This is a genomic window from Mycobacterium angelicum (assembly GCF_002086155.1).
Lineage (GTDB): Bacteria > Actinomycetota > Actinomycetes > Mycobacteriales > Mycobacteriaceae > Mycobacterium > Mycobacterium angelicum.
Genome location: NZ_MVHE01000005.1, coordinates 57,672 through 114,729, shown reverse-complemented (window position 1 = coordinate 114,729; position 57,058 = coordinate 57,672). Strand labels below are relative to the sequence as shown.

At 66.1% G+C, this 57,058-nt stretch carries 54 protein-coding genes, 2 pseudogenes and 1 riboswitch (2 of these 57 only partly in view); of the genes and pseudogenes, 19 read left to right on the top strand and 37 right to left on the bottom strand.

The annotated features are described in order from the left end of the window. Both BST12_RS05635 and BST12_RS05630 read left to right on the top strand, forming a co-directional pair. On the top strand, positions 1–392 hold the 3' portion of the coding sequence (locus tag BST12_RS05635) for an anti-apoptotic protein (RefSeq protein WP_083112031.1). The gene continues 154 nt to the left of window position 1, outside the view; the window shows 392 of its 546 coding nt (coding positions 155–546); its start codon lies beyond the left edge, outside the window; the stop codon is at positions 390–392. 71 nt (positions 393–463) lie between these two features. Continuing rightward, the gene (locus tag BST12_RS05630; RefSeq protein WP_083112030.1) at positions 464–769 is read left to right on the top strand and encodes a hypothetical protein; all 306 of its coding nucleotides are present in this window, start codon (positions 464–466) and stop codon (positions 767–769) included. Here BST12_RS05630 and BST12_RS05625 read toward each other — a convergent pair. Continuing rightward, on the bottom strand, positions 766–1,503 hold the full coding sequence (locus tag BST12_RS05625; protein ID WP_083112029.1) for an acyltransferase: 738 nt from the start codon (positions 1,501–1,503) through the stop codon (positions 766–768). The genes BST12_RS05630 and BST12_RS05625 overlap by 4 nt on opposite strands. A gap of 157 nt (positions 1,504–1,660) precedes the next feature. Here BST12_RS05625 and BST12_RS05620 point away from each other — a divergent pair, with 157 nt between their 5' ends. Further along, positions 1,661–2,962: an outer membrane protein assembly factor BamB family protein gene (locus BST12_RS05620; protein ID WP_245850085.1), complete on the top strand. Its 1,302-nt coding sequence runs from the start codon at positions 1,661–1,663 to the stop codon at positions 2,960–2,962. Between the two features lie 3 nt (positions 2,963–2,965). Here BST12_RS05620 and BST12_RS05615 read toward each other — a convergent pair whose 3' ends face one another. The 15 genes and pseudogenes from BST12_RS05615 to ctaD all read right to left on the bottom strand — a co-directional run bounded on the left by BST12_RS05615 (position 2,966) and on the right by ctaD (position 18,822). Further along, entirely contained in the window at positions 2,966–3,646 is a 681-nt protein-coding gene (locus tag BST12_RS05615) for an esterase (RefSeq protein WP_083112027.1), read from the bottom strand. A 71-nt stretch (positions 3,647–3,717) separates the two neighbouring features. After that, complete coding sequence (locus tag BST12_RS05610; RefSeq protein WP_211281218.1) at positions 3,718–4,908, bottom strand: THUMP-like domain-containing protein; 1,191 nt, start codon at positions 4,906–4,908, stop codon at positions 3,718–3,720. Beyond that, positions 4,905–5,885, bottom strand: coding sequence for a class I SAM-dependent methyltransferase (locus tag BST12_RS05605; RefSeq protein ID WP_083112025.1), 981 nt, complete (start codon positions 5,883–5,885; stop codon positions 4,905–4,907). Before BST12_RS05605 ends, BST12_RS05610 begins: the two co-directional genes overlap by 4 nt. Before the next feature lie 61 nt (positions 5,886–5,946). Next, positions 5,947–6,624: pseudogene (locus tag BST12_RS05600) on the bottom strand (enoyl-CoA hydratase); the annotation flags it as partial. Further along, entirely contained in the window at positions 6,612–7,421 is an 810-nt protein-coding gene (locus BST12_RS05595; RefSeq protein WP_083112023.1) for an NUDIX hydrolase, read from the bottom strand. The pseudogene BST12_RS05600 and the gene BST12_RS05595, both read right to left, overlap by 13 nt. Further along, entirely contained in the window at positions 7,418–8,251 is an 834-nt protein-coding gene (locus BST12_RS05590; RefSeq protein WP_083112022.1) for an ABC transporter ATP-binding protein, read from the bottom strand. The genes BST12_RS05595 and BST12_RS05590 overlap by 4 nt, the downstream gene beginning before the upstream one ends. A 66-nt stretch (positions 8,252–8,317) precedes the next feature. Then, positions 8,318–9,811, bottom strand: a complete 1,494-nt coding sequence (locus BST12_RS05585) for a hydrogenase large subunit (RefSeq protein ID WP_372510949.1) — start codon at positions 9,809–9,811, stop codon at positions 8,318–8,320. After that, positions 9,808–11,277: a proton-conducting transporter transmembrane domain-containing protein gene (locus tag BST12_RS05580; RefSeq protein WP_083112020.1), complete on the bottom strand. Its 1,470-nt coding sequence runs from the start codon at positions 11,275–11,277 to the stop codon at positions 9,808–9,810. The genes BST12_RS05585 and BST12_RS05580 overlap by 4 nt, the downstream gene beginning before the upstream one ends. Position 11,278: 1 nt before the next feature. Continuing rightward, entirely contained in the window at positions 11,279–11,941 is a 663-nt protein-coding gene (locus tag BST12_RS05575) for a hypothetical protein (protein WP_083112019.1), read from the bottom strand. Between the two features lie 6 nt (positions 11,942–11,947). Further along, positions 11,948–12,898 carry a respiratory chain complex I subunit 1 family protein gene (locus tag BST12_RS05570; RefSeq protein ID WP_139801512.1) on the bottom strand — a complete coding sequence of 317 codons (951 nt, stop codon included), beginning with the start codon at positions 12,896–12,898 and terminating at the stop codon, positions 11,948–11,950. A gap of 5 nt (positions 12,899–12,903) precedes the next feature. Then, a complete protein-coding gene (locus tag BST12_RS05565) occupies positions 12,904–14,889 on the bottom strand; it encodes a proton-conducting transporter transmembrane domain-containing protein (RefSeq protein ID WP_083112017.1) in 1,986 nt (661 codons plus the stop codon). Beyond that, a complete protein-coding gene (locus BST12_RS05560; RefSeq protein ID WP_083112016.1) occupies positions 14,886–15,365 on the bottom strand; it encodes an NADH-quinone oxidoreductase subunit B family protein in 480 nt (159 codons plus the stop codon). Before BST12_RS05560 ends, BST12_RS05565 begins: the two co-directional genes overlap by 4 nt. Positions 15,366–15,378: 13 nt before the next feature. Then, a complete protein-coding gene (locus BST12_RS05555) occupies positions 15,379–15,720 on the bottom strand; it encodes an ArsR/SmtB family transcription factor (protein ID WP_083112015.1) in 342 nt (113 codons plus the stop codon). Between the two features lie 95 nt (positions 15,721–15,815). Continuing rightward, a complete protein-coding gene (serB, locus tag BST12_RS05550; protein ID WP_083112014.1) occupies positions 15,816–17,051 on the bottom strand; it encodes a phosphoserine phosphatase SerB in 1,236 nt (411 codons plus the stop codon). A gap of 25 nt (positions 17,052–17,076) precedes the next feature. Next, positions 17,077–18,822, bottom strand: a complete 1,746-nt coding sequence (gene ctaD / locus BST12_RS05545) for an aa3-type cytochrome oxidase subunit I (protein ID WP_083112115.1) — start codon at positions 18,820–18,822, stop codon at positions 17,077–17,079. A gap of 146 nt (positions 18,823–18,968) precedes the next feature. Here ctaD and BST12_RS05535 point away from each other — a divergent pair, with 146 nt between their 5' ends. Together BST12_RS05535 and BST12_RS05530 are read left to right on the top strand one after the other, a co-directional pair. Then, a complete protein-coding gene (locus BST12_RS05535; RefSeq protein ID WP_083112013.1) occupies positions 18,969–20,063 on the top strand; it encodes an iron-siderophore ABC transporter substrate-binding protein in 1,095 nt (364 codons plus the stop codon). Between the two features lie 137 nt (positions 20,064–20,200). Further along, the gene (locus BST12_RS05530) at positions 20,201–21,241 is read left to right on the top strand and encodes an NAD(P)-dependent alcohol dehydrogenase (RefSeq protein WP_083112012.1); all 1,041 of its coding nucleotides are present in this window, start codon (positions 20,201–20,203) and stop codon (positions 21,239–21,241) included. 24 nt (positions 21,242–21,265) lie between these two features. On the opposite strand, the gene BST12_RS05525 is transcribed toward BST12_RS05530, so the two are convergent. Together BST12_RS05525 and BST12_RS05520 are read right to left on the bottom strand one after the other, a co-directional pair. Further along, positions 21,266–21,622 carry a DUF3349 domain-containing protein gene (locus tag BST12_RS05525; RefSeq protein WP_083112011.1) on the bottom strand — a complete coding sequence of 119 codons (357 nt, stop codon included), beginning with the start codon at positions 21,620–21,622 and terminating at the stop codon, positions 21,266–21,268. After that, positions 21,619–21,936 carry a DUF3349 domain-containing protein gene (locus BST12_RS05520; RefSeq protein WP_083112010.1) on the bottom strand — a complete coding sequence of 106 codons (318 nt, stop codon included), beginning with the start codon at positions 21,934–21,936 and terminating at the stop codon, positions 21,619–21,621. The genes BST12_RS05525 and BST12_RS05520 overlap by 4 nt, the downstream gene beginning before the upstream one ends. A gap of 132 nt (positions 21,937–22,068) precedes the next feature. Beyond that, positions 22,069–22,248: riboswitch (cobalamin riboswitch) on the top strand. Between the two features lie 34 nt (positions 22,249–22,282). Between BST12_RS05520 and BST12_RS05515 the strand changes: the two genes are divergently transcribed. Next, on the top strand, positions 22,283–23,920 hold the full coding sequence (locus BST12_RS05515) for a PPE family protein (RefSeq protein ID WP_083112009.1): 1,638 nt from the start codon (positions 22,283–22,285) through the stop codon (positions 23,918–23,920). A gap of 12 nt (positions 23,921–23,932) precedes the next feature. On the opposite strand, the gene BST12_RS05510 is transcribed toward BST12_RS05515, so the two are convergent. Both BST12_RS05510 and nrdF read right to left on the bottom strand, forming a co-directional pair. After that, positions 23,933–24,379: a hypothetical protein gene (locus tag BST12_RS05510; RefSeq protein ID WP_139801500.1), complete on the bottom strand. Its 447-nt coding sequence runs from the start codon at positions 24,377–24,379 to the stop codon at positions 23,933–23,935. 48 nt (positions 24,380–24,427) lie between these two features. Further along, complete coding sequence (gene nrdF, locus BST12_RS05505) at positions 24,428–25,402, bottom strand: class 1b ribonucleoside-diphosphate reductase subunit beta (RefSeq protein WP_083112007.1); 975 nt, start codon at positions 25,400–25,402, stop codon at positions 24,428–24,430. A gap of 293 nt (positions 25,403–25,695) precedes the next feature. Between nrdF and BST12_RS05500 the strand changes: the two genes are divergently transcribed. Next, positions 25,696–26,142: an SRPBCC family protein gene (locus tag BST12_RS05500; protein WP_083112006.1), complete on the top strand. Its 447-nt coding sequence runs from the start codon at positions 25,696–25,698 to the stop codon at positions 26,140–26,142. Then, positions 26,126–26,656: pseudogene (locus BST12_RS05495) on the top strand (TetR/AcrR family transcriptional regulator); the annotation flags it as partial. The gene BST12_RS05500 and the pseudogene BST12_RS05495, both read left to right, overlap by 17 nt. Here the strand turns inward: BST12_RS05495 and BST12_RS05490 are convergent. Both BST12_RS05490 and BST12_RS05485 read right to left on the bottom strand, forming a co-directional pair. Next, a complete protein-coding gene (locus BST12_RS05490; RefSeq protein WP_083112005.1) occupies positions 26,655–28,220 on the bottom strand; it encodes a flavin-containing monooxygenase in 1,566 nt (521 codons plus the stop codon). The pseudogene BST12_RS05495 and the gene BST12_RS05490 overlap by 2 nt on opposite strands. 131 nt (positions 28,221–28,351) lie before the next feature. Next, positions 28,352–29,095: a TetR/AcrR family transcriptional regulator gene (locus BST12_RS05485; RefSeq protein WP_139801499.1), complete on the bottom strand. Its 744-nt coding sequence runs from the start codon at positions 29,093–29,095 to the stop codon at positions 28,352–28,354. Positions 29,096–29,279: 184 nt separating this feature from the next. Here BST12_RS05485 and BST12_RS34580 point away from each other — a divergent pair, with 184 nt between their 5' ends. After that, positions 29,280–29,447: a hypothetical protein gene (locus BST12_RS34580; RefSeq protein WP_308207356.1), complete on the top strand. Its 168-nt coding sequence runs from the start codon at positions 29,280–29,282 to the stop codon at positions 29,445–29,447. Between the two features lie 176 nt (positions 29,448–29,623). Here the strand turns inward: BST12_RS34580 and nrdE are convergent, their stop codons facing one another. From nrdE to BST12_RS05460, 4 genes are all read right to left on the bottom strand, one after another. After that, the gene (nrdE, locus tag BST12_RS05475; RefSeq protein WP_083112003.1) at positions 29,624–31,789 is read right to left on the bottom strand and encodes a class 1b ribonucleoside-diphosphate reductase subunit alpha; all 2,166 of its coding nucleotides are present in this window, start codon (positions 31,787–31,789) and stop codon (positions 29,624–29,626) included. Beyond that, a complete protein-coding gene (nrdI, locus tag BST12_RS05470) occupies positions 31,759–32,211 on the bottom strand; it encodes a class Ib ribonucleoside-diphosphate reductase assembly flavoprotein NrdI (RefSeq protein ID WP_083112002.1) in 453 nt (150 codons plus the stop codon). Before nrdI ends, nrdE begins: the two co-directional genes overlap by 31 nt. Positions 32,212–32,257: 46 nt before the next feature. Then, complete coding sequence (locus BST12_RS05465; RefSeq protein WP_083112001.1) at positions 32,258–32,497, bottom strand: redoxin NrdH; 240 nt, start codon at positions 32,495–32,497, stop codon at positions 32,258–32,260. Between the two features lie 460 nt (positions 32,498–32,957). Continuing rightward, positions 32,958–33,521: an NAD(P)H-dependent oxidoreductase gene (locus BST12_RS05460; RefSeq protein ID WP_211281211.1), complete on the bottom strand. Its 564-nt coding sequence runs from the start codon at positions 33,519–33,521 to the stop codon at positions 32,958–32,960. Positions 33,522–33,611: 90 nt separating this feature from the next. On the opposite strand from BST12_RS05460, the gene BST12_RS05455 reads away from it, so the two are divergent. Then, positions 33,612–34,211: a TetR/AcrR family transcriptional regulator gene (locus BST12_RS05455; RefSeq protein WP_083112000.1), complete on the top strand. Its 600-nt coding sequence runs from the start codon at positions 33,612–33,614 to the stop codon at positions 34,209–34,211. Positions 34,212–34,220: 9 nt separating this feature from the next. Then, positions 34,221–35,288, top strand: a complete 1,068-nt coding sequence (locus tag BST12_RS05450) for a DNA polymerase IV (RefSeq protein WP_083111999.1) — start codon at positions 34,221–34,223, stop codon at positions 35,286–35,288. Here BST12_RS05450 and BST12_RS05445 read toward each other — a convergent pair. Both BST12_RS05445 and BST12_RS05440 read right to left on the bottom strand, forming a co-directional pair. Continuing rightward, positions 35,251–36,123: an SDR family oxidoreductase gene (locus BST12_RS05445; RefSeq protein WP_083111998.1), complete on the bottom strand. Its 873-nt coding sequence runs from the start codon at positions 36,121–36,123 to the stop codon at positions 35,251–35,253. The two genes, BST12_RS05450 and BST12_RS05445, sit on opposite strands and share 38 nt — an antisense overlap. A 58-nt stretch (positions 36,124–36,181) precedes the next feature. Then, positions 36,182–36,826, bottom strand: a complete 645-nt coding sequence (locus BST12_RS05440) for a TetR/AcrR family transcriptional regulator (protein ID WP_083112113.1) — start codon at positions 36,824–36,826, stop codon at positions 36,182–36,184. A 121-nt stretch (positions 36,827–36,947) separates the two neighbouring features. On the opposite strand from BST12_RS05440, the gene BST12_RS05435 reads away from it, so the two are divergent. Then, positions 36,948–38,426 carry a cytochrome P450 gene (locus BST12_RS05435; RefSeq protein WP_083111997.1) on the top strand — a complete coding sequence of 493 codons (1,479 nt, stop codon included), beginning with the start codon at positions 36,948–36,950 and terminating at the stop codon, positions 38,424–38,426. Positions 38,427–38,439: 13 nt separating this feature from the next. On the opposite strand, the gene BST12_RS05430 is transcribed toward BST12_RS05435, so the two are convergent. From BST12_RS05430 to BST12_RS05415, 4 genes are all read right to left on the bottom strand, one after another. Beyond that, positions 38,440–38,937 (bottom strand): 2-isopropylmalate synthase, encoded by a 498-nt coding sequence (locus BST12_RS05430; protein ID WP_083111996.1) that lies wholly within the window; start codon positions 38,935–38,937, stop codon positions 38,440–38,442. Positions 38,938–39,737: 800 nt separating this feature from the next. Further along, positions 39,738–40,697 (bottom strand): sensor histidine kinase, encoded by a 960-nt coding sequence (locus BST12_RS05425; protein WP_083111995.1) that lies wholly within the window; start codon positions 40,695–40,697, stop codon positions 39,738–39,740. Positions 40,698–40,818: 121 nt separating this feature from the next. Continuing rightward, positions 40,819–42,246 (bottom strand): FadR/GntR family transcriptional regulator, encoded by a 1,428-nt coding sequence (locus BST12_RS05420; protein WP_083111994.1) that lies wholly within the window; start codon positions 42,244–42,246, stop codon positions 40,819–40,821. 7 nt (positions 42,247–42,253) lie between these two features. Then, on the bottom strand, positions 42,254–43,447 hold the full coding sequence (locus BST12_RS05415) for a thiolase family protein (RefSeq protein ID WP_083111993.1): 1,194 nt from the start codon (positions 43,445–43,447) through the stop codon (positions 42,254–42,256). Positions 43,448–43,498: 51 nt separating this feature from the next. Between BST12_RS05415 and BST12_RS05410 the strand changes: the two genes are divergently transcribed. Further along, a complete protein-coding gene (locus BST12_RS05410) occupies positions 43,499–43,831 on the top strand; it encodes a Zn-ribbon domain-containing OB-fold protein (protein WP_083111992.1) in 333 nt (110 codons plus the stop codon). Between the two features lie 82 nt (positions 43,832–43,913). On the opposite strand, the gene BST12_RS05405 is transcribed toward BST12_RS05410, so the two are convergent. The 3 genes from BST12_RS05405 to BST12_RS05395 all read right to left on the bottom strand — a co-directional run bounded on the left by BST12_RS05405 (position 43,914) and on the right by BST12_RS05395 (position 47,652). Then, positions 43,914–46,079: an acyl-CoA dehydrogenase family protein gene (locus BST12_RS05405; protein ID WP_083111991.1), complete on the bottom strand. Its 2,166-nt coding sequence runs from the start codon at positions 46,077–46,079 to the stop codon at positions 43,914–43,916. 70 nt (positions 46,080–46,149) lie between these two features. Beyond that, a complete protein-coding gene (locus tag BST12_RS05400; RefSeq protein ID WP_083111990.1) occupies positions 46,150–46,908 on the bottom strand; it encodes an SDR family NAD(P)-dependent oxidoreductase in 759 nt (252 codons plus the stop codon). Between the two features lie 102 nt (positions 46,909–47,010). Beyond that, entirely contained in the window at positions 47,011–47,652 is a 642-nt protein-coding gene (locus BST12_RS05395; RefSeq protein ID WP_083111989.1) for a chemotaxis protein CheB, read from the bottom strand. A 99-nt stretch (positions 47,653–47,751) separates the two neighbouring features. Here BST12_RS05395 and BST12_RS05390 point away from each other — a divergent pair, with 99 nt between their 5' ends. The 6 genes from BST12_RS05390 (at position 47,752) to BST12_RS31885 (ending at position 55,605) form a co-directional block, all read left to right on the top strand. Then, a complete protein-coding gene (locus BST12_RS05390) occupies positions 47,752–48,468 on the top strand; it encodes a Crp/Fnr family transcriptional regulator (protein WP_083111988.1) in 717 nt (238 codons plus the stop codon). Between the two features lie 45 nt (positions 48,469–48,513). Next, positions 48,514–50,052, top strand: coding sequence for an ATP-dependent DNA ligase (locus BST12_RS05385; RefSeq protein ID WP_083111987.1), 1,539 nt, complete (start codon positions 48,514–48,516; stop codon positions 50,050–50,052). Positions 50,053–50,139: 87 nt separating this feature from the next. After that, positions 50,140–52,365, top strand: coding sequence for a carbon starvation CstA family protein (locus BST12_RS05380; RefSeq protein WP_083111986.1), 2,226 nt, complete (start codon positions 50,140–50,142; stop codon positions 52,363–52,365). Between the two features lie 43 nt (positions 52,366–52,408). Then, the gene (locus tag BST12_RS05375; protein ID WP_083111985.1) at positions 52,409–53,947 is read left to right on the top strand and encodes an Hsp70 family protein; all 1,539 of its coding nucleotides are present in this window, start codon (positions 52,409–52,411) and stop codon (positions 53,945–53,947) included. A gap of 18 nt (positions 53,948–53,965) precedes the next feature. Beyond that, entirely contained in the window at positions 53,966–54,796 is an 831-nt protein-coding gene (locus BST12_RS05370; protein ID WP_083111984.1) for an oxidoreductase, read from the top strand. Beyond that, positions 54,757–55,605 carry a hypothetical protein gene (locus BST12_RS31885; protein ID WP_170062055.1) on the top strand — a complete coding sequence of 283 codons (849 nt, stop codon included), beginning with the start codon at positions 54,757–54,759 and terminating at the stop codon, positions 55,603–55,605. Before BST12_RS05370 ends, BST12_RS31885 begins: the two co-directional genes overlap by 40 nt. On the opposite strand, the gene BST12_RS05360 is transcribed toward BST12_RS31885, so the two are convergent. Together BST12_RS05360 and BST12_RS05355 are read right to left on the bottom strand one after the other, a co-directional pair. Continuing rightward, on the bottom strand, positions 55,597–56,037 hold the full coding sequence (locus tag BST12_RS05360; RefSeq protein ID WP_083111982.1) for a DoxX family protein: 441 nt from the start codon (positions 56,035–56,037) through the stop codon (positions 55,597–55,599). The genes BST12_RS31885 and BST12_RS05360 overlap by 9 nt on opposite strands. Beyond that, on the bottom strand, positions 56,034–57,058 hold the 3' portion of the coding sequence (locus BST12_RS05355; RefSeq protein ID WP_083111981.1) for an MFS transporter. 235 nt of this gene lie beyond the right edge of the window; 1,025 of the gene's 1,260 nt are visible here — the last part of the coding sequence; its start codon lies off the right edge, out of view; the stop codon is at positions 56,034–56,036. Before BST12_RS05355 ends, BST12_RS05360 begins: the two co-directional genes overlap by 4 nt.

Below are 57,058 nucleotides of genomic sequence, written 5' to 3'. Positions count from 1 at the left end.
CCGCCGGCAACAAGCCCGAATCGGTGACGTGCCCGGGTGACCTGCCGGCCAAGGTCGGTGCGCAGCTCAACTGCGAGATGAAGGTCAAAGACGCCAAATACAACGTCAACGTCACGGTGACCAGCGTCAACGGCAACGACGTCAAGTTCGACATGGTCGAGACCGTCGACAAGAACCAGGTCGCCAGCATCATCAGCGACAAACTGACCCAGCAGGTAGGTCAGCGGCCCGACGCGGTGACCTGCCCGGACAACCTGAAAGGCGTTGAGGGCGCGACACTGCGGTGCCAGCTCACCGACGGCAGCAAGAAGTACGGCGTCAACGTCACCGTCACCAGTGTCGACGCCGGCGATGTCAACTTCGACTTCAAGGTCGACGACCACCCGGAATAACCGGTCCGCTCGAACCCGCTAGAACCCGCTAGAACCCGCTAGAACCTCTCTGAATACCGAGGAATGCGCCAATGAGCACCAGCGAACCGCCGGTCACCGGCCCCAGCGGCGTCGAGCCGTCAGCCGGCCGGCGCATGCGGACCGCGATGAGCCCGCGCTTCCTGTTGGCCGAGGCCGACGGCTATCCGGTTGTGGTCAAACAGTTTCTGCAGTTCTGCTTGATCCTGATCTATCCGGCGTGGCTGGTCACCGTGCTGCTCTCGGCCGCCCTCTACTACACCGTGTACGCGGTGCTGTGGACGCTGACCTGGCCGCTGCGCGCCTGGATGAAAAGGAACCGCCCCGAGGACTACGCCGCCAGCCAGCGCAAGGGTTAGTGGGCGGCCTTCTTGCGTTCGATGTCGGCCAGCGCGGCAGCCAGCTCGGCGCGCTGCGCGGCCGAGGTCTCCCAGGACAGCTGCCGGTTCTTGACCACCTTGGCCGGTGCGCCGACGGCGATCGAGAAGTCCGGGATGTTGCCGCGCACCACCGCGTGTGAGCCGAGCACGCAACCCCGCCCGATGTGGGTACCGCGCAGCACCGTCGCCTTCACTCCGATCCAGGTGTCGGGTCCGATCCGGACCGGGCTCTTGATGATGCCCTGATCCTTGATCGGCAGCGTGATGTCATCCATCCGGTGATCGAAATCGCAGATGTAGCACCAGTCGGCCATCAGAGCCGACTCACCGAGTTCGATGTCGAGATAGCAGTTGATGACGTTGTCGCGACCCAGCACGACCTTGTCGCCGAACCGCAGTGAGCCCTCGTGAGCGCGGATGGTGTTCTTGTCCCCGATGTGCACCCAGCGGCCGATCTCGAGCTGCGCCAGTTCGGGTGTGCAGTGGATCTCCACGCCCTTACCCAGAAACACCATGCCCCGGGTGATGATGTGCGGGTTCTGCAGTTTGAACTTGAGCAAGCGGTAGTAGCGCACCAGGTACCACGGTGTGTATGCCCGATTGCGCAGTACCCATTGCAGCGATGCCAGCGTGAGGAACTTGGCCTGGCGTGGGTCCCGCAGCTGCGATCCACGCCACCGCCGGTGCAGCGGAGCGCCCCACATGCTCGTCATGGCCCGAAAGCTTAGCCCGGCGACGATGCGCGCCGGGACGGCGGGCTGAGGAGCGGGCGGACAGCCTGGGCGAAGGCCGAAACGGCCACGGGTTACCCTCACCTGTACTCGATCGCTGAGGATCGCTGAAAGGATCCGAACCCTGCGAAGCCTTGAGTTGCTCGCCCGACGTCTGCTGGCGGCCGTTTTCGCAGCTGCGCTCACGATCGGGCTCGGCGGTTGCGGCAACACCGACTCCTGGGTCGACGCCTCGCCCGCCCTGGGCTGGCCCGCCCAGTACGGCGATGCCGCCAACAGCAGCTACACCACGACGGCCGGCGCCACCAAGCTCACGCTGCGATGGACGCGTTCGGTCAAGGGAAGCCTGGCGGCCGGCCCGGCGCTGACCCCGCGCGGCTATCTCGCCCTCAACGCCCAGACGCCCGCCGGATGCTCGCTGATGGAGTGGGAGAACAACGACAACGGCCGGCAGCGCTGGTGTGTCCGGCTGGTCCAGGGCGGCGGTTTCGCGGGTCCGCTGTTCGACAACTTCGACAACCTCTATGTCGGCCAGCCCGGCGCTATCGTCGCTTTCCCGGTCACCCAGTGGACGCGCTGGCGCCAGCCCGTCATCGGGATGCCCACCACGCCGCGGTTCCTGGGGCACGGCCAACTGCTCGTCACCACCCACTTGGGCCAGGTGCTGGTCTTCGACGCCCACCGCGGGATGACCGTCGGAACCGCGCTGGATCTGGTGGAAGGCGTCGATCCCAAGGACGCCACCCGGGGCGTGGCCGACTGTGCGCCGGCCCGCCCCGGCTGTCCGGTCGCGGCGGCCCCCGCCTACTCGCCGGTCAGCGAGACGGTGGTGCTCGGCGTGTGGCAGCCGGGAGCGCCGGCCGCCGGGCTGGTCGGCTTGAAGTACCACCCCGGCCAGACTCCGCTGCTTGTCCGTGAGTGGACCAGCGATGCCGTCGGCGCCGGGGTGATCGGCAGCCCGGTGCTTTCGGCCGACGGAAAGACCGTCTACGCCAATGGCCGCGATCAACGGCTGTGGGCACTTAACGCCGCCGACGGCAAGGTGAAATGGTCGGTTCCGCTCGACTTTCTGGCGCAGACGCCGCCCGCGGTCACTCCCCAGGGGCTGATCGTGTCCGGCGGCGGCCCCGACACCCGGCTGGCGGCGTTCCGCGACGCCGGCGACCACGCCGATCCGGCTTGGCGGCGCGACGATGTCACCCCGCTGTCGACGGCCAGCCTGGCCGGATCCGACGTCGGCTACACCATGGTCAGTGGGCCCGCCCACGACGGCGGCCCCGGTTTGTCACTGCTGGTCTTCGACCCGGCCAATGGTCATACGCTCAACAGCTACCCGCTACCCGCGGCCACCGGATATCCGGTCGGGGTGTCGGTGGGCACCGACCGCCGCGTGGTGGCCACTACCAGCGACGGCCAGGTGTACAGCTTCGCCGCGGCCTGATTCCTAGATCGCCAGCGGCGGGATGGCGCTGCGCGGGACCTGGACCTGGGTGGCTCCGGCAAAGGACGGCAGCAGCTCGCCCTGGGCGAAGTAGAAGATCAGCTGGTCGTCGGTGATGGCGAAGTTCTGGTAGTTGGTCGGGTCCCGGCCCGCGCCGGGCGAGATCGCCACTCCCAGCCCGGTCTGATGTTCCAGTTCGCGCTGGACGATCGGGAATATGGTGTCCAGCGGGGTGGTGTTGGGTGCGAAAAGGTTGTCGAAGGTGATGGGCGCTTTAGTGCCGAGGTTGTAGTTGAAGGTCTTGTACCAGGTCGTCGGATGAGCTCCGCCGAGGTCCTGGAAGAACTTGAGCACCACGCTGCGGGTGTTATGCGGCGGCTGACCCGCGCTGCGCTGTTCGGTGCTGGCGTCCATCTGATAGGGCTGGTCGCGGCGCCCGGAGCCCTGCGCAACGTTGACGAAGCCGTCGCGATTCTGCGTGATGTAGTCGGTCAGCGCCTGCTGGTCGGGGTAGTCGACCGGGAAGACCAGATCCAGCGTGTACGTCGAGCCCGAGGTGTGGATGTGGCACATCTGAGCCGCCTCGACACTGCCGCCCAGGCTGGCACAGGACGGGGGCGCGGCGGCCACCGGCCAGGCCAGCAGGACCGCAGGGGCCACCACGGCCGCTATCAGGTAACGCATCGTCGGAATTGTCCTCGCAGACCAAGAAGGCATGTGTCTCATAAGCTAATCGCCGTCAGCGTACCCAAGCGTTACCGAGAGGGACAGCAAACGTAGGCCGTCGCCCGCCCGGCACTCCGTGAGCCGATGCGGGTGACGACGACCGACAGCGGCCGGCTGCCCCGCAACCGCAGTCGCCGGCGCAGCTCGTCAGGGTCCACCCGGACACCGCGGACCAGGACTTCCAGCGCACCGCAGTCCAGCCGGGTCAGGGCTTGCCGCAGCCGGCGCTCGTCGAACGCCAATTGTTCGAGCACCTCGAACCCGCGCACCCCCGGCGGCAGCCGGGCACCGGACAGATAGGCGATGTCGGGGTCGAGTTGCCACAGCCCGTGCCGGGCGCCGTAGTGGCGGACCAGGCCGGCCCGCACGACCGCGCCGTCGGGATCGACGATCCAGCGTCCGGCGGGCCGCACCGGGCAGTCGTCGGGGTCGGCGTCGGTGACCTCTTCCCCGTGATCGAATTCCCCGCGCGCGAGCATGGTGGCGCGCCGGCGCGCACCGGCCAGTCCGGCCGACCACAGGCACGCCTCGCGGACCGACCCGCGCAACGACGTCACTTCGATCTCGCCGTCGAAGCCGAGCCGGCTCAACTCATCGAAATCTATTCCCGGAGAACACTTTACGACCAAATCCCGACCTCGGTAGGTGTCCAGCAGCGGTCCGAGGCCCGGCTGGTAGTCGGCCGGACGCACGCGCCGGCGCCCATTGCTGCGCCGCGCCGGGTCGACGACGACGACGGTGTCGCGGGTGATCGGGCGCAGCGCGTCGGCGCGGCACAGATCAGTGGCGGCGCCCAGGTTGTGGCGCGCCATCGCCAGCCGCACCGGATCGATGTCGCTGCCGACCACCCGCGCGGCCGTCGCGCGCAGGGCGGCCAGTTCGGTGCCGATCGAGCACGTCACATCGTGCACGACGAACCCGGCCAGCCGCCTGGCCCGGTGTGCGGCCACCTGGGCCGCGGTGGCCTGCTGCAGCGCCTCGTCGGTGAACAGCCAATCGCAGGCGTGAACGCCCAATTTGTCGGCGGCCCGGCGGCGCAGCAGCGTCGTCTCCACCAGGATCGCGGCCCGGTCACCGAACCGGTCGCGCGCGGTGGCGGTGTCGGGGATCCGGGTGGCGTCGGTCAGCGCGAATGCGGCGACCTCCCGAAGCGCCGCGGCACCCGCCTGCGAGCGCAGGTAGCCGACGTCGTCGGTGGTAAAGGTGAGGCCGACACTCAGGACGGTTTAACCCCGGTGACCATCACGTTGTAGAACCAGCCTTTGGGAGCCACCCGTCGCCAGATGTTGGCGTCCACCCAGCTCAGCGTCTTCCAGCCGCCGAACGCGAACCGCGCCCAGCCCCAGCCCAGTTTGCCGGGCGGAACGGTCGACTCGAAGGTGCGCACCGGCCATCCGAACATTGCCGCGGTGAACTCCTCGCTGGCCGTCTCGACCTGCACCGCGCCGGCGTTGGTGGCCATCTGCTCGAGGTCTTTCGGTTCGAAAGTGTGCAGGTCGACGATCCACTCCAGGGCCGCGGCCCGCGAGTTCTCGTCGATCTCGGCTTGCGGCCGCCGCCAGCCGCCCAGCCCGGGCAGCTTCACCACCCGGATGGTGGTGTTCCAGGTCAGGTCCGCCAGGGCCCGGGCGTACCGGTTGCCGACGGTGGTCGGTTCGCCGGCGAACACGAACCGCCCGCCCGGCTTGAGCACCCGGATCACCTCGCGCAGCGACAGCTCGACATCGGGAATGTGATGCAGCACGGCGTGCCCCACGACCAGGTCGAAGGTGTTGTCGTCGTAGGGAATGCCTTCGGCGTCGGCGACGCGGCCGTCGATGTCCAGGCCCAGCGCCTGCCCGTTGCGGGTGGCGACCTTGACCATGCCGGGTGAGAGGTCGGTGACCGACCCGCGCCGCGCGACGCCGGCCTGGATGAGGTTGAGCAGGAAGAACCCGGTGCCGCAGCCCAGTTCCAGGGCACGGTCATACGGCAGTTCGCGGATGACGTCCTGGGGCACGATGGCGTCGAACCGGCCCCTGGCGTAGTCGACGCAGCGCTGGTCGTAGGAGATCGACCACTTGTCGTCGTAGCTTTCGGCTTCCCAGTCGTGGTAGAGCACCTGGGCGAGCTTGCTGTCGTGCCGGGCGGCTTCGACCTGCTCCGCGGTGGCATGCGGGTTGGGCACCGCGTCAGCGGGGATTTGCGTCCTCGTCATGCAGGGCAGCCTAACCGCCGCCGCCGTCAGCCCCGTCGGTAGCTCTGAACACGGACCCGCTGACGGCGTTGATCGCCGCCTTGGCAGCCGCCAGCGCATGCGGCGGACCGTCCAGGAAGCGCCGCGCCCACGTCGCGGCGGCGTCGTAGACGTTGTCGGGGGCCACCATCTCATCGATCAGGCCCAGCGCCAATGCCTCTTCGGCGTCGAAGAAACGTCCGCTGAACACCAGTTCTTTGGCCCTGCTCGGCCCGGCCGCGCGGGTCAGCCGGGCCATTGCACCGCCGTCGGGGACCATGCCGGCCAGGATTTCGGTGGCTCCGAATTTGACGTTGTCGCCGCTGACCCGCCAGTCGGCGGCCAGCGCCAGCGTGAGGCCGGCGCCCAGGGCATATCCGGTGATGGCGGCCACGGTGGGCTTGGGGATGGCCGCGACGGCGTCGACGGCCTCTTGGCGCACCCGGGCCGCGGTTTCGGCCTCCGCGGCGTTCAGCGTCTGCAGCTCGGGCAGGTCGTCGCCGGCGGAGAAGATTTCGTGGCCGCCGTACAGGATCACCGCGGCGACGTCGTCGCGGCGGCCCAGCTCGGCCGCGGCGGCCACGATCTCGCGGTACATCTGGCGGGTCATCGCGTTGGTGGGCGGTCGCGACAGCAGCAACATGGCCAGGCCGGCGTCCCGTGAGCCGTCGCTGACGACGACGCTGACGAACTCGCCGGACCCGCCGGTCAAAAGGGCCATCCCGTCGCCCCGCCGGCTATCCGGGCTTCGTTGTAGCGGTCGGAGTCGAAGAACTCGATCTGCCAGTTGTCGCCCCGCTGGGTCAGATGGGGCTGCACCGGAACGATCTGACGCTCGACGGCCAGCACGTCGGCGACGGTGTGGCCGGCCAGCGAGTCCAGCTGCGTCCAGGTCGGCGGCAGCAGGATGTTGCGCCCGCCGGCGAAGTCGTCGAGTGCGTCGCGCGGCAATGCCCAGTCGGCACGGTCGGATTCGCTGTTCTCGCCGTCGGCGCGCTGGCCCTCCGGTAGCGCTCCTACAAAGAAATAGGTGTCGTAGCGCCGGGTCAGTTCGGCTTCGGGGGTGACCCAGTTCGCCCATGGGCGCAGCAGGTCGGACCGCAGCACCAGGTTTTCCCGGCGCAGGAAGTCGGCGAAGGACAGCGACCGGTCGGCCAGCTGGCCGCGGGCGTCCCCGTAGACGGCGGCGTCGCGGACGATGCTGTTCGGGTCATCGGCCGGCCCGGCGAACAGCACACCGGATTCCTCGAACGTCTCGCGGGCCGCGGCGCAGACCAGCGCTTCGGCCAGGTCCGGTTCGATGCCGAACCGCTGCGCCCACCACAGCGGCGGCGGCCCGGCCCACGCGATCTCCGTGTTGCGGTCGCGGTCGTCGACTCCCCCGCCGGGAAACACCATGACCCCGCCGGCGAAGTCCATGCCCCGGTGTCGGCGCATCAGAAACACCGAAAGCTCGGTAGCGCCGTCGCGGATCAGCATCACGGTGGCCGCCGGCCGTGGGGTTAACGGTGTGTTCATTGCCGCCTCCGGTGGGCTGCTCGGGTGCGAACCCGCCGGGCGAAGTACCGCCCGTCGACGACATCGAGCGCGATCTCCTGGCCGAACGCGGTGGACAGGTTTTCGGCGGTCAGCACGTCGGGCAGCAGGCCCGAGGCGACCACCTTGGCCTCCGACAGCAGCAGGCAGTGACTGAAGCCGGGCGGAACCTCCTCGACGTGATGGGTCACCAGCACCAGTGCCGGCGCATCGGGGTCGGCGGCCAGGTCGGCCAGCCGCGCCACCAATTCCTCCCGGCCGCCCAGGTCCAGGCCCGCCGCGGGCTCGTCGAGCAGCAGCAGCTCCGGGTCGGTCATCAGGGCCCGGGCGATCAGCACCCGTTTGCGTTCGCCCTCGGACAGCGTCCCGTACGTGCGGTCGCCCAGATGCTCGGCGCCCAGGCTTTCCAGCATGTCGGCGGCGCGCCGGTAGTCGACGTCCTCGTAGCGCTCGCGCCAGCGGCCCAGCACCGAGTAGCCGGCCGAAACGACCAGGTCGCGCACCACCTCGTCGGACGGCACCCGCTGCGCTAAAGCTGAAGAACTCAGTCCGATCCGCGCTCGCAGCTCGCTGACGTCGACGCGGCCCAGCCGTCCGCCGAGCACGAAGGCCACCCCGGAGGACGGGTACTCGGAGGCCGCTGCGATCCGCAGCAACGAGGTCTTGCCGGCGCCGTTGGGGCCGATGATCACCCAGCGTTCGTCGAGTTCGACGGCCCAATCCAGCGGTCCTACCAGCGTGCGCCCATTGCGCCGTAGCGAGACGTCTCTGAAGTCGATCAGCAGGTCGGGATCGGCCGCGGCTTCGGGCACTCGATTATCGTGCCGTACCGCAACGCCGCGGCGGCTTCCGGGTCGGCTGACTGCCGCTGCTCGCCGTCACAGATCATTGCCCGCATAGGACAGGTTGAAGCTTTTGTTGGCCAGCGGGAAGTCCGGGACGATGGTGTCGGCCATGGCCACCGGCAGAGCCGGCCAGTTGAACCAGGACGGGTCGACGATCTTGCAGCGGGTGATCGCCCCGGCGGCATCGACCTCCACGCGGTGCACGATGGTGCCCCGCCAGCCCTCGACGATGCCGATCCCCGAGCTTGCCTCACCGGATGTCGGCGCCCACGATTCGAAGTCCACCGGGCCTCGCCGATCGAGGTTGCGACTTTCGATGAGCGCACAGACGAGCGCGACCGAGGCGGCGAATTCGTCACGCCGGATTGTGTAGCGGGCCAGCACATCACCTTGGGTGCCGCCCACTGGGACGACCGGCAACTCGACCGTCGGGTGGTCGAGGCGGGCGTCGGTGCTGATGCCGCTGGCGCGTGCGACATAACCCAGACACCCCAGGGCGTGGGCGTCGTCGCGGCGGAGTACCGCGGTATCGGCGAACCGGTCGTAGACCACCGAGTTGCGCAGCGTCAGGTCGGTTATCTCGGCGACGTCGGCCGCCAGTTCCCGCAGTTCGGCCGGTTCCGGAAGTTGTTGTAGCACAACACCTCCGGGCCGGATCGCACCGCGCAGCAGGCGATGCCCGGTGACGCGGCTGTTGATTCGTAGCAAGCACTCGCGGACGCGCTGGGCGTGCGCGTTGGGCAAAGCGAAGGCGACATCGTTGGCTAGCGCACCCAGATCGGCGGCGTGGTTGTAGAGGCGTTCCAGTTCGACGAGCAGCGCCCGCAGCCGGTGCACCGGTTCGGGCACCCGGATGCCAAGTGCATCCTCGATGGCCAGGCTGTGCGCCAGCCCGTGGGCAGCCGAACTGTCGCCGCTGATCCGCTCGGCGAGTTCGGTCGCAGCGGTGGCGGCGCGCCCCTCGAACAGCTTCTCGACGCCCCGGTGCACGAACCACAGTCTCGCCTTGAGCCTCAGCACCGATTCACCGATGACCGAGAAGCGAAAATGCCCGGGCTCGATCAAGCCGGCATGCACTGGCCCGACCGGGATCTCGTACACTCCGGGCCCCTCGACGGTCAGGAACGGGAACCGCCCCGCCGTCGCGAACCGCGGCGCCCGCCCGGCATCGCGGCGCATCGGATGCCATTCTTCGGGCCAGTGCCCGTGCCGTACCAGTCGTCGCGGCTGCGGATGCCCCACTGGCATAACACCGTAGAGATCCATCATCTCCCGCTCGAAACGTCCAGCGGGAATCGACAAGTGCCCCAACGACGGAACCGACGGATTGCCCGAACAGGTGGTCACGGTCAGCTCAACGCGCCGCTCCGGCTGCCCCGCCAGCAGCACGTATACGATCCGCATGGCGTCGCCTTCGTCGTGCGCCGCCACCAGTGCCAGGCGATGGCCGGTGTCCAGCAACTCCGCTACGGCGGGGGCAAGTCCCTCGTGAGACACGTTGCGGCTCAGAGTTTTACATTGCATTATCCGGCTCCGAACTGACCGGCGGCGGCGGCGAACAGCCCAGCGAGCGGACCTGCAGTCACACCCAGAACCAGTGACGCCACCACACCCGTCACCAGCGCCCCCGCCACGGTTGCCGGAACGACGATCGACGGCGCGTCGGCGCTGGCCGCCCCGAGTAGGATTCGTCGCGAATTGCTAACCAGCGCAGCAAAAGCCACCACCATCATCAACAACGCGGCACCCAGCACCCAGGGCAGCCCGGCATTGGCGAGCGAGCGAGCGATCGACAGCTCGCTGGCGAACATGGCGAACGGGGGCAGCCCAAGCAGAGCCACAACTCCGACCGCGAACGAGACGCCGACGAGCCGTGACCGCGACAGCACGGCGGTGATGTCGCCGATGGCCGTCGAATCGTGTGCGGCCTGCAACTGCCCGCCGGCCAGGAACAACACCGTCTTGCCTACGCCGTGGGCAAGCACATGCAGTAGCAGGGCCGCAATCGCCAGCTTGGTGCCGGCGGCAGCGGCCACCGCGATCAGCCCCATGTTCTCCATCGACGAATAGGCCAGCATCCGCTTGAGATCCGTTGTGACGGTGAGCAACAACGCGGCAACCAGCACCGTGGCCAGACCAACCGTCAACAGCCCGGCACGCAGGAAACCCGGTCCCGTGGCCGCATCAACGATGGGCCGCAACCGGATCAGCACCGAGAAGGCAACGGACAGCAACACCCCACTCATCAACGCCGAAACGGGCGCCGGCGCCTGGCTGTGCGCGTCGGCGAGCCAGCCGTGGAATGGGACCAGGCCGACTTTGGCGCCGTATCCGATCAGCAACAGTCCGCCGGCCAGCCGGGCGACCGCCGGGTCGAGGTGGGCCGCGCGCGCCGTCAGGAAATCGAGGTTGAGCGCGCTGGCACCGTCTGCTCCGGCGTGCCGGGCGGCGAAGTACAGCAACACCGTGCCGAGGAATGCGACGGCAATACCGACCGAGCAGATCACCACGTACTTCCAGGTGGCCTCCAGCGCGGTACGGGTGCGCCGGTGCCCAACCAGGAAGGCGGTGATCACGGTGGTGGCCTCGACGGCCACCCAGATTACCCCAATGTTGTTGGCGGACACCGCGACAGCCATAGCGGCCAGGAATGCGGGCGTCAGCGTGCCGTACAGGCGCGCGTCGCGGCGATCGGTGTGGCCGTGCTCGAGTTCGGCATCGACGTAGCCGATGCTCGCCCAGGTTGCCAAGGTGCCGACGACGCCGATGACGATGAGCATGGTCACCGAGAGCGCATCGACGCGCAGCAGGCCACCCAGCACGACGTGTGGCCCCGTCCCCAGGATGCCGAGCGTGACAGCGGATCCCAGCACAGCCAACGCCGACAGCACGGTCAATACCGCAGTCCAGCGGCGCCAGCCGGCGGCCAGCGCGACGGCAGCGGCGAGCAGCGGCGCCAATACCGCCACCAGAATCAGGCCAGACGTTGACATCTCAATCTCGCAATCGCTGCAGCCGGTCGAGGTCGGTACCACCAAACATCCGCCGCAGCCGACCGGTGAGCACGCCGAGGACAATCACTGCGAACAGCACGTCCAGCGAGGCACCCAATTCCACGATGAGCGGCACCCCGGCGGTCAGCAGAAACGCGGTGGCGGCAATCCCGTTGTCCAGCATGAGGAATCCCGCGGCCTGCGAGATGGCATGCCGCCGGGTCACCATGACGAACAGGGCGATCAGCACGACCGCCAAGCCCGCGGGGGCAGCGCTGGTAGCCGGGCCGGGGGCCAAGTTCACCACCGGCCGGGTGACGGCGAGCGCGACCATTGTCAGGGCGGCCGCGATCAGCAGCGAAGCGGTGGTGTTGACCAGCGGCGTCGCCTCGCGCTGCGCTGTTTGCTCGGCGCCCAGGGCCCGGGCCAGCAGCCACGGCAATATCACCGCCCGCAACGCGAACAGCGCGAGTCCGATGCCGATCAGCTCCCAATCATGGCTGTGCACACCGAGAATCATCGGGATCGCGGCCAGCGCGACACCCTGCGCCGCGAGCAGCCGAATGATCGAACGCAGATCGCGCCGCCAGACGATCAGCACCGCGGCCAGCACCAGCCCGCCCGGCGCCAGGTCGAGCACACCCACGTAATCGAGGTCGGTCATCGATAGTTACCCTTGCGCCGCAAAGAAGTTCGCCGACGTAACCGCCAGCAGGGCTAACAGGAAGGAACCCGCCAGTAGTTCGGGCACCCGGAACAATCGGAGTTTGGCGAGAAAAACCTCGGCGCCGGCGAGCACGACGGCCAGCAGGGCGACCTTCGCGCTGATGGCCGCGACTCCGATCCCGACGCCGATCAGGCTCGGCCGGCTGTCGGCAATCCCCCAGGGAATGAACAGATTCGCCAGCAGTGCCAGTAGCACCGTGAGTCGCATCGCGCTGGCCCACTCGACGAGTGCCAGCTTGGGTCCGGCGTATTCGAGCACCATCGCCTCGTGCACCATGGTCAATTCGAGGTGCGTCGCCGGATTGTCCACCGGCAGCCGGCCGGTCTCGGCGACCACCACGATCACCAGGGCGACCAAGGCGAGGATTCCGGACAGTGAGATCACCACACTCGGGCTGCCGAGCGTAAAGGCAACGATGGCTCCGAGATTGGCCGAGTCAGCCGGGATGGAGAGCGCAAAGACGGCCAGCAGGATAGTCGGCTCGACCAGGGCTGCAATGGTGATCTCACGGCTGGCGCCCATCCCGCCGAACGAGGTGCCGGTGTCGATACCGGCCAGCGTCAGCGCAACAGTGCCCAGAAACAGCAGGCCCACCACCGTGAACAGATCGGCGACGGGGTCCAGCGGCGAACCCGTCGCGACCAGTGGGGCGATCGCGGCGATCAACAACGTCGTCGCCGCCACCACCACCGGAGCCGCCGCGAACACCCAAGTGGTGCCTTCCGGCCTGATCTGCTGCTTACGCAACTGCTTGCGCAGGTCGCGCCACGGCTGCAAAATGCCGGCACCGCAACGTCCTTCGGACCTCGCGCGGATCTGTCGCATCAGGCCGACGATCAGCGGGGCCCCCACCACTACCGCGCCGATCTGCGCCGCGCCGGCCACCATGGACATCACGTTCATCGCGCCACCACCAGCACGATGAGCACGCCGAGTGCCCCGTAGCCGAGGTACAGATGCACACTCCCGTTGTGTGCCCGCCGGACCACTTGTGCGCAGCGTGCGACGGCCTGCAGGACCGGAGCGTAGACACGGTCCTCGACGGCGTCGGCCACGTTGGCGCGGTACGCGATCTTTTCCACGTGATAGCGCGTCTCCTCCAGGTGCGTCACCTCGATGCCGGTGTCGGGGCGCAGCACGTCGTCAAAGACGCGCTGCAGCGGCTGGCCGAACGACGTCGCCGTGTATTGCATGCGCGACGTGAGTTCATCTGCCCCGCAGGCCCATAGCGGTGACGTCGCAGTCGGCGGGCGGTGACGCGAGCCCCACCTGGTCAGGCCCACCACGATCAGCACGGCCACGACGATGGCGGCGGCCAGCAGGGCCGGCGCGATCGAACCGTTCACACCCGGCAACCGCAGCACCGTGCCCAAACTGGTGAGATCGGCGTTTCTGGACGGCGGGAGGGTTCTGAGCACCGCCTGAAGCACCCCGACGGCGGCACCCGGGGCCACCGCGACCACGAGGCATCCAACCGCCGCAACCGCCATCCCGGCCCGCATGCTGATCGGCGTTTCGGCTGCCCGCAGCGCCCCTTCCGAGCGCGCCCGTGCCAGGAAACCGGTGCCGAACGCCTTGACCATCGCGGCCACACCCAAACCGGTCGTCAGCGCGACCGCCCCGACCCCCAACGGCGTCATCAAACCCACCATCGTGTTGTGGTGCGGCCGGGCGTGGATCAGCGATTGCACCAGCAACCATTCACTGACAAAGCCCGCGCCCAGCGGCAATCCCGAGGCGCCCAGTGCCGCGATGCCGAAAAATGTCGTGGTGAAAGGCATTCGGCGGGCAAGTCCGCCCAGCCGGTCGAGGTCACGGTGCCCGGTGGCCACCAGAACCGAACCCGCGGCCAGGAATCCCAGGCTCTTGAACGCGGCGTGCGCGACCAGATGCAGCAACGCCGCGGTCATGGCGATGACGGCCGCCGCACCGGCGCCGGCGGCCGACGACAAGGTGGCCGCACCGAGCGCCAGCGTGACCAGGCCCATGTTCTCGATCGTCGAGTATCCGAGTAGCCGCTTGAGATCGGCGGCCACCGACGCCTGCAACACGCCGTATACCGCCGAGACGGCGCCGACGGCGAGCAGGACCCCGCCCCACCACCGCGGACCCGGGCCCAGCAACTGCAGATCGACTCGGATGATCCCGTAGATGCCGAGGTTGACCATGGCCGCGCTCATCAGCGCCGAGACCGGACTGGGTGCCTCCGGGTGAGCCCGCGGCAGCCACGCGTGCAACGGCAACAGGCCAGCCTTGGAACCGAATCCGGCCAGTGTCAGCATGAATACCGCGCTGCGCACCCCGCCCGAGACCTTGTTTATATCGGTTATAGCGGCGAACCGATCCGTGCCGACCGCCGCGGCCAGCACCATCAGCCCCAGCAGAATCCCGGCGAATCCCAGTTGCGTCATCACCGCGTAATAGCCTGCGGCGGAACGGACTTCGGCCCGGCGATGATCAGTCGCAAGCAAAATCAGCGAGGTGAGCGCCATCAGCTCCCAGAACAACAGGAAGCTGGGCACCGATCCCGCGGCCGGCACCAACAGCATCGCCGCAACGAACAGCGGCAGGGTTAGCTGCGCGACGGCGCCCAGTCGCTCGCGACGCGCGTATCCGATGCTGTATACCCCGACGGCGACGGCGACCGCTCCCGTCAGCGCCATGAAGAACCCGCCCAATCGACTGACTTCGAGGTCCACGCCACTGAGCGGAAGCAGCCACCCGACCTGTACCCGCGGCAGCGTGCCGAACACACCCGCGAGTCCCAACCCGGCTCCGGCAGCACCGATCGCCGCCGTAGCTCCCCCGCTTAGCAGATGCCCGATTTCGTTGCGGCGCACTGTATCCGAATGGCCGGCTGGTGCGGCCGCGATCGTCGCAGTCACCTGCCGGTCACCGCGCGCAGGGCCGCCACCACCTGGTCGGGCGAGGGCGGACATCCCGGAATCTCGACATCGGCTCCGATGACCTCGGCAACGGAGCCGACCACGCCATAGGCGTCCCCGAACACACCCCGGTTGAGCGCACAGTCACCACAGGCGATCACCAGCCGGGGTTGCGGTGTGGCGGCCAACGTGTTGCGCAGCGGCTGAGCCATATTCCGCGTGACCACCCCGGTGACGAGCAGCGCGTCCGCATGCCGCGGGGACGCTACCAGCCGGGCCCCGAACCGTTCGGCGTCATACACCGGCCCGAACGCACCGGATATCTCAACCTCGCAGCCGTTACAGGAACCGGCGTCGACATGGCGGATCTGCAGCGATCCGCGCACCCCGGCCGGCGCAGCGACCGCTTGTGCGGGGGCCGCGGCGGCTTGTTCAGCGACGCGGCCAAGCCGCAGGATTCTGCTGATCCACCCCATGTCGCCGCACCTACTACCTGTCCACCGGGACGCCGGCGCGCAGATCTTCGAGCACCGCGACCTGGCCGGTGAGCATTCCGGTCAACACCCGCCGGGCCACGGCCATCAGTTCGGTGATCAGCGGTGATGTGATCGAGTAGATCACCGTGTTGCCGTCTTTGCTCGCGGTGACCACCCCGGCACGCCGCAGCACCCCAAGCTGTTGAGACAGGTTGGATGACTCCAGGCCCACCTCGGGCAACAGCTCGGCTACCGTGTGATCGCGCTCGCAGAGCAGTTCCAGAATCCTGATCCGGGCCGGATGCCCGAGCGTCTTGAAGAACTCGGCCTTGAGCTTGTACAGCGGCTCCGACACACGATCCTCGCTTAAGACTTTGTAAACTTAACGATTGAAGAATTTATCATATGATGGGCACCGAAATATTCGCGGATGAAGTTTGTCGTGCTGAGTTACTCGGCGCGGATCTCCACGCGGCGCAGCACGCCGTCGGCAGCGTCGGCGGCCTCGATCTCCCCGCGGGTCATACCCAGCAGGAAAAGCACCGTGTCCAGATACGGATGACTCAGCGACGCGTCGGCCACCTCACGCAGCGCCGGCTTGGCGTTGAAGGCGATTCCCAGGCCCGCGGCGATCAGCATGTCGATGTCATTAGCGCCGTCGCCGACTGCGACGGTCTGCTCCATCGGCACTCCGTACTGTTCGGCGAAGGCGCGCAGCGCAGTGGCCTTTCCCGGGCGGTCGACGATTGTTCCGACGACCCGCCCGGTGAGTATGCCGTCGACGATTTCGAGCTGGTTGGCGGCGACGAAGTCCAGCTTCAGCTCCTCGGCGAGGGGTTCGATGATCCGCCGGAAGCCGCCCGAGACCACGCCGCACCGGAAACCCAACCGCTGTAGCGTGCGCAGCGTGGTGCGTGCGCCCGGCATCAATTCGAGTTGCGCGGCGACGTCGTCGATCACGCTGGCAGGCAGGCCGGCCAAGGTGGCCACGCGTTGTTCCAGCGACTCCGCGAAGTCCAACTCGCCGCGCATTGCTGCCTCGGTGATGGCCGCGACCTTTCCCTCGGCGCCGGCCCGGGCCGCGAGCATTTCGATGACCTCGCCCTGAACCAAGGTGGAGTCGACGTCGAACACGATGAGCCGTTTGGTGCGCCAGGCCAGGCCGTAGTCCTCGACGGCGATGTCAACGTGCTCGTTGGCCGCGACCTGGGTCAGGGCGGTCTGCAACAAGCCGTCGACGCCGGGCGGCACCGAAACTCGTAGTTCGAGGCCGGTGACGGGATAGTCGGAGATGCCGCGGATGAAGTCGATGTTGACGCCCAGGCTGGCCACTTCCCTGGCGACCGCTCCGAAGGCCCCGGCGGTGATCGGACGGCCCAGCACGAAAATGGTGTGGGTCGAGGGCTCCTGGATGACCGGCAGGTCGTCGCTGCGCTCGATCGTGACGTCGAGGCCCTTTTCATGGACGGCGACCGCGACTTCGCTGCGCAGCGCAGTACTGTCAGCGACTTCCAGCGCACACAACACCAAAACACCCAGCGTGAGCCGACCCCGGATGACCACCTGTTCGACGTTGAGCAGCTCCACCCCGTGCCGGGAGAGCACTTCGAAGAGGGCAGAGGTAACACCCGGCTGATCGATGCCGGTGACCGTGATCAGTACCGACACATTGGGTGACGCGGTCACCCGCGGCTGCGACCAATCAAAACGATCAAGAGCGAACGCTCACGTCGTCGGCCCGAGTCACGTCGTGGCCCTCGTGTCCGTGCGCCCTGCCTACGTGGGACTCGGCGCGCATTCGCTCCACCATATGCGGATAGTGCAGCTCGAATGCGGGACGCTCCGAGCGGATGCGGGGCAGCTCGGTGAAGTTGTGCCGCGGCGGCGGGCAGCTGGTCGCCCACTCCAGCGAGTTCCCGTACCCCCACGGGTCGTCCACGGTCACCACCTCGCCGTAGCGCCAGCTCTTGAACACGTTCCACACGAACGGGAACATCGACGCGCCAAGGATGAAGGCGCCGATCGTCGAAACGACGTTCAGTGCCTGGAAACCGTCGGTGGGCAGGTAGTCGGCGTAACGGCGCGGCATCCCCTCGTCGCCCAGCCAGTGCTGCACCAGGAACGTGGTGTGGAAGCCGATGAACGTCAACCAGAAGTGCAGCTTGCCCAGCCGCTCGTCGAGCAGGCGACCGGTCATCTTCGGGAACCAGAAGTAGATGCCCGCGAACGTGGAGAACACGATCGTGCCGAACAGCACGTAGTGGAAGTGTGCGACCACGAAATAGCTGTCGGTGACGTGGAAGTCCAGCGGCGGACTGGCCAGCAGCACGCCGGTCAGACCACCCAGGAGAAAGGTGACCGCAAAGCCGATCGAAAACAGCATCGGCGTCTCAAATGTCAACTGGCCTTTCCACATGGTGCCGATCCAGTTGAAGAACTTGATCCCGGTCGGCACCGCGATCAAGTACGTCATGAAGGAGAAGAACGGCAGCAGGATGGCGCCCGTGGCGAACATGTGGTGCGCCCACACCGCGACCGACAGCGCGGCGATCGACAGCGTCGCGTAAACCAGCGTGGTGTAGCCGAAGATCGGCTTGCGGGAAAAGACCGGGAAGATCTCCGAAACGATTCCGAAGAACGGCAGCGCGATGATGTACACCTCGGGGTGGCCGAAGAACCAGAACAGATGCTGCCACAACAGGACTCCGCCGTTGGCCGGGTCGTAGACGTGAGCGCCCAGGTGCCGATCGGCCGCGAGGCCGAACAACGCCGCGGTCAGCAGCGGGAACACGATCAGCACCAGGATGGACGTCACCAGGATGTTCCAGGTGAAGATCGGCATCCGGAACATCGTCATTCCCGGTGCCCGCATGCAGACGACAGTCGTGATCATGTTGACCGCACCGAGGATGGTGCCCAGACCGGCGACCGCCAGACCCAGGATCCACAGGTCACCACCGGCGCCCGGCGAGTGGATGGCGTCGCTGAGCGGGGTGTATGCGGTCCAGCCGAAGTCGGCGGCACCGCCCGGGGTGATGAAGCCCGCCATCGCGATCGTGGCACCGAACACGAACAACCAGAACGAGAAGGCGTTCAGCCGCGGAAAGGCCACATCGGGTGCGCCGATCTGCAGGGGCAACACCAGATTGGCGAAGCCGAAGACGACCGGAGTGGCATAGAACAGCAGCATGATCGTGCCGTGCATGGTGAACAGCTGGTTGAACTGCTCATTCGACAAGAACTGCAGCCCGGGCGAGGCCAGCTCGGTACGCATCAACAACGCCAGCAGCCCGCCGATGAAGAAAAAGATGAAGCAGGCGACGCAGTACATGATGCCGATCAGCTTGTGATCGGTCGTGGTGATCAGTTTGTAGACGAGGTTCCCTTTGGGACCGGTCCGCGCCGGGAACGGGCGGACTGCTTCGAGTTCTCCCAACGGGGGCGCTTCGGCTGTCAACAGCTCCTCCAAACATCCATCCCGGACAGGGCGGCTTTACGCATTAATGACTGGAATCTTAGCCCTCGATTGCGACAGCGGCAGGCCAGGTCCTACAAACTGTCGTAAATGCCTGGAGCAGGGGCCCCGGTGTTACCGTCGGACGCGTGTCTTTCGGCGGGAGGCGGTCCACTTTCTTCACCGCCGCAGCGGCAGCAGTGCTCGTGACCTGCAGCGGCTGCGGTTCGGATCAGCCGCCTGGCAGTGCGTCACGCTCGGTCGTCACTCCCACCACCCAGATCGCCGGCGCCGGGGTGCTGGGCAACGACCGCAAGCCAGACGAGGCGTGCGCGCGCGACGCGGCCGCCGCGGATCCCGGACCGTCCACCCGGCCCGCGCACAACGCTTCCGGAGTCACCCCCGATATCGCCCAGGTGCCGGCCGACCCACAGCGCATAGTGGTGCTCTCCGGCGACCAGCTCGATGCGGTGTGCGCGCTCGGGCTGCAATCCCGGGTGGTCGCCGCCGCGTTGCCGGACGGTTCCACAAGTCAACCCTCGTACCTGGGTAAGGCGCTGCACGACGTACCAGGAGTCGGCTCCCGCAATAATCCCGATCTGAACGCGATCGCCGCGGCTCACCCGGACCTGATCCTGGGCTCGGTGGCATTGACGGCGAAGCTGTACCCGCAGCTGGCAGCGATCGCCCCGACGGTGTTCACCGGAGCGCCGGGGGCGGCGTGGGAAGACAACCTGCGTGGTGTCGGGGCGGCGACGGCGCGCGGCACCGCGGCGGACGACTTGATCAAGGGGTTCGCGCAGCGGGCCAAAGACGTCGGCGCAAAACATGACGCCACCCACTTCCAGGCATCGGTGGTCCAGCTGACGACCAACACCTTGCGGATATACGGGGCGAACAACTTTGCGGCCAGTGTGCTGACGGCGGTGGGAGTGGACCGGCCCGCCGCACAACGATTCACCGATAAGGCCTACATCGAGTACGGCACCAGCGACGCCGACCTGGCCAACGGGCCGGACTTCTCGGCGGCCGACGGCGACATCATCTACGTGTCTTGCGCATCGCCGGCTGCAGCCGAGCGCGCGGCCGCCGTCCTGGATAGCGATCCCTGGCGCCGGCTGTCGGCCACCCGCGACAATCGGGTGTTTGTCGTCAACGACGAGATCTGGCAGACCGGCGAGGGACTGATCGCGGCGCGCGGCGTCGTCGACGACCTGCGCTGGATCAACGCGCCCATCAATTAGGTCGTCAGTTTTTGCTCAAGGCCGCCGTGCCTAGCGGGTCATAAGCTGATGCCCGGGACCCACCAGCCCACTGCGCCTGAGAAATTTAACTTGGCTAAGCTTTTTACGACGCAACTGAAAACCGCAGAGAGATTGCCATGACCACTGTTTCCGCATACGCGGCCAGCTCGGCCACCGAGCCGCTGACCAAGACCACCATCACCCGTCGCGACCCCGGACCGCACGATGTGGTGATCGATATCAAGTTCGCCGGCATCTGCCACTCCGACATCCACACGGTGAAAGCCGAATGGGGCCAACCGAACTACCCCGTCGTCCCGGGCCACGAGATTGCCGGGGTGGTGAGCGCCGTGGGCTCCGAGGTGACCAAGCACAAGGTCGGCGACCACGTCGGCGTGGGCTGTTTCGTGGACTCCTGCCGGGAATGCAGCAGCTGCCAGCGCGGGATCGAGCAGTACTGCAAGCCGGGCGCCAGCTTCACCTACAACTCGATCGGCAGGGACGGCCAGCCGACTCAAGGCGGCTACAGCCAAGCGATTGTCGTCGACGAGAACTACGTCCTGCGTATACCCGCTGCGCTGCCGCTGGACGCCGCGGCACCGCTGCTATGCGCGGGCATCACACTGTTTTCACCGCTGCGGCACTGGAACGCCGGGCAGGACACGCGGCTGGCGATCATCGGGTTGGGCGGGCTGGGCCACATGGGCGTGAAGCTCGGCGCGGCGCTGGGCGCCGAGGTGACGGTGCTGTCGCAGTCGCTAAAGAAGATGGAAGACGGCCTGCGCCTGGGCGCCAGCAACTACTACGCGACCTCCGACCCGGAGACGTTCAAGAAGCTGCGCGGCAGCTTCGACCTGATCCTCAACACCGTCTCGGCGAACCTTGACTTGAACCAGTATCTGAACCTGCTCGACGTCGACGGCACGCTCGTCGAACTCGGCATTCCCGAGCACCCGATGGAAGTGCCGGCGTTTGCGCTGGCCCTGATGCGGCGCAGCCTGTCCGGGTCCAACATCGGCGGGATCGCCGAGACCCAGGAGATGCTGGACTTCTGCGCCCAACACGACGTCAAACCCGAAATCGAGGTCATCGAACCGGATTACATCAACGAGGCATACGAGCGGGTATTGGCCAGCGACGTGCGCTACCGCTTCGTCATCGATATTTCGAAGCTGTAGCAGCTACCGGAGCCCCGTAGGGGGTTAAGCGCCCGGTTCGCCGACGGTGATTCCGGCCAGCGGCCAACCGGCGGCGGCCAGCACACCTGCGACCCGCTGAATGTTTTCCGGACCGGCGTCGTAATGCGTTACCTCGGAAATGAATTCGGCGATCTCGTCACGGTTGATCACACCGTCGGCGGTGGCCGTTGAACCCGGGGCGGTGATGTCGCGCACCACCTGCCTGATCTGGTCCTCGGTCAGCGGCGTTGCGCGCAGCAACGCCAACAACGGCACCCGGTCGGGACCTGGGACGCCTTCGGGGTAGCCGGCGCGCAGCCACCGCAGTACCGAACTGAAGAAAGCCGTCTTACCCGTGGCCCCGGCGGCAGTCGATGTCATGCGGTTACCGCCGGCTCAGCCGTGTCCCCGTTGACGAAATCGCTGATGCCCGCCAGCGGCCAGCCGGCGGCCGCCAACTTGGCCGCAACCCGGGCGATGCTTTCCGGACTGGCGTCGTAGTGCGTCATATCCTCGATGAAGTCCGCGATCACGTCACGTTCGGGCTGGCCGTCCTCGGCTTCCTCGTCGATGGCGTCTACGGCGTCTTCGATCTCGTCCTCGGTCAAAGGTGTGCTGCGCAGTAGTGCCAACAGCGGCACGCGGTCGGGTCCAGGAACACCGTCGGGGTAGCCGACTTGCAGCCAGCACACCACGGAACGAAATAGGGCAGCCGTAGAAGAAGGGGTTATCGCCACGCCATTAGTTTCACGGCGCCCGGATAGCGGCGCCACCATCGTGGCGGGGCATCGGTGACAATTCATGTGTCGTTCACGGCGCGCACACGTGGCCGTTGGATGCGACAATGTCGCGCGTAAGGCAATGACGATGCAGGAAGCCGGTGCAAAGCCGGCGCGGTCCCGCCACTGTAATCGGGGAGCGACCCTCACAAGCCACGGCCACCGGCTGGAAGGCGAGGCGAGCGGCGATCCGAGAGCCAGGAGACTCGCGTCATCGCGTACTGCTACCCGGGGCGGTGCACCCCGAGAGAGCTGACCCGCCATGACGCTTTGGATCGCGTTACCTCCAGAAGTGCATTCGTCGCTGCTGAGCAGTGGCCCGGGGCCGGGGCCGCTGCTCGGGGCGGCCGAGGCCTGGCACTCGTTGAGTGTCGTCTACGCCCAGACTGCCGACGAGTTGACCGCGCTGCTGGCCGGAGTGGAAGCAGGTTCCTGGGACGGCCCCACCGCCACCGCGTATGTGGCCGCCCACGCGCTGTATCTGGCGTGGCTCATCCAAGCCAGCGCTGACGGCGCAGCGATGGCCGCCCGTCAGGAAGCCGCGGCCGCCGGCTATACCGCCGCCCTGGCCGCGATGCCGACCCTGGTGGAGCTGGCCGCCAACCACGCCACCCGAGCAGTGCTGGTAGCGACGAATTTCTTTGGCATCAACGCGATTCCGATCGCGCTGAACGAAGCCGATTACGCGCGCATGTGGATTCAGGCCGCCACCGTGATGAGCGTCTATCAAGGTGTTGCCACTGCCGCTGTGGCCGCCGCGCCGCAGAACACACCGGCGCCGCAGATCGTGAAATCGAACGCGGCCGCAGCCGCCGATTTATTCGCCACACCCCCCGACTGGCAGCAGCTGATCCTGCAATTCCTGCAGGACATCGGGTATACGGCCTTCTACGACAACGTCATTCAGCCGTTCATCAATTGGCTGGCGAACATCCCTTTCCTGCAAGCGCTGTTCGCGTTCGACCCGTATCTGCTCATCCTGGGCAATCCACTTACTTACCTCAGCCCGCTCAACATCGCGTTCGCCCTTGGCTATCCGATGGACATCGGAACGTATGTGGCCCTGCTCTCAGAGACATTCGCGTTCATCGCGGCCGATCTTGCCGCGGCGTTCGCGTCGGGCAATCCCGCGACCATCGGTTTTGCTCTGCTGTTCGCTACCGTCGAAGCCGTCGGAACGATCATCACCGACACCATTGCATTGCTGAAGACACTGCTCGAGCAGACGCTGGTGCTGCTCCCGGCGGTGGTGTCGCTGCTGGCCGCGCCGCTGGTGCCGTTGGCCACCGGCGCCGTGCTGGTGCCGATCGGCGCCAAGGGCTTGGCAGCTTTGGTTGCGGTGCCGCCTGCGCTGCCGGTTGCGCCAACCGCACCGCCCGTCGCGGCGCTGGCGCCAAGCATCCCGACCTCTCCCCCTACGCCGTCGCCGGCTCCCGTCGACGCGAGCGCGGCCGCGTCCACACCCGCCCCGCCACCGCCGTCGGCAACGGCGCCACCGCCGGTGACCGGGGCGGGTCTGGGCCTGGGGATGGGCGATTTCGGCTACCTACTGGGCGGATTGAGTGCCGATGCCAAACGAACGGCGGGCTCCGGCGCCCGGAAGAAGGAGCCGGAACCCGACAGGACCGGAGCCCCAGCAGTCGAAGCGGCCGCCGCCGAGCAGGCTCAAGCTCAGCGGCGGCGCCGGGCCAAGGCCAAACAGCTCGGACGCGGCTACGAATACATGGATTTGGAGCCTGACGGCGTGGCAGCCGCAGATCAGGGCGCGGGGCCTCTCGGGTTCGTCGGCACGGCGCACAAGGTCGGGGGCTTGGCGGCCGGGTTGATCACACGCCCGGGCGATGCGCTCGACGACGGCCAGCGCATGCCGGTGATGCCGAGCACCTGGGAAACCGCTTGATCTAGCCCGAAGCTAGTGGCCGTTCTCCTCGCGCAGGGCTTGCATCGCCAAGTTGTCGAGCAACTGCCGACCCCAGGCGGTGCGCAACTGAGGCAGCAGCGCCGAGACCACACCCGCAGCGGTGAGCGCGAGACGTAACAGACCATCGGGTGCCCTGTCTGCGTCACGGAGCACCTCGTACTCGGCGCTGGGATCTCCCGAATGTTGTGCCATTGCCATCCGGGCCACTAGCCGGTTGTCACGGTCGAGGTCGATCTCGTCGTCGGTAGACGCCAAGGTCAGGGTTTCGCCGATCTCCGCGACTTCGTCCGGTTCGCAGAGCTGAGCCACCAGTTGCCACAGGATCGACACGGTAGCGCGGATCAGTTGCGACAGCCGGTGAGTCGGGATGACTTCATCGTCGATGATGACGCGCATGCCCGCTACGTCGCCGCGCTCGCCATGCTGGATGAGCGCCAATGCGCGACGGAAGTCTGCCGCACCCACACTCTCGTCACCGCTCAAGCTTTAGAAGTCCCAGTCCTCGTCCTCGGTGACGACGGCCTTGCCGATCACGTAGCTCGAGCCGGAGCCGGAGAAGAAGTCGTGGTTTTCGTCGGCGTTCGGTGACAGCGCGGAGAGTATTGCGGGGTTCACGTCGGTCTCGTCGCGCGGGAACAGCGCCTCGTAACCGAGGTTCATCAGCGCCTTGTTTGCGTTGTAGCGCAAGAACTTCTTGACGTCTTCGGTCAGCCCGACCTCGTCGTAGAGGTCCTGGGTGTACTCAACTTCGTTGTCGTACAACTCGAAAAGGAGCTCGTAGGTATAGTCCTTGAGCTCAGCGCGCTTGACCTCGTCGACCAACGCCAGACCGCGCTGGAACTTGTAGCCGATGTAGTAGCCATGCACGGCCTCGTCGCGGATGATCAGCCGGATCATGTCGGCGGTGTTGGTCAGCTTGGCCCGGCTCGACCAGTACATCGGCAGATAGAACCCGGAGTAGAAGAGGAAGCTTTCCAGCAGCGTGGAGGCCACTTTGCGCTTGAGCGGCTCGTCGCCGCGGTAGTACTGCAACACGATCTCGGCCTTGCGCTGCAGGTTGGGGTTCTCCTCCGACCAGCGGAACGCGTCGTCGATCTCGGCGGTCGAGCACAGCGTAGAGAAGATCTGGCTGTAGCTCTTGGCATGCACCGACTCCATGAACGCGATGTTGGTGTAGACGGCCTCTTCGTGCGGGGTCAGCGCGTCGGGGATCAGGCTGACCGCACCCACCGTGCCCTGGATGGTGTCCAGCATGGTCAGACCCGTGAAGACCCGCATGGTCAGCTGCTTCTCACTGGCCGTCAGCGTGCCCCAGGACGGGATGTCGTTGGACACCGGCACCTTCTCGGGCAGCCAGAAATTGCCGGTCAGCCGGTCCCACACTTCGGCGTCTTTCTCGTCTTGCAGCCGGTTCCAGTTGATCGCTGAGACCCGATCGATCAGCTTTGCATTTCCAGTCACCAGAACCCCACTTCACCAGGACGATTGGCCGCCGTACTTAGACCCCAGACACTACCCCTGGGGTCTGACAAGCCGTTGGAACACAAGAAGTTGTGTTTGCGTGTCGCAATCACATCTGTCACACCAGCCTCTGAGCCCGCTTGGATACCCAACTTTGAAAGACTTTGAAAGCTGATACCGCCGGCGATATCGCGTTTTGCATTCGGTCGTGACCACTCTCATGGTACCGATGTGACCGCTGCGACGAGACCAGCTCCTATGCGGAACACTCCTTTTTATGTACCATTTGGTACATGATTACCGAGGACAGTATCGAGATCGACGCGCCGCCGCATTTGGTATGGGAGGTGTTCAGCGACGTCGAGCGCTGGCCCGAGTGGACCGCCTCGGTGACGGCCCTGACCGCCGTGGACGGACCCGGCCTCGCGGCGGGCAAACGGTTCGCGATCAAGCAGCCCCGCATGTCGAAGCTGGTCTGGAAGGTCACCGAAATCGACCCCGGCTCGTCCTGGACGTGGGTGCAGCGCGCCCCCGGGGCGTTTGCCAGCGCTCGCCACGAGGTGATCGCCCGACCGGGCGGAGGCACGCTGGTTCGCCAACGGATCGATCAGCGCGGCCCGCTCGGTGGTCTCGTTGGACGGCTCATGAGAACGATGACCAAGCGGTACCTCAAACTCGAAGCCCACGGCCTCAAGGCCCGGTCTGAGCAGCTCAGCCGCGCCAATGGCGCGCACTCCTGACCTAGAGCGGCGCCGGTCCCTCCTCGACGCGCTCGTCGAGGAGTTCGCCGCGGGCGGCGTGGGCGAGCGGTCACTGCGCGATGTGGCCGGCGCGGTGGGCACCAGCCATCGGATGTTGTTGCACCACTTCGGGTCTCGCGAGGATCTGCTCGTGGCGATCGTCGAGGAGGTCGAGCGCCGCCAGATGAGCCTGCTTACCGAATTGCCGACGAGCCCAGCAGAAGGCTTCGCCGCGATGTGGGCCGACGTCCGGCGGCGCGAGCTACGCCGGCTGGAGCGGCTCTTCTTCGAGTGCTACGCCCGCGCCGCCCAGGGCGAAAGGCCCTTTGACCGCATGGTTCCCGGTGCCGTCAACGGCTGGCTGGCCGAGGTCGAGGCAGTCGCCGGCGACGCCTTCGATCCGGCGATGGCCAGGCTGGGACTGGCCGTCACCCGCGGTCTGCTGCTCGATCTCGTGGCCACCGGCGACGAGGCCGGCGTGGATGCGGCGGCGAAAGCCTTCGCGGAACTACTTAGGCGGTCGCCCTCCGGCGGTTGGAGCGTGAGCCCTCGCCCAACCCGAGCAACTGATACTCGTCGAGATTGCCCTTTCGAGTTTCCCGCCAGTACTGCCAGGTGTAGCCGCCCCACAGCACGGTGTTCTTGCCATGCTCGTCGAGATACCAACTGCTGCAGCCGCCGCTGTTCCACACCGAGTGGGACAGCTTGCGCTGCAACTCCTCGTTGAAGCGATCCTGCGCCTCGCGGGTAGGGGCCAGCGCCTGCGCGCCGAACTTGTCGCACTTGGCGATCGCGTCGGCGACATAGCGGATCTGCGATTCGATCATGAACACCACCGAGTTATGGCCCAGCCCGGTGTTGGGGCCCAGCAGGAAGAACAGGTTGGGCATGTTGGCGACGGTGATGCCGCGGTGAGCACCGATGCCCTCGCGGTTCCACCGGTCCACCAGGTCCTCGCCGTGCTCGCCCTTGATCTGGACGTAAGTGTAGGAGTCGGTGACGTGGAAGCCGGTGGCGTAGACGATCACGTCCGCCTGGTGTTCGACGCCGTCGGCGGTGACGATCCCGTCGCGAGTGATCCGGCTGATGCCCTCGGTGATCAGCTTGGTTTTCGGGTCGGCGACGGCGCCGTAATAGGTGGAGGAGTTCAGGATTCGCTTGCAGCCGATGCGGTACTTCGGGGTCAGCTTGCGGCGCAGCTCGCGATCCTTGACCGAGCGCCGAATGTTCAGCTTGCAGTAGCCCTCAATGAATTTCAGCGCGTTGGGCCGCTTGGTCATGCCAAAAGCAAGTGCCTCCTGCGCCCAGTAAATGCCCAGCCGCACCAATGCGCGCAGCCCCGGCACGTTCTCCATGGCCCGACGCAGCGCGACCGGGATTTCGGGATTGGAACGCGGCACCACCCACGGCGGTGTGCGCTGGTAGAGCTGCAGTTCGGCTACCTGCCCGACGATTTCGGGCACGATCTGGATCGCGCTCGCGCCGGTGCCGATGATCGCCACTCGCTTGCCGGTCAGGTCGACGCTGTGGTCCCATTCCGCGGAATGGAAAGCGGGACCGGAAAATTCGTCGCGGCCCTCGATGTCGGGGAAGGACGGAACGTGCAGCGCACCGGCCCCCGACACCAGGAACTGGGCGACATATTCACGACCGTCGACGGTGAACACGTGCCAGCGGTATTCGTCGTCGTCCCAGTAGGCGCGATCGACTAGGGAGTTGAACTCGATGTAACGGCGCAGCCCGTATTTCTCGGTGACTCCCTTGAGGTAGTCCCAGATTTCGGGCTGGAAGGAGAACGGGTTCTTCCAGTCCGGCTTGGGCTCGAACGAGAACGAGTACAGGTGCGACGGGATGTCACAGGCGCAGCCGGGATAGCTGTTGTCGCGCCAGGTGCCACCAATGTCGTCGGCCTTCTCGAGGATCACGAAATCGGAGCCGGAGAAACCCAGCTTTTGCAGCGCAATGGCCATACCCAAACCGGAGAATCCGGTCCCGATGATGACGGCACGAGTGTGTACGGGGGATTTGTCGCCTTGATTCGCTGCGGCTTCAGTAGCCGGGCTCACGACGTCGGTCATGGTGGGTGGTCTTTCCTGTTGTGAGTTGGCGCGGCGATGGGCGCCTCAGTGAACGCAAATACCCAGTACCCAGGGTATCGGATACAACTGAGTGTTATCGATCACCGCGGTGATGTCAACGGCTCCGGGATTCAGCTCACCGCAGGATTGCTTGGCACCGCGTCGTGAATGGGCCGCTCGGGGTCCATGGCGATGCCGAGCGTCTCGGCGGTGCCGACAATGACGCCCATCATGATCGTCGTCAGGTGAGCAACGAACTGCTCGCGCGACATCCGGCGCGGGCTGGCGGGCTCCGGGCCCAGCCACCACTCGGTGGCCGACGCGGCCGCCCCGAAGGCGCTGTGTGCGGCAAGTTCAAGCGCCGCGCGATCGAGGTCCATCTCGCGCATTTCGTTGTTGAACAACTCGGCAAAGGTCAGGGTGATTTCGCGGCCCTCGTTGAGGGTGCGAACCGTCGCCTCGGACTGCTTTGCCGAGCGGCCCTGAATGAAGACCCGCAGCACGTTGGGATGCTGGTCGACGAGGATGACGTACTCCTCGACGCTGCGCCGGATCACCTCGCGGGCCGAGTCGGTGGCCAGGTTGATCGACGGGAAGATCGCGGCCCACAACATGTCGCGCAGACGTTCCCCGATCGCCACGAACAGATCGGATTTGTCGGCGAAATGACGGTAGATCTTCGGCTTGGCGGTGCCGGCCTCTTCGGCGATTTCGCGCACGCTCAGCTCTGGGCCGAGACGGTCGATGGCCCGGAAGGCCGCATCGACGATTTCGTTGCGCACCTTCTTACGGTGTTCGCGCCAGCGTTCGCTGCGCGCGTCGACCTTGACTCCGGGCTTCACGCTCGGGTGCGGCGGCCGGGGAATTCTCACCACGTCAAGCACCTTACCGCGCGGCACCGGCTGACCTGGGCAGACCGGGCGCTGGGCGCCCCACCGAGTGTGAATCTGACGACGCGACACGCCGTCGAGCCGTCGCCCGGCTCACACTCGGCGCGCCCACCGGTGAGTTTTCCTGCGCACCGGAGTCGGAGTCCGTATGCCTAGAACCAATCTCTCGATGTCGATCTCCGCCGACGGCTATCTTGCGGGGCCCGACCAAAGCGAAGATGAACCGCTCGGTATTGGCGGCAGAGCCCTGCGCGATTGGCATCTGGGTCCCGCCAAGGATCATCCGGTGAACCGGCGGGTGCTCTCGGACATGCTCGACGGGATGGCCAAACAATAACGGGCCGCAACATGTTCGGCCCCGTTCGCGGCGAATGGGGTGATTCGCAATCCTGGGATCCGGCGAGCGCCTACTCGACGGCTTTGCGCACGGTCAGCCACAACTCGAACTGATTCGTGTGCTTCAGGCCCCGGGCCTAGCGCATCTGCGCTATCGCGTTATCGAGTGACACGACGTCACAGCATGCAGGACACGCAGCCCTCGACCTCAGTGCCTTCCAAAGCCATCTGACGCAGCCGGATGTAATACAGCGTCTTGATTCCCTTGCGCCAGGCGTAGATCTGCGCCTTGTTCACGTCGCGGGTGGTGGCGGTGTCCTTGAAGAACAACGTCAGCGAAAGCCCTTGGTCCACATGCTGAGTGGCCGCGGCGTAGGTGTCGATGATCTTCTCGTAACCGATCTCGTAGGCGTCCTGGTAGTACTCCAGGTTGTCGTTGGTCATGTAGGGCGCCGGGTAGTAGACCCGCCCGATCTTGCCCTCCTTGCGGATCTCGACCCTTGACACGATCGGGTGGATCGACGACGTCGAGTGGTTGATGTAGGAGATCGACCCAGTCGGCGGCACGGCCTGCAGGTTTTGGTTGTAGATGCCGTGCGTCTGTACGGATTCCTTCAGCCGCTTCCAGTCGTCTTGTGTGGGAATCCGGATTTCCGCGTCGGCGAACAGCTGGCGCACCTTGTCGGTCTGAGGCTCCCAGACCTGCTCGATGTATTTGTCGAAGAACTCTCCCGACGCGTACTTGGACCGCTCGAAGCCAACAAACCGCGTACCTCTTTCTATCGCGATGCGGTTCGAGGCGCGCAGTGCGTGATAGAGCACCGAATAGAAGTAGATGTTGGTGAAGTCGATGCCTTCTTCGGAACCGTAGAAGACGCCTTCCCGGGCCAGGTACCCATGCAGGTTCATCTGCCCCAGCCCGATCGCGTGGGAGTTGTTGTTGCCCTGCTCAATCGAGGGCACCGAGGTGATGTGCGTTTGGTCGCTCACCGCGGTCAGCGCGCGGATGGCCACCTCGATCGTCTGGGCGAAGTCCGGCGAGTCCATCGTCTTGGCGATGTTCAGCGAACCCAGGTTGCACGAAATGTCTTTGCCCACTTTGGCATACGACAGGTCTTCGTTGAACAGCGACGGCGTGGACACCTGCAGGATCTCCGAGCACAGATTCGAGTGCGTGATCTTGCCTTCGATGGGGTTAGCGCGATTGACCGTGTCCTCGAACATGATGTAGGGGTAGCCCGACTCGAACTGCAGCTCGGCCAGCGTCTGGAAGAACTCCCGCGCCTTGATCTTGGTTTTGCGGATCCGCGCGTCGTCCACCATCTCGTAGTACTTCTCGGTGACCGAGATGTCCGCGAAGGCAACGCCATACACCCGCTCCACGTCATACGGCGAGAACAAGTACATGTCGTCGTTGCGCTTGGCGAGCTCGAAGGTGATGTCGGGGATCACCACTCCCAGGCTCAGCGTCTTGATCCGGATCTTCTCGTCGGCGTTCTCTCGCTTGGTGTCCAGGAAGCGGTAGATGTCGGGGTGGTGCGCATTGAGGTACACCGCGCCGGCGCCCTGCCGCGCACCCAGCTGGTTGGCGTAGGAGAACGAGTCCTCTAGCAGCTTCATGATCGGAATGACACCCGAAGACTGATTCTCGATGTTCTTGATCGGCGCACCGTGCTCACGAATGTTGCTCAGCAGCAAGGCGACTCCCCCACCGCGCTTAGACAGCTGCAGCGCGGAGTTGATCGACCGCCCGATCGACTCCATGTTGTCCTCGATGCGCAGCAGAAAGCAGCTCACCGGCTCGCCGCGCTGCTTCTTGCCCGAGTTCAGAAACGTTGGGGTGGCCGGCTGAAAACGGCCCTCGATGATCTCGTCGACGAGCTTCTCCGCCAGGCCGGTGTCGCCGGCCGCCAAGGTGAGCGCCACCATCACGACACGGTCCTCGAAGCGCTCGAGGTAGCGCTTCCCGTCGAAGGTTTTCAGCGTGTAGGAGGTGTAGTACTTGAACGCCCCCAGAAACGTCGGAAACCGGAACTTTTTGGCGTACGCCCGGTCCAGCAGCGTCTTGACGAAGTTGCGCGAGTACTGGTCGAGAACCTCACGCTCGTAATAGTTTTCCCGGATCAGGTAGTCGAGCTTCTCGTCCTGATTGTGAAAGAAGACCGTGTTCTGGTTGACGTGCTCGAGGAAATACTGCCGCGCGGCGAGCACATCCTTGTCGAACTGAATCTTGCCGTCCTTGTCGTACAGGTTCAGCATCGCATTCAGCGCGTGGTAGTCCGTCTCCTCGGCCACCGCGTGCGTGGTGGCGGCTACAGGCTCTGCAGTGACGGTTGGTGACACGTCTGTTCCTTCCAGAATTCAGCGAGACCTGCGCGAACGGCGTCCACGTCGTCCGGAGTGCCCATAAGTTCGAAACGGTAAAGATAGGGAACGCCACATTTGCGGGAAATCACGTTGCCCGCGTAGGCGAATTCGGCACCGAAGTTGTTGTTGCCCGCGGCGATGACGCCCCGGATCAACGACCGGTTGTGCTCGTTGTTCAGAAAGGCGATGACCTGCTTGGGGACATAGCCGCCGTTGTTGATGTCAGGAGTGGCCTTGCCGCCGCCGTACGTGGGTAGCACCAGCACGTACGGTTCGTCGACCTCTATCCGCCCGTGCAGCGGTATCCGCGTGGCGGGAACACCCAGCTTCTGCACGAAGCGGTGGGTGTTCTCCGACACCGAAGAGAAATAGACCAGGTTGCGCTTTTCGCTCTCCATGGCACCGCAACCTCCTTGTCTATCTCTCTACCAATCCTGAGCCGGGCTACGCGGTGAGCGCGGCCCCGGCGAGCGCCTTGATCCGGTCGGGACGGAAGCCCGACCAGTGGTCGTTCTCGGCCACCACGACCGGAGCCTGCAGATAACCCAACGCCATCACGTAGTCCCGCGCCTCGGTGTCGAGGCTGATGTCAACCTTCTGGTAATTGATGCCCTGCTTGTCTAGGGCCTTGTAGGTGGCGGTGCACTGCACGCATGCGGGCTTGGAGTACACAGTGATGCTCATTGCCGCTCCTTTGCGGAAGTGGGGGACTTGACAGACTGGCAACTACTCGCTCGGAAGATCTGCACTAGCTTCAGCGCTCCGTCAAGCCCCAAGATTCCCGTTCCGCGGCGGCCATGTCGATCGACCTGGCGATGCCGATTCCGGGAAGTTCATCGACCCCCGCGAACCTGATGGGAGCTGGTGAACCTGGGACCTGCCGGCTCCCGAAACACTACACCTGGGGGGTGACAACACGAAGGGATACAAGATGTTCGAAAAAACATTCTTGAAATTCCCAGGTCGTAAGCCTGTCTCGGGCGTGTCGCCGGCGTGTCGCAGATCACAACCGCCAATCGTGGTATTCATGCCGCCAGGTATAGCAGCAGCCTCCGACAAGACCGGCCAAGATCGGCGCAACCAGCGCTTTATCTGAAAGCCAGCAAAGCCGCCAGCGAATCGCTGACGGCTTGTCCAGCTGCTATCAGCCGACTTCGGCGGTGAGCTTGCCGACCACGTCGCGCACATTCGCCGACAGCTCGGCATGCTCCGCCGGGGCCTTTCCTTCCAGGGTCTTGAACGCAACCGACAGTTTGATCGCCCCGACCACCCGCGCGCCGGCGATGCCGAACGACTTGCGCGTCTCGTCATGCGCCCACACCCCGCCGTACTGGCCCAGGGATCCGCCGATCACGGCCAGTGGCTTGTCTTTCAGCGCGCCGTTGCCGAAGGGCCGCGACAACCAGTCGATGGCGTTCTTGACGACCGCCGGGATGCTCCCGTTGTACTCCGGGGTTACCACCAGGGCGGCGTCGGCCTCGGCCGCCGCGGCCCGCAAGGCGGCCACCGGACCGGGCGCCCGCTCGAGGGCACTGTTCATCGCATCGTCGAGGTCTTCGTTGTAGAACGGCAGCTCGGCCAGCCCGTCGAAGACCGAGACGGTTACGCCGTCGGGCGCTACGGCCGCTGCCAGCTCGGCGATCTGACGGTTGATCGACGCGGCGCGCAGGCTACCCACTAACGCCAGCACCTTGATGTTCTCTGCCACTGTCCGGTTCCCTTCGGTTTCTGGTCTACATCCTTGCACGAGCAAACCGGACTGCAGTCCGCTTTATTCCAGTCGAGTTAAAGTGCAGGAATGAGCGGTGTCGAATTGCCCGTATCCGCGCCGCAACAGCCCCCGCCGGAACGGGGCGACGCCGCCCGCAATCGGGCCCTGCTGCTGGACGCCGCGCGCAGTCTGGTGGCCAAACGCGGCGCGGACGCGGTCACCATGGACGACATCGCCACCGCCGCCGGCGTCGGCAAGGGCACCCTTTTCCGCCGCTTCGGCAGCCGCGCCGGCCTGATGATGGTGCTGCTCGACGAGGACGAGCTGGCCAGCCAGCGGGCCTTTCTGTTCGGTCCGCCGCCACTTGGCCCCGACGCGCCGCCACTGGTTCGGCTGGTCGCCTTCGGCCGGGAACGGATCTGCTTCGTCCACGCCCATCACGAGCTGCTCTCCGAAGCCAGCCGCGATCCGCTGACCAGGCACGGCCCACCGGCCGCAGTGCAGCGCACCCATGTTCGGGTGCTGCTGCAATCGGCTGAGACCACCGGCGATCTCGATGTTCAGACCGATGCGCTGCTGGCGCTGCTCGACGCCGACTACGTAGAGCATCAACTCGCCAACGGCCACACGCTCGAATCGTTGGGCGACGCATGGGAGAGCCTGGCGCGCAAACTCTGTGGACGGTGACAGACGCCGATGCCCCACTGGATTCTGCACATCGACCTCGACCAGTTCCTGGCATCGGTCGAACTGCGCCGCCGCCCCGACCTCGTCGGAGGGCCGGTCATCGTCGGCGGCAATGGCGATCCGACCGAGCCCCGCAAGGTCGTCACGTGTGCCTCCTATGAGGCCCGCGAATTCGGGGTGCACGCCGGCATGCCGCTGCGCACCGCCGCGCGCCGTTGCCCCGGAGCGACGTTTCTGCCGTCGGATCCGGCGGCCTACGACGCGGCGTCCGAACAGGTGATGGGGTTATTGCGCGACCTGGGACACCCGCTCGAGGTGTGGGGCTGGGACGAGGCCTATGTCGGGTTGGCGGCTGGGGATCCGGCCGAGCTCGCCGGACAGATCCGCGCCGTGGTGTCGTCGGAAACGGGCCTGTCCTGCTCGGTCGGTATCAGCGACAACAAGCAGCGCGCCAAGGTGGCCACCGGCTTTGCCAAGCCCGCCGGGATATTCACCCTGACCGACGAGAATTGGATGACGCTGATGGCCGATCGGCCGGTCGACGCGCTGTGGGGCGTCGGCCCCAAGACGGCCAAAAAACTTGCCGCACTTGAGATAACCACCGTCGGCCAGCTTGCGTACGCCGATGGAGAGCTCTTGACATCCACCTTCGGCGCGCGCACCGGGCTGTGGCTGCTGCTGCTCGCCAAGGGCGGCGGCGACAGCCAGGTGAGCGCCGAACCATGGGTTCCGCGCTCTCGCAGCCACGTCGTCACCTTTGCGCACGACCTCACCGAGCGAACCGAAATGGATTCGGCGATAACCGAATTGGCCCAGCGCGCGCTGGCCGACGTGCTGGCCTCGGAGCGAATCGTCACCCGCGTCGCGGTGACCGTGCGCACCGCGACGTTCTACACCCGCACCAAGATCCGCAAGCTGGATACGCCGACCACCGATGCCAAGGTGATCACCACCGCCGCGCTGCGCATCCTGGATCTATTCGACCTGGACCGCCCGATCCGGCTGCTCGGGGTGCGACTGGAACTGGAGATGCCCAGCCTCAGCGCGGCACCGGACGGGGCCGAAGCGCGCGGGTGAAGAACACGTTCACCTGGCGCATCGCGACGCTGTAAGGCCACCACGCGAGCCGCTTGAAGGCATACAGCGCCCGAATATCGGCCGAGGTGTAGACGAGGTATCTGTTCTTGGCGACCCCGGCCAATATCTTCTCGGCGGCCTTCTCCGGTGACACGGCATGACCGCTGAAGCGCTCGACCCACCGGCTGACGCTGGGGTCCTCACGGTCCACGCCCGCGATCTCCACGGTATTGACCAGTGGGGTCTTCACCGCACCCGGCACCACAACCGAAACCCCGATGCGGTGGCGGGCCAAATCGAAACGCAGCACCTCCGAGAGTCCCCGCAATCCGTACTTGCTGGCGCTGTAGGCCGCGTGCCACGGCAGCGCAACCAGGCCGGCCGCCGACGACACGTTGACCACATGCCCGCCCCGACCCGCTGCCACCATCGGCGGGACGAACGTCTCGATGACGTGGATCGGACCCATCAGATTGATCGCGACCATCTTGCTCCACTGATCATGGGTGAGCCGGTCGACGGTCCCCCATGCCGAGACACCGGCAATGTTCATCACCACATCCATGCTGGGATGGCCGGCGTGGATGTCGGCGGCGAAGCCCGCCACCTCGTCGTAATCGGAGATATCCAGTACCCGATGCTGCGGTACCTGCGCACCCAATGAGCGGGCGTCGGAGACGGTTTGCGCCAATCCGTCGAAGTCGCGATCAGTCAGATAGAGTTCGGCGCCCTGTGCGGCGAGCCGCAACGCGGTGGCCCGCCCGATGCCACTGGCCGCACCGGTGATGAAGCAACGTTTGCCCGCGAAGTACCGCCCGGATGCCGTCTGCGCCATGCTCGTGACGATACCGGCGGCAACAACGGGCCGATTTGGCCCTCAGACGCAACCTGCGCTAGTGGCCGGTGCCGCCCCACAACGCGGTGAGCCACAGCTGTTCGAGCACCCGTACCCGGCGCTGCACGTCATCGTCGCGGCCGGCGAAAAGCGGGTCACCGGTCAGCATCAGCGCGGTGGTCGCCGCCAGGGTGCGGATCAGCGTCGGCAGATCCGCGCTGATCGGGCGCGCGGTCCCCGCCTTCATCTCGGCCTCGACCACGCCGACGATCTCGCGCAGCACAATCTCAAACTGCTGATCGAGTAGATCGCGTATCTCCACATCGCTGTGACGGGCGACATTGCAGGCCGTCATCACCGGGTCATTGTTCGCATATACCGCGACCGCACTGCCCACCATGCGCTTGGCAAACTCCTCGGGCGACTCGCCCGGCTGGCGGGGCGCGAAGTACTGGGTGAGCTCCTCGAGTTCCTCAGCGGCCTCGGCCAGGATCTGGGCGAGTACTGAGTACTTGGAATCGAAATAGAAGTAGAAGCCCGATCGCGCGACTCCGGCCCGAAGGCTGATCGTGCTGACCGACAACTCCGAGAACGGCTTCTCCTGCAGCAGTTCACGCACCGCGCGCAGGATCGCCTGACGCTGCTTGTCACCGCGCCGTGTGGTGGCCGGCGCTGACTGGTCGGGCGCGGTGGCTTCACGCATATCATGCGGGGTACTCACCCTAAAGACCTTGCACCACAGCATGGCAAAAGCAAACTTGACAGGCGTCAAAAACATCTCAAGACTGCATGTGACGGCTGCCATAATTGCCAAAGGAGCGTCAATGGCGACGATCAGCACCCCGGCGTACCTACTTGACCAAGCCAGGCGCCGGCTCACGCCATCGTTCAACAACTTCCCGGGCATGGGATTCGTCGAACACACGCTGCGCCACACCCAGTTCCCGGAAACGACGCTGGCCGACCCGCCCCCGGGCAGCGACCTCAAGCCGGTTCTCGGCGACGCCGGTCTGCCGATCTTGGGTCACTTCATCGAAATGCTGCGCGGCGGCCCGGACTACCTGATGTTTCTCTACGAAACCAAGGGGCCGATCCTCTTCGCGGACTCGCCAATTCTGCCGTCCGTCGTAGCGCTGGGCCCCGACGCCGCGCAGGCGCTCTACTCCAACCGCAACAAGGACTACTCACAACAGGGCTGGGTGCCGGTGATCGGACCCTTCTTCCACCGCGGACTGATGCTGCTGGATTTCGAAGAACACATGTTTCACCGGCGCATCATGCAAGAGGCCTTCGTCCGGACCCGGCTGGCCGGCTACGTCGAACACATCGACCACGTCGTCTCGCTGGTGACGGCTAACGACTGGGTGACCAACGACGCCCGCTTCCTGCTGTACCCGGCAATGAAAGAGCTCACCCTCGACATCGCCTCGATGGTGTTCATGGGCCACCAACCCGGCACCGACCACGAACTGGTCACCAAGGTCAACAAGGCCTTCACCACCACCACGCGCGCCGGCAACGCAATCATTCGCACCAGCGTGCCCCCGTTCACCTGGTGGCGCGGGCTCAAAGCTCGGCACCTGCTGGAGAGCTACTTCCAGGAACGCGTCAAAGAACGCCGCGGCAAAGAGGGCAACGACCTGCTGACCGTGCTGTGTCACACCGAGGACGAGGACGGCAACCGCTTCTCCGACGACGACATCGTCAACCACATGATCTTCGTAATGATGGCCGCCCACGACACCTCCACGTCGACGGCCACGACCATGACCTACCAGCTGGCCGCCCACCCGGAATGGCAGGAGCGCTGCCGCGACGAATCGGCCCGGCTCGGCGACGGACCCCTGGACATCGAGTCGCTGGAAAAGCTCGAATCGCTCGACTTGGTGCTCAACGAATCGATCCGGCTCGTCACCCCGGTGCAGTGGGCCATGCGCCAAACCGTGCGCGACACCGAGTTGTTGGGCTACTACATACCCGAGGGCACCAACGTGATCGCCTACCCCGGGCTCAACCATCGCCTGCCCGAATTCTGGACCGACCCAATGACATTCGACCCAGAGCGATTCACCGAGCCCCGCAACGAACATAAGCGCCACCGCTATGCGTTCACCCCGTTCGGCGGCGGGGCACACAAGTGCATCGGCATGGTATTCGGGCAGCTGGAGGTCAAAACGATCATGCACCGGCTGCTGCGCCGCTACCGCCTGGAACTGCCCGCACCCGACTACCACCCGCGCTGGGACTACGGCGGCATGCCGGTGCCCATGGACGGCATGCCGATCGTTTTGCGGCCGCTGTAGCTGCGCCGAGAACTCAGGCGATCAGCCGGTTTGCGCACGCGATCACCGCACGCAGGGCGGATTGAGTAGGGTCATCGGCCCAGCCCATTGCCCATTCCGAGCGAATGCCATTGGTACCGCAGACGAAGGTGGCGGTGTATTCCGTCGATCTCATCTGGTGAAACCGCAGTGTTTCCACCGAGATCCCGCGCTCATGCAGCATCGCGGTGAGCGCCGCGACCGGTCCGCTGGCGGCGGCGTTCGATGTGCTGATGCGATCGCCGTCGGCGATCATCGCACGGAAGTTGCGAACCTGCGGCCCGATCCGGCCGGCCGGCCGCGCGGTATCGGTGCACGCCCAGTGCCCCAGCCGAAGCGGACCGCTGTTGGGGGCATAGGTCGCCGCGAAGTTCTCCCACGACATGGCGCCGGCTTGTTCGCGTAGCCCGCGCGGCAATGGGCAGCCGAAGTGGCCGCCGAACCACGTGGCGGCGGCGGCAGTCGGGCAGGAATCTTGGAACGGAGATGTCATTGCGTCGGTCTTCTCTGGTCAGCAAGGCGACCGACGGTAGTAGCTTCCGACCCACAGCGGGGGGTCGGTCTGGATCAGACCCCGCTGCGGGTGCTGGCTACTACGGCACGCTTGACAAGACGCACGAGCGGTGACATTAGACCCCGCGCTTCGGCCACGCAAGTTCCTTTTCCGCTTTTGACCTGCGGGCTGCTGGGGACCCTCCGCCCGCTGATGAAGCGCCCCTTTTAGTGCGAAAACGGCTCATCGCAAGGTGTGACGGCGATAACATCCGAAGACGGTGGTAATCACCGGTTATTGGTGTGGTCAAGCGAGAAAGGCGCGATCTATGGGGGCGAGGAAAACCAGCAAAAAAATGCAGGTGCTTCGGACGGTCGTAGCAGTGCTGGCTGCGACATTCGCGTTGCTGTCGGCGGGCTGCGCAGCCGAAGGCGGCGCGTCGTCCACCGTGAACGGCGGGGTCGGCACCAGCGGCTGAGCGCACGCCGGCACTCAGCCCACAAACGTCGGGGGCGAGTCCGCCGGGGACCACTGCGCACCAAGCGCATCGGGTGGCCGAACTCTCGGCCGGTCCCCGGCGGCTCGACAAAATTCGGCAACGCGAGAAAGGCACCAAATATGAGGGCGAGGAGCAAGTTCTTCACTCTGATCGCGGCTTTGTTGTTCGCTGTGTACGGGCTAGCGGCCGCCGGCTGCAAGGACAACCTCAACTCCCCGGCACCGGTGGAAAGAGTGCCAGTGGTTCCGGCACAACCGGAAGTGCCGAGCTAGCCGGCAGCCGGCCCGGCTCCCACCGTGCCCTAGCGCGACGGGCTCAGCCGAAGGTAGGCCTGGATCGTCGTTCCGTTTGCCGTGGTGTGGGTACGCACCAAGTCGGCCATGGCGTTGACCAGGAACAAGCCGCGACTTGCCGTGCCACTGGGGCCCGGGTCCTGCCGACCCACCAGCGGATTGTCGAGCCGTCCCTGGTCGCGGGCCTCGCAGACCAGGTGATCGTCGTGGCGCCAAAAGGCCAACTGACACGCCCCGCCGGTGTACTGCAGGCTGTTGGTGGCCAACTCGGTGGCAATCATCTGCAAGTCGTCTATGCCGTCTTGTGACAGCCCGACCCAGCCGGCGTAGTCGACGGCGAAGGACCGGGCGGGCCGCAGGTCTGTGCTCTTGCGCACGGTGTAGGTGACGGCTCCCGGATTCGGCGGCAAAGGCCGGTTGCAGCGCGCCAACGCGTCCTGCGGCGCATACTCGGCGCTGTGATACGCCGCGCCGCACTTCCACAACAAGGGGTGCGTCCTGCGGGCCTCGGCCAGTACCTCTTCGTCTAACCGCTCAGCGTCATAGAGGCACAACCCGATTACGTTCTGATTTTCGAAGGCTCCGTTGATCAACGCCTCGTGCTGGACGCAGGCCAGACATTCGTCGGCGCTACGTCCTGGCCACACTAGCTGGCTGACGATTCGCACCCGCTGATCGCCGTATTTGGCGGCAAATGCGCTTTCCATCGCCAGAAATCGGCTCGGATTGCGAGCTGCCTCGCTGATATCGACAATCCGCAGCTCCGCCGTAGACCCAGCGCGCGCTGCATTCAGCTCCGGACGAAGCAGGGCCAGCCGCTCGCCGGGCACGGCAACCAGGACCGGCTCGTCCACGGCGAAGCCGTCGGCAACGAACCGCACGACGAAGTCCAGATACTCGCGTTGGGAGTGATAGAACAGCGCCGAGTGGACGAAGCCACGTTGCTCCGTCTCGGTGATCGTGGTCATCTAACGCCCCCGCTACGTCGATGTGCCGACCCCCTGCTGGATCGGCCAAGCACTTGCGTATCTACATACCCACGTCGCGCGTTAGCCATGCGCGCCGCCGCAATTCGGGTGGATCACAATTTCACAGCCACCAGGATGCGGCGGCGTCAAGATGACGACGGATGCGGTAGCGGGCCAAACTGTCGTCGCCACGGCCGATCGCCTCGAGAATCCGCAGGTGAGCGTGCTCCACAGCGACGACGTCGGACCAGGTCGGCAAATCTTGCCCGGTGCTGGACCAGTGCCGGCGAAACAGCTCGACAATTATCCGCAAGAAAAGGTCGAGCAGCGCATTGCCGGCCAATTCCGCCAGCCCGACGTGGAAGCGAAATTCCTCGACCGCGGCGGTGCGGACGTCGTCTGTAGCGGTGTCGAGTGCGGGCCTATTCGAATGGAGGAAGGCCGCGACCTCAGGGTCGGTGCGGCGTTTGACTACTTTCGCAACGTTGTCGATCTCGATTGCATCGCGGACACAGCGCAGGTCTTCGCGGCTCGGCTTGCGATATTGCAGATACAGGGCAATGGTGTCGATGCTGGCCTGCGCCTTCGGCGTCGCGACGATCAGCCCGCCGCCGGGCCCCCGACGCATCTGGGCGACCGCGTGATATTCGAGTAGCCGCACCGCTTCCCGCAGCACCGAGCGGCTCACCCCATAGCGCTGCAGCAGTGCGGTTTCAGTGCCGAAGACCGAGCCCACCTGCCAGCCGTCGGCGGCGATATCGTCGCCGATCGTGGCCGCCAGCACCTCGGCGAGTTTGCCTTGCGGTGCCTCGATGTCGGGCCGCCGCAGCCGGCGCGGCAGCCGCCCCGCTTGGTCGCCGCGCTGGTGGCGCTGCAGCCAGACGGTGACTGCTTCGACATGTCGCTCGGTGAGTGTCTTGGCGCGCGCGGTGTCGCCGGCGGTGACGGCGGCGACGATCTCGGCGTGGTCGTCGCGCATATGGTCGACGGCCTCGATGGCCTCGTCTGCCGAGGCGGTTCGCGACTTGCGCACGTATCGCTTGGTGAGCCTCATCAAGACGTCGATGAACAGCGCCAGCACCGGGTTTTTCGACTGCCCGGCGAGCGTGAGGTGAAACTCGTCGCGCAGTGCCGGCAGGCCCGGTTTCCACTGCCGTTCGGCGTGCAACACCGCGCGCAGCCGGTCAATGCCGGCTTCGTCGATGTGTTGTGCGGCAAGGGAAGCTGCCAACGGCTCGAGCACCAGACGCGCGTTGAGCAGGTCGTCCAGGGTGGTGCCCAGGTATTCCAGATAGATAACGACCGCGCGGGTCGCCGGACCGGCATCGGGCTCGCAGACGAACAATCCGCCGTTGGGTCCCCGGCGCATCCGGGCGACCTGATGGTGCTCGACGAGACGAATGGCCTCGCGCAGGACCGATCGACTCACCGAATAACGTTGTTGCAGAGCGGGTTCGGTGCCCAGCGAGGTTCCGATCGGCCAGCCGCGCCGCACGATGTCCGCCTCGATGCGGCGGGCGATCTTTGCCGCACGTTTGTCCGTGCTCATCGGCGCGTCAGCACGTGAGCAGCAGGCATCCTGCGACCGGACCACCGCCGACGGACACCACGCCGACCTCCGGGCGCTGGGTCACCTGCCGCTCCCCCGCCTCGCCGCGCAGCTGCAGGCAGCCTTCGTGCAGCGCCCAATACCCGTGCATGCGCCCGGCCGAGAGCTGACCGCCATAGGTGTTCAGCGGTAGCTCACCCTCGCGGGCGATTCGCGCACCGCCCTCGACGAACGGGCCGGCCTCGCCGTCGCCACATATGCCAAGGGCTTCCAGCCAGGCGATGGTGAGAAACGTGAACCCGTCGTACAACTGCGCGATGTCGAGGTCGGCGGGGGTGTATTCGGTGCGCGACCACATCTGCGCCGCGGCATCCGACATCGCCATCTTCGGATAGTCCGTGCGGTGAAACCAGCCGCCGGCGCCGTCGGACCCGCCGATCGCTTCGACTCGTACCGCGCGGTGTGGGCAGTCGGTCGCATACTCCGCGTGCGACACCACCACCGCGATGGAACCGTCAATGGGCACATCGCAATCCAGCAACCCGAACGGTGTCGACACCGGACGGGCACCCAGATAATCGGCCATCGTCATCGGGTCGCGGTATACCGCAAGGGGATTCAGGGCCGCGTTACGCCGCCCGTTCAGCGCGACCCAGCCCAGCTGCTCCTTGCTGGTGCCATACAGTTCCATGTGCCGACGGCAGTTCAGCGCCAGCCAATTCGCGGCGGAATAGGCCTGTGCGGCAACAAGGTCGGTGATGTCATCCATTGCCCCGACGGCGGGACGCGGTTCGCCCTCGGGTGTTTCGAACATGCGCGCAAGCGGCGGGGCCGGCGCGTTCTCGTCCTGCTTGACCGGCACCGTGCCGCCCAGCATTTGGATGGTCCGGTAGACCACCACGTGCCGGGCGCGCCGTTCGGCGACGGCACGGCACGCCGACATCACCGGGCTCAGCAGGCCGCCGGTGCCGAATCCGGATCCGCAGTCGGCGGCGTCGATCTGGAGTTCTGCGGTGACCTCGGCGGGCAGAGTGTCACCCAGGGTGGCTATGCCGTCGATGTCGCCAGGCAACAGGCCGGCGTCGTCGATCGCGGCCCGCACCGCCTGCATGGTCAGCTCCAGCCCCGGGATGCCGGTGCGGCGGCCGATTCGCGAAATACCGATGCCGGACACGATCGCGCTTTTCTCGAAGTAGCTCATCTGCACCGTCCATAGGCGTACACCGAACTAATAGAGTGTACTGTATTGCTGGTGTCCGCCGAGCTGCTGATCGAGCACTGCGCCGCGTGTGCGCGGTGGGTGCATCCCGCTACCGGCGACTGCCGCGACTGTGGGGCGGCGCTGATGGCACGGCCGGTGTCCGGACACGGCACCGTATTCACCTACACGGTCAACTACCACCCGTACAACCCCGACGTGCCCACGCCGTATGTCATCGCGCTGGTCGAACTCAGCGAGCAGAGTGGGCTGCGGGTGGCCGCCAATATCGTTGGCTGCGAACCAGAGTCGGTGGCTTGCGGAATGCCGGTCGCTATCCGGTCCGAGAAAGGCGCCGGCGGAGCACCGTTGTTCGCCCCCGCCTAGCTGCGCGAGCGTGCGCAGAATGCCACTCCGCGCGGCGTGCCGCTGAACAGACATGCACGCTCGCGGGGAAAAGGGGCGGGGGTCAGTTGATCAGTGGGTCGCGGGGCATGCCGAGAATCCGCTCGGCGATCTGGTTGCGGGTCACCTCTGAGGTGCCGCCCGCGATCGCCATGCCCCGGGCACCCATCACCATTCGTCCGGCCAGCGCACCCGGCCCGTCCATCAGTGCTATGTCGGGGCCCAACAGCGCTGCCGAGATCGCCGCGCCCTCGATCATGTGCTCGGCGAGCTTGAGTTTGGTGACATTGCCTTCCGGGCCGGGGCCTGCGCCTTCGACGCTGCGGGCGGCGCGGCGCAGGTTCAGCAGTCGCAGCGCATGGTCGTCGGCAAGGAACGATCCCACCCGGATTCGCCCGCCCGCCAACCCATCTGGCCGCTGTTGCACCCCTTTCACCAATTTGGCGCCCAGCCCCTCGTAGTATCCGCCACTGCCGCCGATGCTGACTCGCTCGTTGCCCAGCGTGGCCCGCGCCACGGTCCATCCGGAGTTGGGCGCGCCGACGACGTCCTCGTCGGGAACGAACAGGTCGTTGAAGAACACCTCGTTGAATTCCGAGCCGCCGGTGATTTGCCGCAACGGCCGCACCTCGACTTCGGGTGCCTTCATGTCGACGATCACCGTCGTGATGCCGGCGTGCTTGGGGGCATCTGGGTCGGTGCGCACGGTGGCAAGACCACGCGCGCAGTATTGCGCTCCGCTGGTCCACACCTTCTGCCCGTTTATCTTCCAGCCGCCCTCGACGCGAGTGGCTTTCGTCTTGACCGAGGCCGCGTCCGAACCGGCTTCGGGTTCGGAGAACAGCTGGCACCAGATCTCGTCCTGGCGCAGCGCCTTTTCGACGAATCTTTCGATCTGCCAATCCGTTCCGTGCTGGATCAGCGTGAGGATCACCCATCCGGTGATCGAGTAATCGGGACGCTTGATGCCCGCCGCGCGGAATTCCTCCTCGATCACCAGCTGCTTGACCGCGTCGGCCGCCAGGCCCCACGGCTTGGGCCAGTGCGGCATGACGTAGCCCGTCTCGATCAGCTTGTCGAGTTGCGACTCCTGGTCCAGGGCGGCGACTTCGGCCGCGTCGGCACGGATCTGGGTGCGCAGTTCCTCAGCCTCGGGCGGCAGGTCCAGGCTGTTGGCGCGGATGGCGCCGGCCGCGGTGCGGTCGAAGACATCGCCGGCCGGCGCGTCGCCACCGAACAGTCCGGCGATCACCAGCGCCCGCCGCAGGTGCAGATGCGCGTCGTGCTCCCAGGTAAAGCCGATGCCGCCGTGCACCTGGATGTTGAGTTCGGCATTGCGCGCGTAGGCGGGCAATGCCAGCGCCGCGGCCACCGCCGAGATCAGCCGGAACTGGTCTTCGTCTTCGGATTCGGCACGCGCGGCGTCCCATACCGCGGCGATCCCCGATTCGCTGGCCACCAGCATGTTCGCGCAATGATGTTTCACCGCTTGGAAAGTGGCGATGGTGCGGCCGAATTGCTGGCGCACCTTGGCGTAGCCGACGGCCGCATCGACGCAGTCCGCGGCGCCGCCGACGGCCTCTGCAGCCAGCAGGGTGCGCGCGCGGGCCAGCGCCGAATCGCGGGCACCCGGCAGGAGGTCGGCGGCGGCCACGCTCACGTTCTGCAGCCGGACGCGTCCGGAACGCCGGGTCGGGTCCAAGTTGTCCGGCACCTCGACCGATACGCCGTCGCGGCCGCGTTCGAGCACCAGCACGTCGTCGCCGGCGGCGACCAGCAACAGCTCCGCCAGGCCGGCACCGAGCACGACCCCGGCCTCGCCCTCGGCCAGGCCGTCATGGACCCGCACGTCACCGCCCAATCCGATGCCGGCGGTCACAGTTCCATCGATCAGCCCCGGAAGCAGCCGCGCTTTCTGTTCGGCCGTACCGTCTTTGGCGATCACCGCCGAGGCGATCACGGTCGGCACGAACGGACCCGGGGCCACCGCGCGGCCGAGCTCTTCGATGACCACCACGAGTTCGGGCAGCCCGTAGCCAGAGCCGCCGTGCTCCTCCTCGATGTGCAGACCGAGCCAGCCGAGCTCGACCAAGTCGTGCCAGAAGGGCGGACGGGCCTCATCCGCCGCGTCGAGCAGCGAGCGCGCCGCCCAGCGCGCCTTCTGTGCGGTCAAAAACGCGCGGGCCACCTCGGCGAGTTCGCGATGGTCGTCGGTCAGTGCGATACCCATGCGGGCCCTCCTCGCAGCGCTGCTGATTACCTAAAGAGTGTACTCAATGCGCGCGGAGGCTCGAAGGCGGCTACTTGGGTGCGAACCGCTGCCCGGCGTCCAGTCGCAGACACTGGCCGTTGAGCATCGGGTTGTCCACGATGGCCGCCACCAACTTGGCATACTCCTCGGGCCGACCCATTCGCTTGGGGAAGGCCGCGTCGCGCACCAGCATGGCCGCCATATCGTCGGGCACCATCGCGGTCAGGCCCGTCAGAAACAGACTCGGCGCGATTGCGAGCACCCGGATGCCCAACGAGCCCAGGTCGCGAGCCATGGTCAGGCACATACCGGCGATGCCGGCTTTGGCGGCGGTGTAGGCGACCTGACCGATCTGGCCTTCGAAGGCCGCGATCGACGCGGTGTTGATGATGACACCGCGCTCTTCGTCTTCGGGCTCGTTCTTGCTCATGTGCGCGGCCGCCAGCCGGCTGATGTTGAAGGTCGCGATGAGATTGAGATCCACCACGGCGCGAAAGGATTCGAGATCGTGCGGCCCGGACTTGGTCATGGTGCGCTTGGCGATGCCGCCGCCCGCGGTGGTCACCGTCACGTGGAGTCCACCGAGGTCGTCGACGGCGGCCTGGAGGGTCTCCTCGGTGCCGGTGAAGTCGGTGACGTCGACCGGGTAGAACTTGCCGCCGAACCCGTCGGCAACGGCCTTGCCGTCGGAACCCTCGCGGTCCAGCACGGCCACCTGTGCGCCACGCTGGGCCAGGAGTTCGGCACTGGCCCGACCCATCCCCGACGCGCCGCCGATCACGACGACCTTCTTCCCGCTGATCTCCATCCGGACCTCCCTTGTGTGGCGTGTCAGATTACCGACAATTTGTAACGCTACCTAGGCACGCTAGCGCGTCCGATCTGCCCGGTTACCGACGGTATGCCGGGGTTATGAGCTCAGCCGTGCCCAGGGCGGGATCGGCACGGTCAACAAATCGGCGGCCCCGGGTGCGGTGGCCAAAGCCAGCAGCGCCGACGGAATGCGCTGCAGCGGCAATACAAAATCGGCGCAACCAGTGGCGATGGCGTTGGCCGGCATATCCGGAGCCCGGGCGTCGGACGGGTCTTGCACGAGCACGCGTCCGCCACGCAGCTTGACGGCACGGCACCCCCGACTGCCGTCACCCTGATACCCCGTCAGGATGACCGCGATGGTCGGGCCCGCCTCCGCCGCGCTCATCAGCAAGGCGTCACCGGTACCGACACCCCGGGTCGCGGGCTCCAGCAGCCACCGCCCGTCGGCGTCGATGGTGGCGATGGTTGCGCCCGGCACCACCGTCACCCCCGGCTGAGCGGCTGGGGTTGCATCCTCGGCGACGTGTACCGGCAATTCTGTTCTGCGGGCGAGCACGGCGACCAGCGGGTCGCCGACGGAGGTTTGCGCCCGGTGCTGCACAACCAGCACCGGGACCGGGAACGACGCCGGCAAGCCGGACAGTACCTTGCTGAAGGCGTCCATGCCGCCCAGCGACGCGACGAGCACCACGTAGGAGAACTTCGGCACCGTCGCCAAATGTCTGGGCGCGGACATATCGGACAGTCTAGATGTTCTGTCGGCTAGCTGACATAAGCAGACAAAACGTGGGTAGTCCTCCCGGACGGCACAACCGACGGCGGGAAGGGGCAACCGATGACGGCGAAGCGGTTACAGCGCAACGCCATCCTGGCGCAACTGCCCGAGCGCGAATACTCGCAACTGGAGCCGCAGCTAAGGCTTGAGCAGCTGGAGTTGAAACATCCGGCATACGAACCGGGCAAACCGATTTCCGATATCTACTTTCCGCTGTCTGCGGTGTTTTCACTGGTCGCGGTCGTCGACGGTCACCACAGCCTGGAGGTGGCCACCATCGGCCACGAGGGCATGGTGGGACTTCCGGTCTATCTCGGCGCGTCGAGCAGTCCGCAGGCGGCGTTCTGCCAAGTCTCAGGCGAGGCCGCTCGCTTGACCGTGGCCGACTTTCGCCAAGCGCTGGCCCGCGACGGTGCCCTGCACACGCTGCTGAACCGCTTTACCCAAGCCACCATGGTTCAGGTGGCTCAGAACGTGGTGTGCAACGGCACCCACTCGACTGAAGCCCGCATGGCCCGCTGGCTGTTGACCACCCGCGACCGGGTCGACAGCAACGAATTGCGACTGACCCAGGAGTTCTTGGCCCAGATGCTGGGGGTGCACCGGCCCACCGTCTCCGACACCGCGCAACGCATTCAGGAGCAGGGACTGATCAGCTACCGCCGCGGCGTCATCACGATCACCGATCGTCCCGGCTTGGAAGCGAAGGCGTGCGAGTGCTATCGCATCGTCAAGGCCGAATTCGACGCGATTCGCAACCACGACGGGCGGGGATAAGCACAGCCGATCAAAGATGTCGGCCCCCCATGCCAAGCTGAATTCGTGCTTCTAGTCGATGTGGCCGCCACCTCGGCCGAAGTGGGTCTTACCTCGTCACGGCTGACCAAGATTGCGCGCATCGCCGACCTGCTGCGCCGCGCCGCGCCCGAACCGCAACTGGTCGCGACCATTGTGTCGTGGCTGTCCGGTGAGCTGCGGCAACGTCAGATCGGCGTCGGCTGGGCGTCGTTGCGGTCACTGCCGGCGCCGGCCGCCGAACCGATGCTCACCGTCGCCGGTGTCGATGACACCTTCTGCGCGATCGGCGGCGTGTCGGGCCGGGGATCACAGGCCCGGCGGGCCGCACTGCTAGCCGAATTATTCGCTGCCGCAACAGAATCCGAGCAGAATTTCCTGGTGCGACTGCTCGGTGGTGAGCTGCGCCAGGGCGCGCTGGCCGGCATCATGGCCGACGCCGTCGCCAAGGCAGCTGATATCCCCACCGCCGCGGTGCAGCGCGCGGCGATGCTGGGCGGGGATCTGCCAGCGGTCGCGGCGGCCGGTCTTTCCGGCGGCGCGCCGGCACTGGACGCGTTCACTATGCGGGTGGGCCGGCCTGTTGGTCCCATGCTGGCGCAGACCTCGACCGGCGTCGCCGATGCGCTCGAACGCCACGGCGGCACAGCGATTTTCGAAGCGAAGCTGGACGGAGCCCGGGTACAGATTCATCGGTCCGGCGACCAGGTGACCGTGTACACCCGAAGCCTCGACGACGTCACCGCAAGGCTGCCCGAGGTGGTGGAGGCCACGCTGGCGCTTCCGGTACGCGACCTGATCGCCGACGGCGAGGCGATCGCGTTGCGCCCCGACAACCGTCCGGAGCGCTTCCAGGTCACCGCGTCGCGGTTCGGCCGATCGGTCGACGTCACTCAGTCCCTTTCGGCCCAAGGGGCCGAACCGCTTTCGGTGTTCTTCTTCGATGTCCTGCACCGCGACGGGGTGGACCTACTGGACGCGTCCACCGCGGATCGGCTGGCCGAATTGGACGCGTTCGTGCCGGCGCGCCACCGCGTGGACAGGTTGGTCACCTCCGACGTAGCGGCGGCCGCGGCCTTTCTGAACGCGACGCTGGCCGCTGGGCACGAGGGGGTGATGGCCAAGTCCCCGGCAGCGCCCTACCTGGCGGGCCGGCGCGGAGCCGGGTGGCTGAAGGTCAAGCCGGTGCACACGCTCGACCTGGTGGTGCTGGCTGTGGAGTGGGGTTCGGGACGCCGCCGCGGCAAGCTGTCCAATATTCATCTGGGCGCACTCGATCCCGCCACGGGCCGATTCGTCATGGTGGGCAAGACTTTCAAGGGCATGACCGACGCCATGCTGGAATGGCAGACCGCGCGATTCACCGAACTCGCCGTCGCTGGCACCGACGGATATGTCGTCGAGCTAAGACCCGAGCAGGTGGTCGAGATCGCACTGGACGGCGTCCAGGGATCGACCCGCTACCCCGGTGGCGTCGCGCTGCGCTTCGCCCGCGTGGTGCGTTACCGCGACGACAAGACACCGGCCGAGGCCGACACCATCGACACGGTGCGCGCGCTCTACTGAACCGGCGCCGCGACTGTGAACCTCACGACGCGACACGCCGATTTGGCGTCGGTAGATTCACACTCGCTAGCGACGCGGAGAGGAAGTTTGGGTGTGACTGAGCACGTCAGCTATATCCGCACCGACGACGACCTGCCACCCGTCGCGATTATCGACCGTTCACCCATCACCCTGCGACACAAGCTCGCCTTCGGGACAATCGCCGTGGTCGGCGCCATCGCCTGGGCGGTCGTCGCGTTCGTCCGCGGCGAGACGGTGAACGCGGTGTGGTTAGTAGTGGCCGCGAGTTGCACCTACATCATCGGGTTCCGGTTCTACGCCCGGCTGATCGAAATGAAGATCGTGCGCCCGCGCGACGACCACGCCACACCGGCCGAGGCCTTCGAAGACGGCAGCGACTACGTGCCGACCGACCGTCGCGTGCTGTTCGGCCATCATTTCGCCGCCATCGCCGGAGCCGGGCCACTCGTCGGACCGGTGCTGGCCACCCAGATGGGCTACCTGCCCGGCAGCATCTGGATCATCGTCGGCGCCGTGCTGGGTGGCTGCGTGCAGGACTACCTGGTGCTGTGGATCTCCGCCCGCCGCCGGGGGCGTTCCCTGGGCCAGATGGCCCGCGACGAATTCGGCGCCATCGGCGGAGCCGCCGCCCTCATCGGAACGCTCGTCATCATGGTGATCCTGATCGCGGTGCTGGCAATGATCGTGGTGAAGGCACTGGCCCAAAGCCCGTGGGGCGTGTTCTCCATTGCCATGACCATCCCCATCGCCCTGTTCATGGGCTGCTATCTGCGATTCCTGCGTCCCGGGCGGGTGGGCGAAGTATCGGTGATCGGCTTCGCGCTGCTGCTGGCAGCCGTGGCGTCAGGCAACTGGGTAGCCGAAACCTCTTGGGGCGCATCCTGGTTCAGCTTGTCCCCGGTCACCTTGTGCTGGTGTCTGATCGGCTATGGTTTCGCTGCTTCGGTGTTGCCGGTGTGGTTGTTACTGGCGCCGCGCGATTACCTGTCGACGTTTATGAAGGTCGGTGCCATCGCCGTGCTCGCGATCGGCATCTGCATCGCACACCCGGTCCTGCACGCGCCCGCGATCTCGCAGTTCGCCACCCGGGGCAACGGGCCGGTGTTCGCCGGTTCACTGTTCCCGTTTCTGTTCATCACCATCGCCTGTGGCGCCCTGTCCGGATTCCACTCGTTGATCTCGTCCGGGACGACGCCCAAGCTGCTGGAGAAGGAAGGCCAGATGCGGCTGATCGGCTACGGCGGCATGATCACCGAGTCGTTCGTCGCGATCATGGCGCTGATCACCGCCTCGATCATCAACCAGCACCTGTACTTCACGCTGAACGCGCCGGCCGCGCAGACCGGCGGGACCGCCGCCACCGCAGCGGAATACGTCAACAAGCTTGGCCTTACCGGCGCCCCCGCGACCGCCGAGCAAATCAGTCAAGCAGCCCGCAGCGTCGGCGAGCAGTCGATCGTGTCGCGCACCGGCGGAGCACCGACGCTGGCTTTGGGCATGTCCGACGTGCTGGAGCGGGTGCTAGGCGGCGCCGGTTTCAAGGCGTTCTGGTACCACTTCGCGATCATGTTCGAGGCCCTGTTCATCCTGACCACGCTCGATGCGGGCACCAGGGTTAACCGCTTCATGCTCTCCGACACGCTGAGCAACCTGGGCGGCCCGCTGCACAAACTACGAAACCCGAGCTGGCGTCCCGGTGTATGGATTTGCAGCCTCGCCGTGGTTGCCGCGTGGGGCAGCATCCTGCTGATGGGCGTGACCGATCCGCTGGGTGGCATCAACACGCTCTATCCGCTGTACGGGATCGCCAATCAGTTACTGGCCGCCATCGCGCTCAGCGTCATCACGGTCGTGGTCATCAAGAAGGGCCTGCTGAAGTGGGCGTGGATACCGGGGGTTCCGCTGCTGTGGGACCTGGTGGTCACGCTGACGGCGTCGTGGCAGAAGATCTTCTCCGGCGATCCGGCCGTCGGCTACTGGACACAACATTTTCAGTACCTGGCAGCCAAAGAAGCCGGCAAGGCGGCGTTCGGTTCGGCGAAGAACGCATACGAGCTGGATCAGGTCATCAGAAACACCTTCGTCCAGGGCACCCTGTCGGTCATCTTCGCGCTGGTCGTCGTGATCGTGTTCGTCACGGGAATTCTCGTGGCGCGCAAAGCAATTCGCGGCAACGGCAGGCCGCTGAGCGAGGACGAACCAGTACCGTCCAAGCGGTTCGCGCCCGCGGGCCTGATTCCCACCGCCGCAGAGCGGGACCTGCAAAGACAATGGGCTCGGCACGCCGACTGAGGAAGCATGCCGCACGGCGTGCACCGGCCTAGACTTGGGCGGAATGAGAGTCGGTATCGACTTCGGCACCACCCACACCGTCGTTGCACTCGTCGACCGCGGCAACTATCCCGTCGTCTCCTTCGACGGCGCCGATACCTGGCCCTCGCTCGTGGCCGCCAACGCCGCCGGTGAATTGCGCTACGGTCTGGACGCCGGCGCAGTGCGCCACCAACCTGGATGGTCGACGCTGCGATCGGTCAAGCGGCTGCTCAACGAGGCCGGACCACACACCGAGGTGACTCTGGTCGGCCGCAACCACCGACTGGCCGACCTGCTCACCGGCTTCTTCGCTCAGCTGAAAAGCGACCTGCGCGATCGCTCGAACGCCGGTCTGACGCCCGCAGAGACCATCGAGGCCGCGATCAGCGTGCCGGCCAATGCCTCGAGCACCCAGCGCCTGCTGACCCTGGATGCCTTTGTGGCGGCGGGCTTTCACGTCGTCGCACTGCTGAACGAGCCGTCGGCCGCGGGCCTGGAATACGCCCATCGGTACCGCTCCACGATCACCGCCAAACGCGAGTACGTCCTCATCTACGACCTTGGTGGCGGCACGTTCGACGCCTCATTGCTGAAGATGACCGGGCACGTGAACGAGGTAGTGGTCAGCGAGGGCATCCAGCGTCTGGGCGGCGACGACTTTGACGAGGCCATCCTGCAGCTGGTGCGCGACGCCGCAGGCCTTCGAGACCTTCCCGCCGAAACGATCGAGGTGCTGCGGGATGAGTGCGCGGCCCGCAAGGAAGCCGTCGGCCCGCAGACCCGGCGCTTCCTCGTCGACCTCGGCGCCGCGGACCGGCCACCGTTCGCGTGCGGCATCGATGAGGTGTACTCGGCGTGTGCGCCGTTGGTCGACAAGACGATGAAGTTGCTCGACCGCGTCCTGCACGACCCGGCCCGCGGCGACGTGGCGTGGTCCGAGGTGGCCGGAATCTACGTGGTGGGTGGCGCCGGAGGCTTTCCCCTGGTGGCACGCATGCTGCGCTCGACGTTCGGCGACAAGCGCATCAAACGCTCCCCGCATCCCTTCGCCGCCACCGCCATCGGCCTGGCGGTCTTCCTGGACCACGAATCGGATTTCGCGCTGTCCGAACGCTTTTCGCGCCACTTCGGTGTCTTCCGGGAGGCCCGGGCAGGCGACGACGTCGTGTTCGATCCGATCGTCCCCAAGGACGCCGCACTTCCCGACGACGGGCACACCCCGCTCGTCGTCAAACGGACCTATCGGGCAGCGCACAACATCGGGCATTTCCGGTTCGTCGAGTGCAGCCGGCTGGTCGACGGCCGCCCTGACGGCGACGTGACGCCATACGCTCCGGTGCTCTTCCCCTTCGACCCGGCCCTGCGCGATCAGGAGGATCTGCGACGTCAGCCGGTCGGCCGCTGGAACGATGGACCTGATGTCGAGGAGCGCTATGTCGTTGCGCCCAGCGGCGCGGTCGAGGTGACCCTCACGACGCAGCCGACGGGCTTCAAACGCACCTTCCGGCTGGAGCGGCGTCACGGGTGTGAGAGGGCCATGGACAAGGCATTTGAACGCTGACGTAGAGGAGGCAGTCCCGTGTCCACTTGGCTCATCACCGGCTGTTCGACCGGCCTCGGCCGCGCCCTGGCGCAGGCCGTAGCCGGCGCCGGCCACAACGTCGTGGCCACCGCACGAGACGCCGGCCGGGTCGCCGACCTCGCCGACGCCGCACCCGAACGGATACTGGCCGTCGCCCTTGACGTCACCAACCACGACCAGGTCGTCTCCGCGGTGCAGCAGGCCCACGAGCGGTTCGGCAGCATCGACGTTCTGGTGAACAACGCGGGTTACGGATATCGCGCCGCCATCGAGGAGGGCGAGGACGCCGACGTCCGCACTCTGTTCGAAACGCATTTCTTCGGCGCCGTCGCGATGATCAAGGCCGTGCTGCCGAGCATGCGGGCCCGGCGGTCCGGCGCGATCGTCAACATCTCCTCGATCGGCGTGCAGTTGACCCCGGTGGGCTCCGGCTATTACTCGGCGGCCAAAGCCGCCCTGGAAGGGATGAGCGGGGCCCTGCGTGGCGAACTTGCCCCGCTGGGCATCTCGGTCACCGTCGTCGAGCCGGGCGCCTTCCGCACCGACTTCGCCGGGCGCTCACTGGTCCAATCCCCCACTGTCATCGACGATTACGCCGAGACCGCCGGGCAGCGCCGCAAGGAGAACGACACGATGCACGGCACTCAGCCCGGCGATCCGGCCAAGGCCGGCGCCGCGATCATCGCCGCCGTCGAGTCGTCCGAACCGCCCGCCTTCCTGTTGCTCGGCGCCGACGCGCTGATGGCCTATCGCTACATCGCAGAGCGGCGGTCGAACGAGATCGCCGCATGGGAGCAGCTGACCGCCGGCACCAACCTGGACAGCTGATGGCGGCCGAGTCCATGAGCGTCAGCTATTTCGCGACCGCTGTCGACGCGGCGGCGCTGGTCGGCCGGATCACGGGTCTGCTCATCTTGCCGGCCGCGGGCTTGACCCTGTTGATTCTCGGCTTGCGCAAGCGGTCGTCGTCACGCAAGCAGGCCTGGACCGGGTATCCGCCTGCCCCGCCGGGCTATCCTCCTGTGCCGCAAGGCTATCCGCCGCCATACCCGGCTGCTTACCCGCCGCCCATGCCGATGCCCATGGCGCCCATGCCGATGCCGCCCATGCCCATGCCCATGCCGCGCAAGCCGGGCGGCACCGGCATGATCGTCAGCGGCACCGTCTTGCTGGTGCTGGGCGTGCTGACGTTCGCCTCCATCGTCGTCGCGGTGGCCGCGCGCCATGATCGCCCGGCGATCGGCGACTGCTACACCAACGACATCCTGAACGGCAATGGCGCATGGAAACCCAGTAGCTGCAGCAACGCCGAAGCCGTACTTCAATACGCCGCCAACGCCGACACGGCGGGAAATTGCCCGGACGGCAAGCGCAACGACAGCTCCTACCTATCCGCCGAACACCGCGGCGTCCGAATGTGCTTTGCGCCCAACCTACTTCAGGGCGAATGCTACGTGTCCGAGCACGACGGCAAGACGGTCCGCCATGCGACCTGCTCGACGGCCGGCACGATCAGGATCGCCAAACGGGTCGACGGCACCACCGACACGTCCAAGTGCCCCCAGCACACACGTGCCGTCACCTACCCCGAACCCAAGCGGCTCTTCTGCGCCGAGCGGACAGGAACGTCAACGTGACGAGGATTTGATTCGCGCCCGGCGCAGGGCGTCAACGGAATGACTGCCGGGTCCAGTGAAGACCAGCAGGAAAAACCCGAAGCAGAACAGGATTGCCAGGATTCCGCCGTTGCCCGCGGGTGCATCGCCGATCGGCCAAAGCGAGCGGGGCTGATGCATCCAGAAATACGCAACCGCCATCGCTCCCGAGGCGACGAAGGCCGCGGCGCGGGTGAACAATCCGCTTGCGATCAAGAGCCCGGTGGCCAGTTCGATCACCCCGGCGTACCACCCGGGCCAGGTGGCGAACCCAACGGCGTGCGATGACGCGACCGGCCAGCCGAAGAGGATCATCGAGCCGTATCCGGCGAACATCAGACCGTAGACCAGCCGGAAGAGGCTCAGCACGGCCGGCGTATACCCCGCAAGCCGGCGGTTGAGAGTGTTCGTCATGGCACCACGTTAGTCGTGGCGTCGTGGTGTCGATGCTCAATCTCGTTCTGCCGTAATGCTTTACCACGAGTGACGAAGATGGCGATGACGGTGATCACCCAGACGGGGTACAGCGCCAGCCAGGCCAGCCGGAACGATGCGAACGAGTAATTGTCGGTGTCCTCGAGGATTTGGCCCATGACTTGCATGATGAGCAACGCCGCGGTGAAGCCGCCCATGTTGACGAGGCCCTTTGCGATGCCCAGCGTCGTGCTCGGGTTGTAGGTGCGCGCAAAATCCAGCGCCACCATCGAGGCCGGACCGCCGGTGGCCATCACGACAACCAGCACAACCAGCAGCCACAGCGGCGCGCGGTGCGGCAGCGCCAGTACCGCCGTCCAGGCCAGGGCATTGCCGGCGATCATGGTCAGCACCATGAGCAATCGCCGCTGCGGGTGCCGCCCGGTCCAGACGCCGAGCGCGACGCCGGAAGCCGTCGTCGCCACCACTGAGAGGGTCAGCAGCGAGCCGGCAACGTCGGTTGACACACCTTGGGCCTCGGTGAGATACGGGACGCCCCACATGTAGTTGAAGACCATGATCGGGAAGGTGCTGCCCATGTGGGCGAAGAAGCCCAGCCGCGTGCCCGGATTCGCCCACACGCTGCGGACGCTGACGACCAGTTCGCGAAGGCTTGGGCTGTCAATGCCGGCTGAGTGCCCGTGGGGAGTATCGCGGATCAGCGCTAGACAGATGGCGGCGGACATCACGCCCAGCGCACCGGCCGCGGTGTAGGCGGCGGTCCATCCGGCGCCGGTGAGAATGGCCAGAAACGGCACCGCCGACAGCACCTGACCCAGTTGACCCCCGATGAAAGTCAGCTGGGTAACCAGTGGGACACGACTCGGCGGAAACCAATATGAGGCGAGTTTGACCACGGAGATGAACGTCAGGGCATCGCCCAGTCCCACCACCGCGCGAGCGCCAATGGCCACCGGCATCGATATCGCGAACGCGAGGACGAACTGACCGATCGCCATCA

What these genes read in the sequence shown, in the direction of transcription:
- BST12_RS05395 (WP_083111989.1), bottom strand. Translation starts at nt 47,652, where the DNA reads ATGTCCGCGCCCAGACATTTGGCGACGGTGCCGAAGTTCTCCTACGTG.
- BST12_RS05575 (WP_083112019.1), bottom strand. Translation starts at nt 11,941, where the DNA reads ATGACCGACCTCGATTACGTGGGTGTGCTCGACCTGGCGCCGGGCGGG.
- BST12_RS05455 (WP_083112000.1), top strand. Translation starts at nt 33,612, where the DNA reads ATGAGCGGTGTCGAATTGCCCGTATCCGCGCCGCAACAGCCCCCGCCG.
- BST12_RS05525 (WP_083112011.1), bottom strand. Translation starts at nt 21,622, where the DNA reads ATGACATCGACTGCCGCCGGGGCCACGGGTAAGACGGCTTTCTTCAGT.
- BST12_RS05435 (WP_083111997.1), top strand. Translation starts at nt 36,948, where the DNA reads ATGGCGACGATCAGCACCCCGGCGTACCTACTTGACCAAGCCAGGCGC.
- BST12_RS05605 (WP_083112025.1), bottom strand. Translation starts at nt 5,885, where the DNA reads ATGACGAGGACGCAAATCCCCGCTGACGCGGTGCCCAACCCGCATGCC.
- BST12_RS05500 (WP_083112006.1), top strand. Translation starts at nt 25,696, where the DNA reads ATGATTACCGAGGACAGTATCGAGATCGACGCGCCGCCGCATTTGGTA.
- BST12_RS05630 (WP_083112030.1), top strand. Translation starts at nt 464, where the DNA reads ATGAGCACCAGCGAACCGCCGGTCACCGGCCCCAGCGGCGTCGAGCCG.
- BST12_RS05430 (WP_083111996.1), bottom strand. Translation starts at nt 38,937, where the DNA reads ATGACATCTCCGTTCCAAGATTCCTGCCCGACTGCCGCCGCCGCCACG.
- BST12_RS05400 (WP_083111990.1), bottom strand. Translation starts at nt 46,908, where the DNA reads ATGGAGATCAGCGGGAAGAAGGTCGTCGTGATCGGCGGCGCGTCGGGG.
- BST12_RS05595 (WP_083112023.1), bottom strand. Translation starts at nt 7,421, where the DNA reads ATGAACACACCGTTAACCCCACGGCCGGCGGCCACCGTGATGCTGATC.
- BST12_RS05440 (WP_083112113.1), bottom strand. Translation starts at nt 36,826, where the DNA reads ATGCGTGAAGCCACCGCGCCCGACCAGTCAGCGCCGGCCACCACACGG.
- BST12_RS05615 (WP_083112027.1), bottom strand. Translation starts at nt 3,646, where the DNA reads ATGCGTTACCTGATAGCGGCCGTGGTGGCCCCTGCGGTCCTGCTGGCC.
- BST12_RS05465 (WP_083112001.1), bottom strand. Translation starts at nt 32,497, where the DNA reads ATGAGCATCACTGTGTACTCCAAGCCCGCATGCGTGCAGTGCACCGCC.
- BST12_RS05570 (WP_139801512.1), bottom strand. Translation starts at nt 12,898, where the DNA reads ATGTCCATGGTGGCCGGCGCGGCGCAGATCGGCGCGGTAGTGGTGGGG.
- BST12_RS05580 (WP_083112020.1), bottom strand. Translation starts at nt 11,277, where the DNA reads ATGTCAACGTCTGGCCTGATTCTGGTGGCGGTATTGGCGCCGCTGCTC.
- BST12_RS05415 (WP_083111993.1), bottom strand. Translation starts at nt 43,447, where the DNA reads ATGAGCTACTTCGAGAAAAGCGCGATCGTGTCCGGCATCGGTATTTCG.
- BST12_RS05445 (WP_083111998.1), bottom strand. Translation starts at nt 36,123, where the DNA reads ATGGCGCAGACGGCATCCGGGCGGTACTTCGCGGGCAAACGTTGCTTC.
- BST12_RS05530 (WP_083112012.1), top strand. Translation starts at nt 20,201, where the DNA reads ATGACCACTGTTTCCGCATACGCGGCCAGCTCGGCCACCGAGCCGCTG.
- BST12_RS05560 (WP_083112016.1), bottom strand. Translation starts at nt 15,365, where the DNA reads ATGGGGTGGATCAGCAGAATCCTGCGGCTTGGCCGCGTCGCTGAACAA.
- BST12_RS05405 (WP_083111991.1), bottom strand. Translation starts at nt 46,079, where the DNA reads ATGGGTATCGCACTGACCGACGACCATCGCGAACTCGCCGAGGTGGCC.
- BST12_RS05450 (WP_083111999.1), top strand. Translation starts at nt 34,221, where the DNA reads ATGCCCCACTGGATTCTGCACATCGACCTCGACCAGTTCCTGGCATCG.
- BST12_RS34580 (WP_308207356.1), top strand. Translation starts at nt 29,280, where the DNA reads ATGTCGATCTCCGCCGACGGCTATCTTGCGGGGCCCGACCAAAGCGAA.
- BST12_RS05490 (WP_083112005.1), bottom strand. Translation starts at nt 28,220, where the DNA reads ATGACCGACGTCGTGAGCCCGGCTACTGAAGCCGCAGCGAATCAAGGC.
- BST12_RS05360 (WP_083111982.1), bottom strand. Translation starts at nt 56,037, where the DNA reads ATGACGAACACTCTCAACCGCCGGCTTGCGGGGTATACGCCGGCCGTG.
- BST12_RS31885 (WP_170062055.1), top strand. Translation starts at nt 54,757, where the DNA reads ATGGGAGCAGCTGACCGCCGGCACCAACCTGGACAGCTGATGGCGGCC.
- BST12_RS05515 (WP_083112009.1), top strand. Translation starts at nt 22,283, where the DNA reads ATGACGCTTTGGATCGCGTTACCTCCAGAAGTGCATTCGTCGCTGCTG.
- BST12_RS05425 (WP_083111995.1), bottom strand. Translation starts at nt 40,697, where the DNA reads ATGACCACGATCACCGAGACGGAGCAACGTGGCTTCGTCCACTCGGCG.
- BST12_RS05625 (WP_083112029.1), bottom strand. Translation starts at nt 1,503, where the DNA reads ATGACGAGCATGTGGGGCGCTCCGCTGCACCGGCGGTGGCGTGGATCG.
- BST12_RS05375 (WP_083111985.1), top strand. Translation starts at nt 52,409, where the DNA reads ATGAGAGTCGGTATCGACTTCGGCACCACCCACACCGTCGTTGCACTC.
- BST12_RS05390 (WP_083111988.1), top strand. Translation starts at nt 47,752, where the DNA reads ATGACGGCGAAGCGGTTACAGCGCAACGCCATCCTGGCGCAACTGCCC.
- BST12_RS05420 (WP_083111994.1), bottom strand. Translation starts at nt 42,246, where the DNA reads ATGAGCACGGACAAACGTGCGGCAAAGATCGCCCGCCGCATCGAGGCG.
- nrdI (WP_083112002.1), bottom strand. Translation starts at nt 32,211, where the DNA reads ATGGAGAGCGAAAAGCGCAACCTGGTCTATTTCTCTTCGGTGTCGGAG.